43 protein-coding genes are annotated in these 40,766 nt (G+C 66.5%); 28 read left to right on the forward strand and 15 right to left on the reverse strand.

Annotated elements, in window-relative coordinates; translation table 11 throughout:
* Positions 1-291 precede the first annotated feature (291 nt).
* Together ACFWBU_RS17795 and ACFWBU_RS17800 are read left to right on the forward strand one after the other, a co-directional pair.
* A complete protein-coding gene (locus tag ACFWBU_RS17795; RefSeq protein ID WP_169622831.1) occupies positions 292-1,152 on the forward strand; it encodes an SGNH/GDSL hydrolase family protein in 861 nt (286 codons plus the stop codon).
* A gap of 82 nt (positions 1,153-1,234) precedes the next feature.
* Positions 1,235-1,762 (forward strand): polyketide cyclase, encoded by a 528-nt coding sequence (locus ACFWBU_RS17800; protein ID WP_378528875.1) that lies wholly within the window; start codon positions 1,235-1,237, stop codon positions 1,760-1,762.
* 111 nt (positions 1,763-1,873) lie between these two features.
* Here ACFWBU_RS17800 and ACFWBU_RS17805 read toward each other — a convergent pair whose 3' ends face one another.
* Positions 1,874-2,410: an Lrp/AsnC family transcriptional regulator gene (locus ACFWBU_RS17805; protein ID WP_169622833.1), complete on the reverse strand. Its 537-nt coding sequence runs from the start codon at positions 2,408-2,410 to the stop codon at positions 1,874-1,876.
* A gap of 180 nt (positions 2,411-2,590) precedes the next feature.
* On the opposite strand from ACFWBU_RS17805, the gene hppD reads away from it, so the two are divergent.
* On the forward strand, positions 2,591-3,796 hold the full coding sequence (gene hppD / locus ACFWBU_RS17810; RefSeq protein WP_169653281.1) for a 4-hydroxyphenylpyruvate dioxygenase: 1,206 nt from the start codon (positions 2,591-2,593) through the stop codon (positions 3,794-3,796).
* Positions 3,797-3,808: 12 nt separating this feature from the next.
* On the opposite strand, the gene ACFWBU_RS17815 is transcribed toward hppD, so the two are convergent.
* The 3 genes from ACFWBU_RS17815 to ACFWBU_RS17825 all read right to left on the reverse strand — a co-directional run bounded on the left by ACFWBU_RS17815 (position 3,809) and on the right by ACFWBU_RS17825 (position 5,711).
* Positions 3,809-4,420, reverse strand: a complete 612-nt coding sequence (locus ACFWBU_RS17815; RefSeq protein ID WP_296549173.1) for a TetR/AcrR family transcriptional regulator — start codon at positions 4,418-4,420, stop codon at positions 3,809-3,811.
* A 42-nt stretch (positions 4,421-4,462) separates the two neighbouring features.
* Positions 4,463-5,125 (reverse strand): enoyl-CoA hydratase/isomerase family protein, encoded by a 663-nt coding sequence (locus tag ACFWBU_RS17820; protein ID WP_296549175.1) that lies wholly within the window; start codon positions 5,123-5,125, stop codon positions 4,463-4,465.
* Positions 5,126-5,267: 142 nt separating this feature from the next.
* A complete protein-coding gene (locus ACFWBU_RS17825) occupies positions 5,268-5,711 on the reverse strand; it encodes an SRPBCC family protein (RefSeq protein ID WP_169622837.1) in 444 nt (147 codons plus the stop codon).
* A 148-nt stretch (positions 5,712-5,859) separates the two neighbouring features.
* On the opposite strand from ACFWBU_RS17825, the gene ACFWBU_RS17830 reads away from it, so the two are divergent.
* The 5 genes from ACFWBU_RS17830 to ACFWBU_RS17850 all read left to right on the forward strand — a co-directional run bounded on the left by ACFWBU_RS17830 (position 5,860) and on the right by ACFWBU_RS17850 (position 10,730).
* Complete coding sequence (locus tag ACFWBU_RS17830; RefSeq protein WP_169622838.1) at positions 5,860-6,987, forward strand: NDMA-dependent alcohol dehydrogenase; 1,128 nt, start codon at positions 5,860-5,862, stop codon at positions 6,985-6,987.
* Between the two features lie 52 nt (positions 6,988-7,039).
* Positions 7,040-7,666 (forward strand): TetR/AcrR family transcriptional regulator, encoded by a 627-nt coding sequence (locus tag ACFWBU_RS17835; protein WP_169622839.1) that lies wholly within the window; start codon positions 7,040-7,042, stop codon positions 7,664-7,666.
* A gap of 87 nt (positions 7,667-7,753) precedes the next feature.
* The gene (locus ACFWBU_RS17840; protein ID WP_378528878.1) at positions 7,754-8,971 is read left to right on the forward strand and encodes an acyl-CoA dehydrogenase family protein; all 1,218 of its coding nucleotides are present in this window, start codon (positions 7,754-7,756) and stop codon (positions 8,969-8,971) included.
* On the forward strand, positions 8,968-9,996 hold the full coding sequence (locus ACFWBU_RS17845) for a phosphotransferase family protein (RefSeq protein WP_169622841.1): 1,029 nt from the start codon (positions 8,968-8,970) through the stop codon (positions 9,994-9,996). Before ACFWBU_RS17840 ends, ACFWBU_RS17845 begins: the two co-directional genes overlap by 4 nt.
* Positions 9,993-10,730 (forward strand): SDR family NAD(P)-dependent oxidoreductase, encoded by a 738-nt coding sequence (locus ACFWBU_RS17850; RefSeq protein ID WP_296549179.1) that lies wholly within the window; start codon positions 9,993-9,995, stop codon positions 10,728-10,730. Before ACFWBU_RS17845 ends, ACFWBU_RS17850 begins: the two co-directional genes overlap by 4 nt.
* A 16-nt stretch (positions 10,731-10,746) precedes the next feature.
* Here the strand turns inward: ACFWBU_RS17850 and ACFWBU_RS17855 are convergent, their stop codons facing one another.
* Entirely contained in the window at positions 10,747-11,496 is a 750-nt protein-coding gene (locus ACFWBU_RS17855) for a ribulose 1,5-bisphosphate carboxylase large subunit (RefSeq protein WP_346765245.1), read from the reverse strand.
* A gap of 90 nt (positions 11,497-11,586) precedes the next feature.
* Here ACFWBU_RS17855 and ACFWBU_RS17860 point away from each other — a divergent pair, with 90 nt between their 5' ends.
* The 5 genes from ACFWBU_RS17860 (at position 11,587) to ACFWBU_RS17880 (ending at position 15,415) form a co-directional block, all read left to right on the forward strand.
* On the forward strand, positions 11,587-12,099 hold the full coding sequence (locus ACFWBU_RS17860; protein ID WP_169622843.1) for a methylated-DNA--[protein]-cysteine S-methyltransferase: 513 nt from the start codon (positions 11,587-11,589) through the stop codon (positions 12,097-12,099).
* Positions 12,086-12,601, forward strand: coding sequence for an RNA polymerase sigma factor (locus ACFWBU_RS17865; RefSeq protein ID WP_378528879.1), 516 nt, complete (start codon positions 12,086-12,088; stop codon positions 12,599-12,601). The genes ACFWBU_RS17860 and ACFWBU_RS17865 overlap by 14 nt, the downstream gene beginning before the upstream one ends.
* Entirely contained in the window at positions 12,598-13,185 is a 588-nt protein-coding gene (locus ACFWBU_RS17870) for a methylated-DNA--[protein]-cysteine S-methyltransferase (protein WP_378528880.1), read from the forward strand. Before ACFWBU_RS17865 ends, ACFWBU_RS17870 begins: the two co-directional genes overlap by 4 nt.
* Positions 13,182-14,039: a DNA-3-methyladenine glycosylase family protein gene (locus tag ACFWBU_RS17875; RefSeq protein ID WP_378528881.1), complete on the forward strand. Its 858-nt coding sequence runs from the start codon at positions 13,182-13,184 to the stop codon at positions 14,037-14,039. Before ACFWBU_RS17870 ends, ACFWBU_RS17875 begins: the two co-directional genes overlap by 4 nt.
* Positions 14,040-14,197: 158 nt before the next feature.
* The gene (locus ACFWBU_RS17880; RefSeq protein WP_240952806.1) at positions 14,198-15,415 is read left to right on the forward strand and encodes a lipase family protein; all 1,218 of its coding nucleotides are present in this window, start codon (positions 14,198-14,200) and stop codon (positions 15,413-15,415) included.
* A gap of 39 nt (positions 15,416-15,454) precedes the next feature.
* Here the strand turns inward: ACFWBU_RS17880 and ACFWBU_RS17885 are convergent, their stop codons facing one another.
* From ACFWBU_RS17885 to ACFWBU_RS17895, 3 genes are all read right to left on the reverse strand, one after another.
* Positions 15,455-15,901 (reverse strand): nitroreductase/quinone reductase family protein, encoded by a 447-nt coding sequence (locus tag ACFWBU_RS17885; RefSeq protein ID WP_169622848.1) that lies wholly within the window; start codon positions 15,899-15,901, stop codon positions 15,455-15,457.
* 140 nt (positions 15,902-16,041) lie between these two features.
* Complete coding sequence (locus ACFWBU_RS17890) at positions 16,042-17,601, reverse strand: bifunctional 3'-5' exonuclease/DNA polymerase (RefSeq protein ID WP_169653291.1); 1,560 nt, start codon at positions 17,599-17,601, stop codon at positions 16,042-16,044.
* A gap of 187 nt (positions 17,602-17,788) precedes the next feature.
* Positions 17,789-19,132 (reverse strand): YhgE/Pip domain-containing protein, encoded by a 1,344-nt coding sequence (locus tag ACFWBU_RS17895; protein WP_378528883.1) that lies wholly within the window; start codon positions 19,130-19,132, stop codon positions 17,789-17,791.
* Between the two features lie 164 nt (positions 19,133-19,296).
* Between ACFWBU_RS17895 and ACFWBU_RS17900 the strand changes: the two genes are divergently transcribed.
* From ACFWBU_RS17900 to fahA, 4 genes are read left to right on the forward strand one after another with little or no spacing between them, the layout of a single operon-like run.
* Complete coding sequence (locus tag ACFWBU_RS17900; protein ID WP_378528884.1) at positions 19,297-19,647, forward strand: PadR family transcriptional regulator; 351 nt, start codon at positions 19,297-19,299, stop codon at positions 19,645-19,647.
* A complete protein-coding gene (locus ACFWBU_RS17905; RefSeq protein WP_378528885.1) occupies positions 19,644-20,630 on the forward strand; it encodes a permease prefix domain 1-containing protein in 987 nt (328 codons plus the stop codon). Before ACFWBU_RS17900 ends, ACFWBU_RS17905 begins: the two co-directional genes overlap by 4 nt.
* 52 nt (positions 20,631-20,682) lie before the next feature.
* Positions 20,683-21,885, forward strand: coding sequence for a homogentisate 1,2-dioxygenase (locus ACFWBU_RS17910; RefSeq protein ID WP_378528886.1), 1,203 nt, complete (start codon positions 20,683-20,685; stop codon positions 21,883-21,885).
* Positions 21,882-23,084 carry a fumarylacetoacetase gene (gene fahA / locus ACFWBU_RS17915; protein ID WP_378528887.1) on the forward strand — a complete coding sequence of 401 codons (1,203 nt, stop codon included), beginning with the start codon at positions 21,882-21,884 and terminating at the stop codon, positions 23,082-23,084. The genes ACFWBU_RS17910 and fahA overlap by 4 nt, the downstream gene beginning before the upstream one ends.
* Positions 23,085-23,091: 7 nt before the next feature.
* Here fahA and ACFWBU_RS17920 read toward each other — a convergent pair whose 3' ends face one another.
* From ACFWBU_RS17920 to ACFWBU_RS17930, 3 genes are all read right to left on the reverse strand, one after another.
* Entirely contained in the window at positions 23,092-23,340 is a 249-nt protein-coding gene (locus ACFWBU_RS17920) for a helix-turn-helix transcriptional regulator (RefSeq protein ID WP_169653296.1), read from the reverse strand.
* Positions 23,340-23,978 carry a hypothetical protein gene (locus ACFWBU_RS17925; protein WP_240955245.1) on the reverse strand — a complete coding sequence of 213 codons (639 nt, stop codon included), beginning with the start codon at positions 23,976-23,978 and terminating at the stop codon, positions 23,340-23,342. The genes ACFWBU_RS17920 and ACFWBU_RS17925 overlap by 1 nt, the downstream gene beginning before the upstream one ends.
* Before the next feature lie 85 nt (positions 23,979-24,063).
* Positions 24,064-24,840, reverse strand: coding sequence for an MOSC domain-containing protein (locus ACFWBU_RS17930; protein ID WP_378528888.1), 777 nt, complete (start codon positions 24,838-24,840; stop codon positions 24,064-24,066).
* Between the two features lie 38 nt (positions 24,841-24,878).
* On the opposite strand from ACFWBU_RS17930, the gene ACFWBU_RS17935 reads away from it, so the two are divergent.
* The 4 genes from ACFWBU_RS17935 (at position 24,879) to ACFWBU_RS17950 (ending at position 29,496) form a co-directional block, all read left to right on the forward strand.
* Complete coding sequence (locus tag ACFWBU_RS17935) at positions 24,879-25,850, forward strand: LLM class F420-dependent oxidoreductase (protein ID WP_169622862.1); 972 nt, start codon at positions 24,879-24,881, stop codon at positions 25,848-25,850.
* Between the two features lie 55 nt (positions 25,851-25,905).
* Positions 25,906-26,691 carry an enoyl-CoA hydratase gene (locus ACFWBU_RS17940; RefSeq protein ID WP_296549193.1) on the forward strand — a complete coding sequence of 262 codons (786 nt, stop codon included), beginning with the start codon at positions 25,906-25,908 and terminating at the stop codon, positions 26,689-26,691.
* Between the two features lie 62 nt (positions 26,692-26,753).
* Complete coding sequence (locus tag ACFWBU_RS17945) at positions 26,754-28,271, forward strand: acyl-CoA synthetase (protein ID WP_296549194.1); 1,518 nt, start codon at positions 26,754-26,756, stop codon at positions 28,269-28,271.
* Positions 28,272-28,347: 76 nt separating this feature from the next.
* Positions 28,348-29,496, forward strand: a complete 1,149-nt coding sequence (locus ACFWBU_RS17950; RefSeq protein ID WP_169622865.1) for an acyl-CoA dehydrogenase family protein — start codon at positions 28,348-28,350, stop codon at positions 29,494-29,496.
* A 37-nt stretch (positions 29,497-29,533) separates the two neighbouring features.
* Here ACFWBU_RS17950 and ACFWBU_RS17955 read toward each other — a convergent pair whose 3' ends face one another.
* From ACFWBU_RS17955 to ACFWBU_RS17965, 3 genes are all read right to left on the reverse strand, one after another.
* The gene (locus tag ACFWBU_RS17955; protein ID WP_169622866.1) at positions 29,534-30,043 is read right to left on the reverse strand and encodes an acyl-CoA thioesterase; all 510 of its coding nucleotides are present in this window, start codon (positions 30,041-30,043) and stop codon (positions 29,534-29,536) included.
* Positions 30,044-30,124: 81 nt separating this feature from the next.
* Positions 30,125-30,598 carry a MarR family winged helix-turn-helix transcriptional regulator gene (locus ACFWBU_RS17960; RefSeq protein WP_169622867.1) on the reverse strand — a complete coding sequence of 158 codons (474 nt, stop codon included), beginning with the start codon at positions 30,596-30,598 and terminating at the stop codon, positions 30,125-30,127.
* 91 nt (positions 30,599-30,689) lie between these two features.
* Complete coding sequence (locus ACFWBU_RS17965) at positions 30,690-31,625, reverse strand: DNA-3-methyladenine glycosylase family protein (protein WP_378528889.1); 936 nt, start codon at positions 31,623-31,625, stop codon at positions 30,690-30,692.
* 87 nt (positions 31,626-31,712) lie between these two features.
* Here ACFWBU_RS17965 and ACFWBU_RS17970 point away from each other — a divergent pair, with 87 nt between their 5' ends.
* Positions 31,713-32,237 carry a ribonuclease H gene (locus ACFWBU_RS17970; RefSeq protein WP_169622869.1) on the forward strand — a complete coding sequence of 175 codons (525 nt, stop codon included), beginning with the start codon at positions 31,713-31,715 and terminating at the stop codon, positions 32,235-32,237.
* A gap of 52 nt (positions 32,238-32,289) precedes the next feature.
* The gene (locus ACFWBU_RS17975; RefSeq protein WP_378528890.1) at positions 32,290-33,216 is read left to right on the forward strand and encodes an amidohydrolase family protein; all 927 of its coding nucleotides are present in this window, start codon (positions 32,290-32,292) and stop codon (positions 33,214-33,216) included.
* Here the strand turns inward: ACFWBU_RS17975 and ACFWBU_RS17980 are convergent.
* A complete protein-coding gene (locus ACFWBU_RS17980; protein WP_169622871.1) occupies positions 33,213-34,877 on the reverse strand; it encodes a class I adenylate-forming enzyme family protein in 1,665 nt (554 codons plus the stop codon). The genes ACFWBU_RS17975 and ACFWBU_RS17980 overlap by 4 nt on opposite strands.
* Before the next feature lie 266 nt (positions 34,878-35,143).
* Here ACFWBU_RS17980 and ACFWBU_RS17985 point away from each other — a divergent pair, with 266 nt between their 5' ends.
* The 5 genes from ACFWBU_RS17985 (at position 35,144) to ACFWBU_RS18005 (ending at position 40,699) form a co-directional block, all read left to right on the forward strand.
* On the forward strand, positions 35,144-36,562 hold the full coding sequence (locus ACFWBU_RS17985) for an ABC transporter substrate-binding protein (protein WP_169622872.1): 1,419 nt from the start codon (positions 35,144-35,146) through the stop codon (positions 36,560-36,562).
* 64 nt (positions 36,563-36,626) lie between these two features.
* Positions 36,627-38,897, forward strand: a complete 2,271-nt coding sequence (locus tag ACFWBU_RS17990) for an ABC transporter permease (RefSeq protein ID WP_169653303.1) — start codon at positions 36,627-36,629, stop codon at positions 38,895-38,897.
* Entirely contained in the window at positions 38,890-39,633 is a 744-nt protein-coding gene (locus ACFWBU_RS17995; RefSeq protein WP_378528891.1) for an ABC transporter ATP-binding protein, read from the forward strand. The genes ACFWBU_RS17990 and ACFWBU_RS17995 overlap by 8 nt, the downstream gene beginning before the upstream one ends.
* Entirely contained in the window at positions 39,630-40,334 is a 705-nt protein-coding gene (locus ACFWBU_RS18000; RefSeq protein WP_378528892.1) for an ABC transporter ATP-binding protein, read from the forward strand. The genes ACFWBU_RS17995 and ACFWBU_RS18000 overlap by 4 nt, the downstream gene beginning before the upstream one ends.
* A complete protein-coding gene (locus tag ACFWBU_RS18005) occupies positions 40,331-40,699 on the forward strand; it encodes a hypothetical protein (RefSeq protein ID WP_206037392.1) in 369 nt (122 codons plus the stop codon). The genes ACFWBU_RS18000 and ACFWBU_RS18005 overlap by 4 nt, the downstream gene beginning before the upstream one ends.
* Positions 40,700-40,766: the final 67 nt, after the last annotated feature.

Genomic DNA, 40,766 nt, shown 5'->3' on the forward strand with positions numbered 1-40,766 from the left:
ATCCCTGAAGCTCTCGGGGATCGCGGCGCCGCCGTTCTATGTGGCCTGCCGAGCGGGTGACGAGACCCCGTCCGACTACGAGCAACGACCCCCGACTCTTCTGAAACACGGCTGAACCGGGCGCGCTTTCCGTACAGTCGTAACGGCAATGCCGGCGGTTCCGATTTCACACGGTGAAGGCACGCGCGGCGCGTACTGCGGAGATTTCCGCGGTACGCGCCGACGCCTGCCACAGCTGTAGAGCTCCATCGGAGGAAGCATGAATGTCGTTGTCCCGCAGTGCAGGGTCAAATGAGAAGGCGCGCCGGTGTGCGGGCAACTCTGGTGGCCGCCGTCGCGACTGTGAGCATGGTGTGGCCCGGGTCGGCGATGAGCGACACGGTGGTGGATCAAGGTGTTCGGTACGTCGCGCTCGGTGATTCGCGGGCCGCAGGACCGTACCTCGACGCAGCCGCAATGATCGGTGGATGTGCCCGTTCCGATGTGGGATACCCGGCGCTGGTGGCGCACGCACTGCGTCCCGCGTCGTTCATCAACGTGTCGTGCGCAGCCGCCCGCACCGACAACGTCACCAGGATCCCGCAGGACACGAAGACCGGACAGGTACCGCGCCAGATAGACCTGCTCGCAGCAGACACCACCCTGGTGACCCTCAGCATCGGCGGCAACGACGTCGGATGGCGCACCCTGGTCTCCGCCTGTTACACCGATCTTCCGGGCGGAGATGCGCACTGCCGGTCCAATCCGAACGTGGCGACTCGAATGGCCGCCGCACTCGACGCGCTGGGTCCGAAAGTGACGGCGACGCTCGGCAAGATCCGGCAGAAGGCGCCCGGTGCGAGGGTCCTGCTCGTCGGGCACGGCGGCATCTTCGGCGACCGCGGGTGCTGGCCGAACATCCCCACCAGCGACGCCGACGCCTCCTTCGTCAAGGGGTTCTTCGGCCGGATGAACCAGGTACTCGCCGGTGCAGCCGCGAACACCGGTGCCGAATTCGTGGATGTCGCCGGGGGTTCGGAGGGGCACGACGCGTGCGCCGCTCCCGACCAGCGCTGGTTCGAGGGACAGCAGTCGCTGTCTTTTGCAGCACCGATGCATCCGACCACGGCCGGGATGCGTCATATCGCGGGACGTGTCGTGGCTGCGTGGTAGCAGGCCCGATCTCGCACAGTCCCGAGGCGGATCGGGAAGAGTAGTCCCTGTGCGACCGCGCAGGGTCGCGTGGGGAGGGTCCATGTTCGGCGACCGCTGGGGTGTGACCGACGCCGAGGTCGCCCGCCGCTATCCGTGTGACGACTTCGTCCCCGATCCGACTCTTCAGGCGTGGCGGGGCGTCACCGTGCGCGCCGCTCCGGCTGTCGTCTGGCCTTGGGTCACCCAGATCCAGATGGCGCCGTATTCGTACGACTGGATAGACAACGGTGGCCGTCGTTCTCCGCAGAGGCTGCTCGATATCCCTCCACCGGAGCCCGGCCGGCCCTTCACGCGCACGGCGAACCACCCGCAAGGACGGTTGCTCGCGGTCGAAACGCAGGTGCACTACACGGGACGGATCATGGGCGCTGTCATGTCGTATGTGCTCGTCCCCGCGTGCCCGCACACGAGGTTGCTGTTGAAGCTCGTGATGAGCGGGGCCGGCGTGCTGGCTCCGGCGATCTGTGTCGGCGACCTCGTCATGGCGAGAAGGCAACTGCTCAATCTCGCAAGGCTCGCCGAGCACACGTCGCCGCCGGACGACGCACATGGGTCCACGGCGATCTAGCTTTGGTGGGATAGTGCCCGCTATCCGGGCACTTTGTCACCAAACTTTTCACTCGACCTCCGCCGTCCCGTACCGAGTGTTCCGCCACACAACATCTTCCACCGTGCCGCATCACCGTTCCGGCACCGCTGTCGTCTGCGGTGGGCGATACGCGGGTGCCTTCGCCGACCCGCTGGGTTGGAGTGTGCGCAACAGCGGCATCACCCGGAAGGGCACGACGTTCGACAGCACCATCACGCTCGTCGAGCGGGTGATGATCGACGACCGGTTCAACTCGATGAGGGTGTGTTGTAGTCCGAGGTGGGAGTCGGCGGCGATGCGGCACAGGATGTCACCGGTTCCCGTGGTCGAAAATGCTTCCAGCACGCCGGGAATGGATTCCAGTACTTCGCGAATGGTGGCGAGTGCCCCCTGGGCGATCTCCATCGTGACGAACGCCTGGACATCGAATCCTGCGGCGGCGAGATCGACCTGTGGCCCGTATCCGGCGATGAGGCCGCCGTCTTCGAGTCGTCGCAACCGGGCAGCGCCGGTGGCACGAGCGACGCGGAGTCGCCGGGACAGTTCGAGTACTCCGATCTTGGGATCCGAGTGGAGGACTTCGAGGAGCGCGAAATCCAGTTTGTCGAGTTGCAGGACGTCACGCACGATCGTTCCTTCCCGCCGGGTCTCGGAATGTAGGCCGATTGTATAGCTGAACGGTCGGATGCCGGTGTATTCCGGTCCGGTCGACCAGTTCCGCGAGAACAGATTGCCACCGGCTCCCGACGGGTTTCTCCTGGTGACATCCGACGACGAACCACCTCGCACTCGCGGCAGGAGATCGCTATGACTCTCGAACGGGACCTCACCGATACCGAGCGACTCGCTCGCCTGGACCCGGACGAATTACGCAGGCTCGTCGGAGCCGTCGAGTACGACGCGGCACACGATCCGTTTCCGGTCAGCGGCTGGGACGCGGTGTCGTGGGTGGTCGGCAACGCCACTCAGGCGGTGCACTTCTACCAATCCGCCTTCGGTATGGATCTCGTCGCGTACTCCGGGCCCACGACGGGAAACAGTGACCATCACGCCTACGTATTGTGCAGCGGCGCGGTGCGTTTCGTGATCAAGGGAGCTGTCGACCCGGACAGTCCACTTGCCGATCACCATCGGGTGCACGGAGACGGTGTCGCCGACATCGCGTTGCAGGTTCCCGATGTCGACGCGTGCGTGGAACATGCTCGCGCACAGGGTGCCAGGATCCTCGACGAACCGCACGACGTCTCCGACGAGTACGGCACGGTACGCCTTGCCGCGCTCGCCACGTACGGCGACACCCGGCACACGCTGGTCGACCGGTCGCGATACTCGGGCGTCTATCTGCCCGGATATGTCGAACGTGTTTCCTCCTACCGCCGACACGGCGACGCGGGGGCGCGGATGTTCGAGGCACTCGACCACGTGGTCGGCAACGTCGAACTCGGCCGGATGGACGAGTGGGTCGATTTCTACCGGCGGGTCATGGGTTTCACGAACATGGCGGAGTTCATCGGGGACGACATCGCCACCGATTACTCGGCACTGATGAGCAAGGTGGTGTGCAACGGCAACCATCGTGTGAAGTTCCCGCTCAACGAACCGGCGGTCGCGAAGAAGCGTTCGCAGATCGACGAGTATCTCGACTTCTACCGCGGTCCCGGAGCGCAGCACCTCGCGCTGGCGACCCGCGACATCCTTGCCGCGGTGGACCGCATGCGAGATCAGGGCATCGAATTCCTGCCCACACCCGATGCGTATTACGAGGACCCGGAATTGCGTGCACGCATCGGGGCCGTCCGGGTTCCGGTCGAGGAATTGAAGAAGCGCGGCATCCTCGTCGATCGTGACGAGGACGGATACCTGCTGCAGATCTTCACCAAGCCGGTAGGGGATCGGCCCACGGTGTTCTTCGAACTCATCGAGCGACACGGTTCCGCCGGATTCGGCAAGGGCAATTTCAAGGCCTTGTTCGAAGCTATCGAGCGGGAGCAGGCGGCGCGGGGCAACTTCTGACGACGCGCACGGTCATCGGTCCGGTGCCGGCGGCGACTCCGAGACGATTCCGCGCACCGCGAGCGAGAGTGCGTGACGTGCGAGTGGATCGGACACGTTGCCGGACCCGAGCAGGAGCGCCCCGGGCAGGTCGACGACGCAGTACTTCACGAGGGTGAGTGCGGTCGCATCCTCCCTGCCCCACTGTTCGACGGCGAGCACGGTGAGCAGGGTGGTCAGGGTGCGTCGCAGTCCGGCCAGCTGGTCGCGCTGAGACTCTGCGAGGTCCGGGGTGCGCAGATCGTCGAGGGTGACCGCGAGCAGCAGTTGCGCGCCGAACTCGTCGCGCTCCGCATAGGTGGCCGGCGCGAGCGCTGCCGCGACGATCGCTTCCGTGGGGCCGGAGGCCGTCAGGGTGCTGTCGGCGATGTCGCGCTGGAACTCGAGGAATCGGGTGGCCTCGCGTGCCCACACGGACGCCAGCAGACCGTCCCGGGAGCCGAACGCGTTGTAGATCGCACCGTTCGATGCTCCCGAGACGTCGCTGAGTGCCCGGATCGTCACGCCGGGTGTGCCTCGCCGTACCCATAGGTGGCGCGCGTGATCGAGCAGATCGTCGAGGTCGTGCCGGCGAGGTCGTCCCACGGTGTCCCTATCGGTCGGCGGGGTGTGCAGGTGTGGTGACGGTCAGCCCATCGGCTGCTGGAGGGCTGCGACGGCCGAGGTGAACATCGTCTGCTTGATCGCACCCAGCGTCTTGCGGTCCTTGCCTGCGAGAGACCGGACGATGTCGGCCGCACCGGTCTGCAGATCGTCGAGGCCGGCGACGGCGTCCACGAGACCGTCCTGGAGGGCCTGCGGTCCGGGGTAGCGATGTCCGGTGGTCATCGCGGTGACTGCCGTGCGGGGGGTGAGTTTGCTGGTGATCAGGGAGGACATGCCGGGCGTGAACGGGATGTGGATGTCGACTTCCGGGAAGCACAGGTAGCCGCGGTCGTCTCGCATGATTCGGTAATCGTGTGCCATCGCCAGCATCGCCCCTGCTCCGAAGGCGTGTCCGTTCAGGGCCGCGACCGTCGGCACGGGCAGGGTCAGGACGCGCGCGAACAGAGCATGGACGCGGTCCACGTAGGACGTGTACTCGTCCAGGTGCTGCCCGAGCCAGTCGAGATCCAGGCCGTTGGAGTAGAACTTTCCGGAACCGATCGTGACCAGTGCGGCCGCGTCGGTGCCGGCCTCGAGTTCGTCGAGGCACTTCTCGACGGCGGTGAGCCACTCCGGGCCGAAGCGGTTCTCGTCGTCACCGAGGTTCAGCGTCCAGATCGGGCCGTCCTGAGTGATCGATGGCATGTGTGACCCCTTTCGTAGGCAGGTCCGCAACGAGGTGGCGGAACAGCGCCGACCTTAACAGAGCAAGTGCTCTAAAACGGATCTGCCTCGTGCATGCCGGGTTCCGGGCGGAGCTGAAGGGTGCCGCGAATAGGGGTCCTGGTCAGGCCAGGTCGCGAAGCTGACTGCGCAGGGCCTGCTCGGTGTGCCGGACGGCGGTGCCCACGATCGGCTCGATCAGCTTGCCCAATGCCATTCCTGCCAGACCGCCCGGCAATTGGTATGCGAAATCGACGTCGAGCCGGGTCCTTTCGTCGCCGATCTCGATGAAGCGCCACGTCGAGGCCGACCGCATGCCCGCCACGGACTCGAGGGCGAGGGAGCGGCCGAATTCCCATTCGACGACCTCGACCCGCGAGTCGAGAGTCTTGGGTCCCACGCGCATTGTTGCGTCGTAGACGGTTCCCAGGCCGCTGACCTGCGTGCCCACGGGCTGGAATCGGGTCATTCCGAACATCCACTCGGGAACGGTCCGGTGGTCGTCGACGTAGGCGAAGGCGACGTCGGCCGGAATCTCGGCTGTCGCGCTATGGCGGAGATGGATCATGTCACCGGTCCTTCGAGGTAAGTGCGACGGAGGGTACGGGGAACCGCAGCGCCGGGACAGGGGGATTCCCGAACCCATTGCCCGATCGTCCGCGCAGTGCTTGAATTCGGCGTGACGCACATCACAATTATCCTGCTCAGGAGGCCCGGTGAAGACGAAAGCGGCAGTGATCAAGGGAATCGACCGCCCGTGGGAGATCGAGGAGATCGACCTCGGCGACCCGGTGGCGGGTGAGGTGCAGGTCCGTTTGGCTGCCTCGGGCCTGTGCCACTCGGACGAGCATCTCCGCACGGGCGCAACTCCGCTTCCGTTCTTCCCGGTTCTGGGCGGACACGAGGGTGCCGGCGTGGTCACCAAAGTCGGTCCGGGAGTGACGACCCTCGAGGAGGGTGACCACGTCGTCCTCGCATTCATCCCCGCGTGCGGCCGCTGCCGATCGTGCGCCAAGGGCTTGCAGAACATCTGCGACGAGGGAGCGGGCCTGCTCACCGGGCAGGCGATCTCGGACAAGACTTATCGCGCGAGCTTGAACGGCGACCCGGTCCTGCAGATGTGCCTGCTCGGCACTTTCGCCCCGTACGTCACGGTCAACGAAGCCTCGGTGATCAAGATCGAGAAAGACATTCCGCTCGAGAAGGCCGCACTCCTCGGCTGCGGGGTCGCTACGGGATGGGGTTCGGCCACGGAAATCGGCGGAACCAAGCTCGGCGACACCGTCGTGGTCGTCGGTATCGGCGGCGTCGGCATCAACTCGGTTCAGGGCGCGGCTCACGCGGGCGCCCGGTTCGTCGTCGCAATCGATCCCGTCGAGTACAAGAGGCAGAAGGCGAAAGAATTCGGCGCAAGTCACACGTTCTCGTCACTCGAGGAGGCGGCGCCGGTGATCGGTGAGATCACCTGGGGCGCAATGGCCGATGTCACGATCATCACTGTGGGGGAGATCCACGGGGACATCATCGCGCCCGCGCTCTCGGTCACGGCGAAGGGTGGGCAGGTCGTCGTCGTCGGAATGGGCAACGCAACCGACACGCAGGTCACTCTGAGTCTGTTCGAACTGACGCTTCTCCAAAAGAGACTGCAGGGCGCCATTTTCGGCGGCACAGGTCCGCGTTCGCAGATCCCGAAACTGCTCGACCTCTACCGCAACAAACAACTCGATCTCGACGGCCTCGTCACCAACACCTACAAACTCGAGGACATCAACCAGGGGTACGAAGATATGCACGCGGGCAAGAACCTGCGCGGCCTCGTCGTCTACGGAGACGACGACTACTGACCCCGCTCCGCTCGGGTGAGGTGGCCGGGGACCGTCCCCTACGGTGTTGTCCATGGACATGCATGAGGATCCGGTCTCCGGCGACGTCGGGTCGTGGCGGCGTTACGGACCCCCGACCTTGCCGAAACCTCTTGCGGCGGCCCTCGAAGCGTTCGCCGAACGCGGGTACGACGGCACCTCGATCCGGGAGATCGCGTCGAGGGCTGGATTGTCGGTGCCTGGGCTGTACCACCATTACCCGTCGAAGCAGGCCCTGCTCGTCTCGCTCACCACCACCGTGATGCACGACCTGCTCGACCGCAGCCGCCGGGCGCTCGCCGAGGCCGGCCCGACACCGTCGGAGCAGTTCGACGCCGTGGTCGAATCGCTCCTGCGTTTCCATATGGTCCGGCGGGATCAGGCGTTCGTGGCATCCACCGAGATGCGCAGTATGGAACCCGCGAGCCGTGCGGCCTTCGTCGCCTTGCGCGACGAACAGCAGCGCATGCTCGACGGGATCGTCGAAGGCGGGGTGGCGACCGGGGAGTTCACGACTCCGTATCCCAAGGACGCCAGCCGCGCGGTGACGACGATGTGTGTCGGTGTCGCGAGCTGGTATCGCCCGGACGGCCCGTCGAGTCCCGATGACATCGTCCATCGGTACCTGGTCATTGCACGGAGCACCGTCGGGGCGCGGTAGAGCCGGGGTTGACCCACTCTCCGGGATATGCCACCGTAGCGGTCACCGAGCGATCGATCGGTCGGTTGGTCTGGAAGGAGTATCAGCATGGCGGTCGACCTGGCCTACCCCGAGCACGTGCAGGATCTCGTGGCTCGAACCGAAGCGTTCGTTCGCGACGAAGTGCTTCCCGTCGAGGACGCCCATCGGGGCGACATCGCCGCAGCGGGTGGCGATTCCGTACGGGTGGCACTGCAGAGCGCCGCCAAGACAGCGGGTGTCTTCGCCCCCCATGCGCCGGTCGAGTACGGCGGCCAGGGCCTCGGGATGGTGGACCGAGCTCCCGTGTTCGAGGCGGCCGGCTACTCCCTGTTCGGCCCCGTGGCCCTGAACATCGCCGCTCCCGACGAAGGCAACGTGCACATGCTCGCGCATATTGCGAGCGACGAACAGAAGAGCCGATACCTGGCTCCTCTCGCTGCGGGCGACATGCGCTCGGCCTTCGCGATGACCGAACCGGCACCCGGCGCCGGCGCCGACCCCAACGCACTCACGACCCGCGCCGAGAAGGCGACGGGAGGCTGGAAGATCAACGGCCGCAAGCACTTCATCACAGGGGCGGACGGCGCCGGATTCTTCATCATCATGGCCCGCACCTCCGGGGAGCCGGGGCAGCGCGGCGGAGCGACGATGTTCCTCGCTCCCGCGGACTCCGACGGGCTGAAGGTCGGTCGTCACATCGAGACGCTCGACAAGTCGATGATCGGCGGACACTGCGAGGTCGACTTCGAGGATCTGTACGTCCCGGACAGCGCAGTGCTCGGTGAAGTGGATCAGGGATTCGCCTACGCGCAGGTCCGGCTCGGCCCGGCTCGCATGACACACGTCATGCGCTGGCTCGGTGCCGCCCGACGCGGTCACGACACCGCGCTCCGGTACGTGGCAGGACGTGAAGGATTCGGCTCCAAGCTCGGTGATCTCGGCATGATCCAGAAGATGGTCGCCGACAACGAGATCGACATCGCAGCGACCCGGGCTCTGCTGGTGCAGGCATGCTGGGAACTCGACCGGGGATCGCACGCCGCGAACGCCACGTCCATCGCCAAGACCTTTGCCGCCGAGGCCATCTTCCGCATTGTCGATCGTTCGGTCCAGATGTGCGGTGGTCTCGGGGTTTCCGAAGATCTCCCCCTCGCCAGGCTCTCGCGCGAGGTCCGCCCGTTCCGCATCTACGACGGACCGTCCGAGGTGCACCGCTGGGCCATCGCAAAGCGTGCCGTCGGTGCGGCGCGCAAGGCCGCCGCAGCCGAAGGAGCAGCGAAGTGACCGCGGTGCACAAGGGGCTCGACCTCGTCGCCCTCGACCGATTCTTGCGTCGATCCGGGGTTGCGGTCGACGGCGAACTGCGGGCAGAACTCATCTCCGGCGGGAAATCCAATCTCACCTACGGCATCCTCGACGACACATCCCATTGGGTCCTGCGGCGACCACCCACGGCGGGACTGACACCGTCGGCACACGACGTCGCCCGTGAATACCGCATCACGTCCGCGCTGCAGGGCAGTGCGGTGCCGGTCGCGCGCACCGTCGCGCTGTGCGAGGACGACTCCGTGATGGGCGCACCGTTCACGGTGGTGGAGTACGTCGGGGGGCGCGTCGTACGCAGCAAGGACGACCTCGATTCGCTGTCCGATACCGACATCGACCGCTGCACAAGCGAACTCGTGCGCGTGATCGCCGAGCTCCACGCCGTCGACTACGAAGCCGTGGGGCTGGGCGGGTTCGGACGGCCCGACGGGTACGTCACCCGCCAGGTGAAGCTGTGGCAGAGCCAGTGGGACAGGGTGAAAACCCGGGAACTTCCCGATGTCGAGCGGCTGCACGCCGCACTCGCGGACTCGATCCCGGAGTCGCCCACCCCGTCGATCGTGCACGGTGACTACCGTATCGACAATACGATTCTCTCCCACGACGACGTGGGAAGCGTTGCAGCCGTGGTCGACTGGGAGCTGTCCACTCTCGGCGACCCGCTGACCGACCTCGCCATGATGTGCGTGTACCGGCATCCCGCGCTCGACCAGGTGCTCGGGTTCCCCGCAGCCTGGACCAGCAACAGGCTGCCGTCGGCGGACGACCTCGTCGAGCGATACGCCACCGTCTCGGGACGCGACATCGCCCACTGGAGTTTCTACATGGGCCTCGCCCACTTCAAGCTCGCCGTCATCGCCGAGGGCATCAATCATCGCTGGCGGGCCGGCGCGACCGTCGGCGACGGGTTCGACCGCGCGGGTGACGCGGTGCCCGCGCTCGTCGCCGCAGGACTCGACTTCGTGACGGGAGCAGGTTCGTGATCGCGAGCGCCCTCGTCACCGGGGCGACACGGGGCATCGGCCTCGGCGTCGCCACCCGCCTCGCGGAGCGCGGATTCGCGCTGACGATCTCCGCCCGGGACGCAACCCGGCTCGACGAGGTCGCCGCTCTGTTGCGGGATGCGGGTGCGACGGACGTCCGGACCGTCGCCGCCGACCTGGCGGACCCCGACGCCGCGGGCAGGGTGGTCGCCGCACACGCCGACGCGTTCGGCGCGATGAAGGCCCTGGTACTCAACGCGGGTGTCGGCACCGCCGGCACCATCGCCGAGTTCCCCTCCCGCCGGTTCGACAAGACGGTGGCAGTCAACCTCAACGCGCCGTTCGCTTTGATGCAGGCGGCACTGCCGCTGCTGCGGTCCGGTGCGCGGAACGATCCGGGTCGCGGCGCGAAGGTGATCGCGCTCGCGTCCATCGCCGGTGTGTACGCCGAAGCCGGTCTCGCCGCGTACGGCGCGACGAAGGCCGCACTCGTGTCGCTGGTGGAAACCCTCAACGCCGAGGAATCGGGTAACGGCGTCTCGGCGTCCGCAATCGCTCCCGGGTATGTCGACACCGACATGTCCGAGTGGATCAAAGACCGGATCCCGGCGGAGGACATGCTCGAGGTCGGCGACGTCGTCGAGCTCGTCGACGCACTGCTGAAGTTGTCGTCGCGCGCGGTCCTGCCCCGGCTGGTGCTCAGCCGCGCGGGAGCGAGTCTCTACAGCGCCTGACCTTCCCGCCTGCGCATCACTCGTCGTCCGAGTTCTCCTTTTCTTCGCCTCGCCGGCGAAGGAAGTTGAACCCGGGCACGCCGGTGATCGCCTGACGGAGGTCCTTCACGACGCAGAGCAACTCGTGGATCTCCGGCGCGACCGTGTCGAGCGTGCCGAGGATCGGCATGATCATGTTCATTCGCTCGGACAGCTCGGGAAGCCGGTCGAGCATGAGGATTGCCGCGTGCACTTCCTCCGGCGACAGTTCCTCGATGAACTGGGCCGCGAGGGGCGCAGCCTGACGTGCGAGGGGCTCGTAGGTCTCGAGGAGTTCGCTCGCGATGTCGGCACTTCGTCCGGCGGAGTCGATGATCGTGCGGGCTTCCCCGGCGACGAGAGCGACCTCTCCGACGACCGTCCGGGCCTGCCCGGCGACGGTGCCGACATCTCCGACGATGGCCTCGGCTTGCGTGGCGACGGTGCCGACCTGGCCGACGATGGTGCGCGCTTGTCCGGCGACCGCGTCGGCGTCCGCGACGACCGAAGTCGTCGACGCGATGATCGCCTCGATCCGAGCGACCGCCACTGCGGCATCGTCGACCACGGCGTCGACGCGGCGGATCAGCGATTCGACATTGTCGAGCAGCGCCTCGGCACGGGCGGGCACCGACACCGCGAAGGTGGCGGTGGCGACTGTGCGCTCGACCACCGTGCGCGTGGCACCGAGAAGGGAACCGACGAGAGGGACAGCGGGTAAGGCGATCATCTCGCCATCTTTCACCACGGCGGCCACGGTGCGACAGCAACCTCACGTTTCGGTCGTCCCGTGCGTCTACTCGATGTGAACCTTGCATCGGATGGAAGGATCGAACCCGTGACCGCATCGCGCACGCACACCCTGATCGACACCCCGATCGGTGAGTTGACGTTGGTCAATACCGACGGCGTCCTGTCGGGCCTGTACATGGTGGAGCACCGTCCTTCCCCCGATCGCACTTCCTTCGGGTCCCGGACCACCGAAGGGTTCGACGAGGCGCGGACACAGTTGGACGAGTACTTCGCAGGTGAACGCACCCGCTTCACTCTTCCGCTCGCACCGGCCGGCACCGACTTCCAACGGACGGTGTGGGCCGCGTTGGCGGAGATCGAATACGGCACAACCTGCACCTACACCGCCGTTGCGGCCGCGGTGGGACGGCCCACCGCGGTTCGCGCGGTGGCCGCGGCGAACGCGAGGAACCCGTTGTGCATCGTGGTCCCGTGTCATCGGGTGATCGGGAGCAGCGGCAAGCTCACCGGATATGCCGGGGGTCTCGACCGCAAGCGCCTGCTGCTCGATCGGGAAGCGGCGTTCCGGAGGGCAAAGGCCACTCATGCCCCGGTCTGACACGACGGAGCCCACACATCTACCCCCGTTCGAACGGGTGGTCGCCGACCACGGTCCGACGGTATCGAGGGTGTGCAGGGCTCTGCTGGGTCCCACCGACGCAGACGACGCGTGGTCCGAGACGTTTCTCGCGGCGTTGCGTGCGTACCCCGCCCTGCGGCCGGGCAGCAATATCGAAGCGTGGCTGGTCACCATCGCCCACCGCAAGGCGATCGACGTGCACAGGCTGCGTGGTCGTGCGCCTGTGCCGACGGAGATCGTCCCCGAACGCCCCGCAACAGCGGGATTGCCGGGATCAGGCGACGACCAACTGTGGTCGGCGGTGGCGGCGCTGCCGTTCACGCAGCGCGCAGTGCTGGTGTATCACTACGTGGGCGGGTTGCCGTATGCCGAGATCGGCGCGATTCTCGGCAACAGCGCCGACGCGGCCCGGCGAGCCGCCGCCGACGGCCGGGAAGCGTTGCGCCGCTCCTATCACGCCGAAACAGGAAGCCGCTCATGAACTTTCCTATCCCGTCGGTGTCTACTTCCGATCTGGCCTGGCTGCACGACAAACTCGTCCTCGACGCCGAAGCGGCAGGGTTGCTGGATGTCGCCTACCGCGTCGTCGATACTCCGGTGGGTCCGCTGCTGTTGGCGTCCACCACGGTGGGGCTCGTGAAGGTGGCCTTCGTCGCGGAGGGCGAGGACGCCGTGCTCGACGAACTCGCCCGGCGGATCGGGCCACGCATCCTCGACGCACCCGCCCGGTTCGACGACGCGGTACGTCAGCTCGACGAATACTTCGGCGGCACTCGCACCGCGTTCGATCTCCCTCTCGACTTTCGTCTCGCGACAGGCTTTCGGCGGGAGGTGATCTCGCGGCTTGCCGACATCGAGTACGGACGCACCGCCAGCTACGCGGACGTTGCCGCATCAGCGGGAAGTCCTCGAGCGGTGCGTGCCGTGGGGACGGCATGCGCGAAAAACCCCTTGCCGGTGGTTCTCCCGTGTCATCGCGTCGTCCGCACCGACGGAGGACTCGGGCAGTACGCGGGCGGTGTGGAAGCCAAACAGATCCTGCTGCGGCTCGAAGCCGCCGCGTGATCACTGTCGCCCGGCTCCCGGTGGCGCTCCCATTTTCGGTGCGTCCACTGCTCGCCACCATGCGGAGCCATGCGGTTCCGGGGCACGAACGTCACGATGTAGCCACCGGAACGCACTGTATTGCGCTGCGCACCGCGCACGGTATTGCGAGCGCGGCCGTGAGACTCCGCGCCGATACCGGCAGCGTGGTGGCGCGGATCGATGCGCCGCGCCGGGCCGACATCGCAGATGTCGAAGCGGTGGTGCGCCGTTGGCTCGACCTCGACGCCGACCCCACCGTCGTCGACGCCGCGCTTGCCGCCGATCCTGTCCTTGCTCCATTGGTGCGAGCCCGGCCAGGCCTGCGGGTGCTCGGCAGTACCGACTGGTTCACCACGGCCGTGCAGACGATCCTCGGGCAACAGGTGAGTGTCGCGGCAGCAGCCACTTTCGCGGGGCGGCTCGTCGCGGCGTTCGGCGACGACGCGCCAGGTGGATTGCGGTGCTCTCCGACACCGCAACGGATCGCTGCCCTCGCGCCGGAAGATCTGCGTGCGGCGATCGGCACCACACGGTCTCGGGCGAACACCCTGCTGGTCTTGGCCCGAGCGGTATCCGACGGCCTCGATCCCGCGTCGGCGTCCTTTTCCCGTGATCTGCTCGCGCTGCCCGGAATCGGGCCGTGGACCGTCGACTATCTCGCCCTGCGAACCGGCGACCGCGATGCGTACCCCGCCGGTGACCTTGTGCTCCGGCGCGCCCTCGAGGTCGGCACCGCACGCGAAGCGACTGCGCTCGCGGCACAGTGGCAACCGTGGCGTGCCTACGCGGTTGCTCATCTGTGGGCGCATGCAACATTGAATCGGCACCCGTAACGCCCGAACGCACGTATTCTTCGACCAGTCCGGAATGTGCCAGCAGTCCGTCAGCAGTACCCGAGACGGGGGTGTAGACCGCCATGTCGACGAAGCCACGCGTCACGTCCGGTCTGTTGTGGCGGTGCATCGCGTGCGTGACAGTTGCCGGCACGGCCATGGTTCTCGGCGCGGGCAGCAGTGTGGCACAGCCGATCCCGGAGCCTCTGCCTTCGCAGGATCCGTTCTACACCTATGACGGTCCGCTGGCCGATTTCGCTCCGGGCACGATTCTTCGCTCCAGGCCCTCGGTGTTTGCCGCACCGGGTGTCACCACGCCGGTCACCAGCACACAGGTGCTCTACCGTACGACCGACCAGCAGGGCGAGCCGACCGACACCGTTGCGACCGTGCTTCAACCGCTCGCACCGGGGCCCACCAAGCTCATTTCGTTCCACATGGCGTACGACGCACTCGGATCCGAGTGCGATCCCTCCTACACGTTGACCGGGAGCGCTGACAGTGGTGTGTCGCTTGCGGAACAGACCGTCATCGCCGGATATATCGCCGCGGGATACACCGTTGTGGCTCCCGATTACGAAGGGCCGGAACTGGAGTGGACGGTCGGACGCGAATCGGCGTACGCGGCACTCGACGGGATCAGGGCTACCGAAGAACTGCTGTCGCTTCCCGATTCGACGCCCGTCGGCCTGATCGGCTACTCCGGCGGATCGGTACCGACCCAGTGGGGCGCCGAGGTGGCGCCGAGTTACGCGCCCGAACTGAATATCATCGGCGCTGCCGCCGGCGGCGTGCCGGTCGATCTCGCACACAACCTGCCCTACGTCAGCGGTAGCGCGAAATGGGCGGGCGTGATTCCGGCTTTGGTTGTGGCCTATCAGCGTACATACGACCTCGACACGGACGCGTTTCTCTCCGACCGGGGCAAGCAGGTCGTCGCCGAGGTTGCCAACCGGTGCATTGCGGAGTTCGCGTCCGACTATCCGGGGCTCACCGACGCGGATATGGTTCGTGCGCCCTACCGGTCGTTGCTCGACGTCCGAGAAGTGGCGATCGCGATCAACGACAACATCATGGGCACCGCCGGTACCCCGATTGTTCCGATGTTCCTGGCTGTCGGCCACAGCGACCCGATCGGCGACACCATCATGGTGACCGGCGACGTCGAAGGGCTTGCCCATACGTACTGCACTCGCGGAGTCGCGGTGGCCTATTCCCAGTACGACGGCCTCGACCACGAGGAGGCATTCGTTCCGTTCCAGGCGCAGGCGGCCGAGTTCCTGAACAGTCGCTTCGCCGGCGACAACGTCCGAAACGACTGTGCCTCGATCGGAGTCGGAAATTCGCTCGCGCCTGTTCCGGTGCCCGCAGGCTGATGTCGGGGCTCAGGTTCCTCCGGACCGTGCCGCGTGCGACTAGGCGAGTGCGAAGACCGGGAAACCTGGTGCGATAGCCGCCAACTCGTCATCGCTGGAGTTTTTGGTGACACCGTCGAAAAATTTCCCGACTTCCCAGCCCCACCGTTGCAGATACTCGCGCAGCACCGGGATCTTGTCGGCGTCCGCAACTTCGGAGGCGCTGAATTCTTCGACGCGACGCCCGAGGCGAAGTTCCCCGGTGCCGGCTACCCGCAGATTGCGCACCCATTGCGTGTGGCCGCGCGGGGCGACGAGGTAGCGCCTGCCGTCGGAGGTGGTCAGCACATTGACCATGGTGGTGCGCCATTCGCCGCTTTTCCTGCCGCGCACTGCGAGCAGGCGAGAGCCCGCGACGCTGATTCCGAGCTTGGGAAGTGTGTTGAAGAACCGGTTCATGATCGAGTCCAGTCCGGTGGGACCGATGTAGCGGGTGGAGGCATCCATGACGTTTCCTCACTCTCATTCAGAGAGCGGTGCTCTCTGTTGAGAGCCAGTGTGCGCCGGTTGGCGGGGCAGAGTCAAGAGCAGTGCTCTCTGTTGCCGTGTCGCCTGCCCGGGACCGGCCCGTCACCACTGCGAGACGCTTACTCCGGGTCGTCGGCGTAGGTCGTGCGCACGGCTGTCTTCATCGGAAAGCGGACCCGCGTATTGCCGAACATCAATCGGGTGGCGACGTCGACCGACGCGGAGATGTGCGCGGACGCGAGCGCGGGGTTGCGGGTGTGCACCACGACTTCGTCGTGCTGGAAGAACACGAGCTCGCCTGCGGTCGGGTCGGGATCGGTGGTCAGCCGTCGCCGCAGTTCGGCGAGGAGGCACAGCGCCCACTCGGCGGCAGTGGCCTGCACGACGAAGTTCCGGGTGAAGCGGCCGCGGGCACGGACGTCGGGCCCGGACTGAAAACCCGGCGGTGCGGGCGGGCAGGCGCGCCCGAGCCACGAATGCACGACCTCCCCGCGTTCACCGGCCTTCGCTGCACGCTCGACGAATTCCACCGCGTCGGGAAAGCTCTTTCGAAGGACAGCGAGCAGCGACCGGGAGTCACCGGAGGTCGCGCCGTACAGCACTCCGAGCACCGCGACTTTCGCCTTCGCGCGGTCGCCGGCGAACGCAGTGGCGGCAACGGGTGCGTACAGGTCGTCCTCGCCCGCGGCGGCGACCATCCGGGGATCACCGGACATCGCCGCGAGGATCCGCGGCTCGAGTTGCCCCGCATCGGCGACGACGAACGTCCACCCGGGGTCGGCAACCACACTCGAGCGGAGCGCTTTCGGGATCTGAAGTGCACCGCCGCCGCGGCTTGCCCAGCGGCCCGAGACGACGGCGCCGGGGACATAGACCGGCCGGAACCTGTTGCCGTGCACCCAAGTATCGAGCCAGTGCCACCCGTTGGTGCTGAACAGTTTCGCCAGGTCGCGGTGCCGGAGAAGCAGCGGCACCGCAGGATGGTCGATCTCCTGCAGGATGTGCTTGCGCGTGGACTGCACTTCGATGCCTTCGCGCCGGAAGGCGTCGAGTACCTCGGTATGCGAGGCGGGATTGACCGGGCGGCCGAACGCCGACCCGATCTCCTCGGTCACGGCGACGATGCCGGCGGGCATCTCGTAGCCGGTGGGCCGTGGTCCGAGAGTGCGTTCGAGGTGTCGTCGATGGGATTCGGCCGAGAACGGCAGTCCGCCGAACCCCATCTCGGCAGCGGCCAACGTCCCCGCCGACTCCGCGGCCACGAGTAACTCCAGACGGGGATCACCGGTGATGCGGCGGCGCTGGTCGGCGAACCGGGAGATCACGGTGTCGAGGTCCACGGCCGGTGCTGCGTCGAACAAGCCTGGTCGCTCGTCGACCGGGTCGTCGGCGGGCGGAGGGGGTAGGCCCTCGCGCGTGCTCAGGATTGCGCCCGTCGTCGCCAGGTCGTGGCATCGCTGGACGCGCACGCCGGCACGAACGAGTTCGCCGTACACCGACGAAGTGGACGTCCACACCCATCGGGGACGATCGGTGGCTTCGATCTCGGCCACCGCGGCGGCGAGGTCGCGATGCTGTCGCACCGCTGCGTCGGGGGTTCCGTTCTCGTCGACGGTGACGGTACTGGCGCCGCGTACGGCACCGCTACCGGATGGATGAGGAACGACAACCGTGCGCACCGCTCAAGTGTGCCTCTCGAGGTGTGGCTCTTCTCCGCCGCCCGGCCTCCGGCCCGTCGGGCCCAAGATCGTCTTCACCCCCCGTTTCACCCAAGACCGGCGGCCCCGGGCTCCGCAGCGCGGCTACGGTGGTCGTGCGGAGCCCCGCCGCAACCCCGACATGCGGTGGGGTTCCGTTGTGCCGGGACTATCCGATCTTGACGCTCTCCAGGATGCGTGTGGTCGCAGGCGCATCCTCGAGACGGTGGAATCCGCGCCGATCGTAGATCCAGGTGACCACCACACCGATCAACAGGCCGACACCCAGACCCACGAGGGTCATCTTCGTGCCTTCGGCGAGGCCCGCGGAAAGGTTGCCGTCGAAGTAGAGGATGGCGCGCACCGCGAGGTAGATCTGATGCATCGGTTCGAAGGTGGCGAGCCACTCGAAGAGCGGCGGCGACGCCTCGATCGGAATCGTGCCGCCGGAGGACGGCAGTCCCAGCACGATGAACAGCATCAGGTTCACGATCAGTCCGGCGGGTCCGAACACGGACATCACCGAGAGCGAGGTGATGCCGACCGCGGAGATGGCGAGGGCGCCGTACTCCCAGAGCAACAGCGGGCGCGGCACGGGCATCCCGAGCGCCGTGCCGATCCCCAGGTACAGCGCGGACACGACCAGTGCGAGGACGACCAGGATGCCCCACTTGAGGAACAGCACCTGAAGTCGCGACATCCTGGTGGTTTCCTTGGTGATGTACAACGGTCCGTATTCGGTGGGCACGAACCCCAGCGCGGAATCGACGATGGAACTGACGATGGTCGCGCCGGTGAAGCCCGCCAGGATCAGAAGCAGCGTGTAGTAGAACGCGGACAGTCCGGAACCGGTGTGGGCAGGCAGGGGTTTGTGCTCGACGTCCAGGACGTTGATGGGCTCAGCAAGTGTGAGCGCGCTACCGCCCGAGAGCTGGAGATCGGGCGCGGTCTCCGCAAGTGTCGTACGGACGGTCTTCGTGAGTTCTTCACCCACCGATTTGTTGACTGCGGTCAGCGCCTCGTCACCGATGATCCCGACGATGGCTGACGCGAACGTTCCGGTGCGGGGGTTGCTGTAGAGGGTGATGACGGGTTTCTCGATGTCACCCGGGACGACGCTGGCTTGCGCGAGGATCGACGTTCGCTTCGTGAAATCGCTCGGAATCACGATCGCGCCGTACAGTTCGCCGGTGTCGAGGCCGCGGTGCGCTGCGGCTATCCCCATTTCCTGGAGAGCGATGCGCTCGGAATCGACGCCGTCGAGCACCGCGGCGGTGATCTCGGATCCGAGGTTGCGGCGCGCATCGGCTCCCGGCATGACGTCGCCGACATCCTGGTTGACGATCGCCATCGGGAACTCGCGGAGATTCTCGGACGGCTCGAGCATGCTGCCCAGGTAGAAATAGCCCAACGCAGCCATCACCGCAGTGACCACCACGAGTGGTGCCAGCCAGAACCGGGCGCCCCGCAGGGTGTGTCGATGTGGATCGACCGGGATGTCGGAAAAACTCACCCGTCGATTGTGCACACGTGTGTGCTGATTCGTAGAACCAAGTGGCGGAGTGCACATGGGGCGCGTGGAGAAAGCGTGGGTCACGCCGGGGTGAACCAACCCAGCAATGGATACAGGACTCCGGCTCTTCACAATAGTGTGTCTCACACAGTATGGTGAGCCGCATGAGTGATCTTGATGAGTATGCCGGGCACGACCAGGAGGTGCGACGAGGGTCCGTCGTCGTCGCGAGCCTCCTGATGCTGCGCGTTCCCGGCTACGGCTACGGATTGCTCGAGGCTCTCGCAGCCGCCGGAATCGCAGTCGACGCCGGCACGCTGTATCCGTTGCTGCGACGACTCGAAAAGCAAGGCCTGCTCGTCAGCGAGTGGAACACCGACGAGGCGAGACCACGCAAGTTCTACCGGACCTCCGAAGCCGGCGCGGAAGTTGCGCGGCGGCTCCTCGACGAGTGGTCGGGTCTCGCTCGCACCTTGCAGGCCATCGCATCCACCTCGGAAGAAGGCGCATCATGACGCTCACAGACCGCTACATCGCCGCAGCTTTGCGCAGCCTTCCTGCCGACAAGCATCAGGACATCGGCCGTGAACTCCGCGGCTCGATCGCGGACGCCGTCGACGCCCGGATCGCGGCGGGCGAGTCACCGGTGGATGCGGAGGCCGCGGTACTCACCGACCTCGGCGATCCGGACCGACTCGCGGCAGGGCTCGCGGGACGCCCCATGTACCTGATCGGGCCCGAGTTCTTCCTCGACTGGTGGCGCCTGCTGAAGGCGCTGTTGTGGATTGCTCCTCTCGTCGGGGCGATCCTGCTCGTGGTCGACCTCATCGGGGGCAGTACCGGCGTCGAGGTGCTCGTCACGGGGTTGTCCAGCACCGTGGAAGTGGCCCTGCAGATCGTTTTCTGGGTCACGGTCGTCTTCGCCGTGTTGGAGCGCAACGGCACCCGTCGCAAGGATTTCGCCGCCGAGTGGACCGTCGACCGGCTACCGCAGTCCGTCACCAACGGACGCGTGTCGCTGGGGGATACCGTCTTTTCCGTCGGAATGCTCGTGTTCCTCATCGTGGTGTTCATCGCGCAGCGGACGTCCTCTTCCTTCGAAGACTCCGAGGGTGCCCCGATCCCGTTCATCGCACCGGACCTGTGGAACTTCTGGATGCCGGTGCTCCTCGCCGTACTGGCGCTCGAGGCCGTGTTCGAGATCGTCAAGTACACGGTCCGGCGCCGGACGATTCTGCTGGCCGGCGTCGACACCGTTCTCAACCTGCTTCTCGCGATTCCGCTGGTCTGGCTGCTGTCGAGCGACAGGTTTCTCAACCCTGCGTTCTTCGACGCCGTTTTTTCGGGTGTCACCTTCGCGGGCGGACCCGAACAGATGGCGCGCTTCTCTCAGGGGATCCTCGTCGTAGTCGTGGTGGTGGCGGCGTGGAGCATCGGTGAGGCGTGGTTCAAAGCACTGCGCCCGCTGTCCCGCTCGTCGGCGGCGGTGTCGCTGTAACGTCGTCACCGACCTGCGCGGCACCACCCCAGGAACCCCCGGGAGTCGAACCATGGCGTTCTACCGACAGCTCGGCGTCATCCCGCCCAAGCGTCACACCCAGCACCGGGACGACCGCGGCGCCCTCTACTACGAGGAATTGATGGGCGAGGAGGGATTCTCCTCGGACTCGTCGCTGCTCTACCACCGGTACATCCCGTCCGCGATCGCCGACGCCACCACATGGGAACTCGGCGACCAGAACACCGCGCCGAACCACCCGCTCGCACCACGGCACCTCGAACTCCACAAGCTCTTCCCCCCGGAGATCTGGTCGGAGACCGACGTGGTCACCGGACGTCGTCTGATCCTCGGGAACCCGGACGTGCGGATCTCATATGTCGTCTCGTCGAAGGAATCACCGCTCTACCGCACCGTGGTCGGCGACGAAATGGTGTATGTCGAGTCCGGAACCGCCGATGTCTACACGGTTTTCGGCACTCTTTCGGCGAAACCCGGCGACTACGTGCTGCTGCCGGCAGCCACCACGCATCGCTGGGTGCCGACCGGTGACGAACCACTGCGTGCCTACATCATCGAGGCGAACAGCCACATTGCTCCGCCGAAGCGTTACCTGTCGAAGTACGGGCAGTTCCTCGAGCACGCCCCCTTCTGCGAGCGCGACCTGCACGGTCCCGCGGAACCGGTACAGGTCGAGGAGGAGAACGTCGACGTCCTCGTCAAGCACCGCACGTCACGCGGGATTGTCGGCACGCGATATGTGCTGGCGCATCATCCCTTCGACGTCGTCGGGTGGGACGGCTGCCTGTACCCGTACACGTTCTCCGTTCACGACTTCGAGCCGATCACCGGCCGTGTCCATCGGCCGCCACCCGCGCATCAAGCGTTCGAAGGCAACAACTTCGTGATCTGTAATTTCGTGCCCCGCAAGGTGGACTACCACCCGCTCGCGATTCCGGTGCCGTACTACCACTCCAACGTCGATTCGGACGAGGTGATGTTCTATTGCGGCGGAGACTACGAAGCCCGCAAGGGTTCGGGCATCGGGCAGGGGTCGGTTTCCGTCCACCCGGGCGGTCACGCGCACGGTCCGCAACCCGGTGCCTACGAGCGCAGCATCGGTGTCGGGTACTTCGACGAACTGGCCGTCATGGTCGACACCTTCCGCCCGCTCGAACTCGGTGAAGGTGCACTCGCCTGCGAGGACCCGTCCTATGCGCGCAGTTGGACTCGCACTCCGGGAGCAGGGGAATGACCCGCCCACGACGCGCTGTCATCGCAATCCCCGAGGGCTCACTCTTCGGACCGGACAACCTGCCCTACGGGATCTTCTCCATCGCGGATACCGAACCGCGCGTCGGTGTGCGCGTGGGTGATTCGGTTCTCGACCTGAGCCGGCTGTTCGACGACATCGTCTTCGCCGAACCGTCGCTCAACGCGTTCATGGCCCAGGGGCGCACGCGGTGGGCCGAGGTCCGTGCCGCGATCCAGGACGCGATCACCGGCAGCCTCGACGACGACGCGGTATTCCCGGTCGACGACGTCACGCTGCATCTTCCGATCGAGGTCGCGGATTACGTCGACTTCTACGCCTCCGAGAATCATGCCTCGAACCTGGGCCGGTTGTTCCGTCCCCAGAACCCCGACCCGCTCATGCCCAACTGGAAGCACCTGCCGGTGGGGTATCACGGCAGGTCCAGCACCGTCGTGACCTCGGGTGTGGATATCGTGCGCCCGTGCGGTCAGCGCAAGGGACCGAACGACGAGGTTCCGGTCTTCGGTCCGTCGATCCGGCTCGACATCGAAGCGGAAATGGGGTTCGTCGTGGGCGTCGGTTCGCCGATGGGCTCGCAGATCGCTCCCGACAAGTTCGCCGACCACTGCTTCGGCGCGGTGATCCTCAACGACTGGTCGGCCCGCGACATCCAGGCGTGGGAGTACGTCCCGCTCGGGCCCAATCTCGGAAAGTCGTTCGCGACGTCCATCTCTCCGTGGGTGGTGCCGCTTGCCGCTCTCGAGGCCGCGCGGATCGACACACCGGTGCAGGACCCGGAACCGCTGCCCTATCTGACGGGCAACGAGAAGTGGGGTCTGGACATCGATCTCGCCGTCGAATGGAACGGCCATGTCGTGTCGCGTCCCCCGTACGCGCAGATGTATTGGTCGCCGGCGCAGATGCTCGCCCACACGTCGGTGAACGGGGCGGCCACGAGGACCGGTGATCTGTTCGGTTCCGGGACCGTCTCCGGGCCGGAGAAGGACCAGCGCGGCGCGTTCATCGAACTCACGTGGGGTGGTGCCGAACCCGTGCGGGTGGGGGACAAGACACGCACGTTCCTCGAAGACGGTGACGAGATTGCCATCTCGGCTACAGCCCCGGGCCGGAACGGCACCCGTATCGGATTCGGTGAGGTCCGCACGCGCATCCTGCCGGCCACGGGCGCGGTGAACTGACCGGCACTCATGCCCGTCGATCGTGGGCTTCGGGTTCTTCGTCGACCGAGAGGAGTTCCCCGACAGTGCAGTTCAGCGCCCGGCATACCGCGGTGAGGGTGGAGAATCTGATCGCGCGGGCGCGCCCGTTCTTGAGTACCGACAGGTTGACGACGCTCACACCGACCTGGTCGGCGAGGTGCGCCAGCGTCATGCCGCGTGCCTCGAGCAGCTCGTCGAGGTGGCACCGCACGGCGTGATCGTTGTCGGGCGGCATCAGACGAGTCCCTCGTTGTCACGGGCCATGCGACTGCCGATGCGAAGCGCCACCGCCACCGCGGAGAGGGCCATGCAGAAGACGTAGCCGTACCACCACTCGGGGCCGAGTTGCGCGTAGTCGAGGTCGACCTGCCAGGCCAGATCCCGGATGACCAGATTGGAGCCGAGCACGCGCGGGAAGGTGGGGGCGATGATCGTGACGATGGCAGCCATGGACGCAGCCCACACTCCGCGGACGGCGCCTCGGTCGAACAGTCTTCCGCGCAGGAACCGCACCATGACCCAGGTGAGAAGACCGAGAACCATGAGGTAGCCGATCGTTTCCAGCGCATCGGCGCTGCGGAGGAAGCCGACGGCCACCGGCGAGACGGTGTCGGTTCGGAGGACGATATCGGTGGTCGATGCGACCGAAACCTCGGTCCCGTTGGGAGAGAACATGGTCGGGGGCGGCACGTCGTCGAACGAGATCCGTGCGGTCACGGTCCCGCTCTTCAGGTCGTCGAGGAGCCCGACGAGATAGTTGACGACGACGACCACGGCGACCAACGCGAACACCGTGATCGACGCCCAGAGGTCTCTGCGGTCCTTCTTGGATGTCTCGATGGGCGTGACAGCTTCCGATTCGACGGTGTCCATGGGGCCTCCCGGCATAACGAAAGTCGATAATATCGATATTCGTTATACATATCGAAAAACGATATGTCTATCGGTCTCGGGCGGACTACCGGATCTCGAGTGTGTCCCCCACCGCGATCAGGCCGCACCGGGTGACGGTCGCGTAGACCCCGACGTACGCACCTGGTTTATCGTCCGTGAGTCCCGGTGCGACCGGCCGCGCCATCACCGTGCGGAGCATGTCGCGCCGCGCGGGCACCTCCTGGTGTGCGAGCGTCACCATCACGCACCGCGAGGTGAGCTTGTTCGGTTCGACCGTCGCGGATCCGATCCCGACCTGCTTCCCGACCCAGCCATCTTCGAGGAATCCCGCATCCTCGTCCGTCGCCACGACGATCTGTGGCCGGAAACGACGCAGCGCGATCTCCGATGCGTCCCCGGTGCCGAGCGCATCGACCGCGGACGTGGACACCAGGTGGAGTGGCGCTTCGTCGTAGGTGCGCGGGCGGGTCTCCAGCCGGACGGGCCGTCCGGTCGTGTCCGACAACAGATCCTCCACAGCGGGGTCGTTGCCGTGCACCACAGTGCCGTCGGGCAGGGTGATCTCCAGGGCGGCAGGGTCGCGCGGATCGACTTCGTCGAGCAGTCGCGCACGGCACGACAGCAAAGAACCCCAGCGGCGGAACCGCTTTGCGCTTGCGACATCGCCGGTCTCCGGATCGACGACCGCCCACACATGGTCTCCGCGCAGTCCGTCCGACTCGACGGTGGCTGCGTCCATGCGCTCTCCACCGAACGACTTCACCGGATAACGCCAGAGCTGACCGATTCGCACAACATGCCAGCATACGGCGCGGCCGTGTGACCGGGGAGGACAGCTCACCGGGTGACAGGGGCCACATGATGACTAGGGTGTCGCCCATGACGGACAACACGACACGGCGGTGGGGCCTCACCATTCCGCTCGACGGCATTCCCTTCTCCGAGCAACGACGGGTGATCGAGGAGTTGCCGGATCTCGGTTACACCGACGTCTGGTCGTCGGAGGCGGGGGCTGCGGACGCCTTCACGCCCCTCGCGCTGGCGAGCACCTGGGCCCCGTCCCTCCGCCTGGGCACCGCGATCGTGCCGGTGTACACCCGCGGGCCGGCCACGCTCGCGATGTCTGCCGCGACTCTCGCGGCCGCGGCGCCCGGCAGGTTCGTGCTGGGGGTAGGTACGTCCTCCGACGTGATCGTCGGGAAGTGGAACGGGATCCCGTTCGAGGAACCGTTCAAGCGCGCCCGCGACACCCTGCGGTTCCTGCGGTCCGCCCTCGCCGGTGAGAAGGTGAGCCACGAGTACGACACCTTCTCGGTCCAGGGCTTCCGTGCGGGCCTCGTCCCGGACCCCGCGCCGCCGGTTCTGCTCGCTGCGTTGCGTCCGGGCATGCTCAGGCTGGCGGGTAGGGAAGCGGACGGTGCGATCGTGAACTGGTTGTCGGCCGACGACGTGCGCACCGTTGCCCCGTATGTCGACGAAGGCGGCGCCGGTAAGGAGATCGTCGCGCGGATCTTCGTGCTCCCCGGCATGGATGCAGAGACTTCCCGCGCGATCGGGCGCCGCATGATCGCCGCGTACATGAACGTTCCGGTCTACCGCGCCTTTCACGAATTCCTCGGACGGTCCGACGATTTCGCGGGAATGTGGCGGCTGTGGGCCGAAGGTGACCGCAAGGGGGCACTCGAGGCGATCCCGGACCGGGTCGTGGACGATCTCGTGGTGCACGGTCCTCCGGAAGCATGCCGTGAGCACGTGGAGCGCTACATGGACAACGGCGTGACGACGCCGGCGATCGCGCTTCTGCCCTCCGAGGATCCCGCGCCGATGATCCGCGCTCTCGCCCCGCGCTGAGTTCTCACCGAGTGTCGCGGTGGTGCGGGCCGGGCCGGTCCGGCAGGCTGGGAGCATGACCGACACCAGTACCGCGCCCGTACTCGTCGCCGTCGACGAGGCCAGTGGAATCGGCGTGCTCACCCTGAACAACGCCCGGCAGCGCAATACGTTGTCCGTGAACACGATGCGCGAGGTGATCGCGGGGCTGATCGCACTGTCCTCGGATACGAAGGTGATCGTGATCCGTGCGGAGGGGCCGGCGTTCTCCGCGGGCCACAATCTGCGGGACATGATCGGGCGCACCCTCGAAGAAGAGCGCGCCATCTTCGAGACCTGCAACGAGATGATGAAGACCGTGCAGGCGATCCCTCAGCCGGTGATCGCGTCGGTGCAGGGGCCCGCGTTGGCGGCGGGCTGTCAACTGGTCGCCGCATGCGACCTCGCGGTGGCTGCGGACAGTGCGGAGTTCGGAACACCCGGCGTACGGATCGGGTTGTTCTGCTCGACACCGATGGTCGCGGTCAGCCGGGCCGTCGGGCGGAAACGCGCACTGCAGATGCTGCTCACGGGCGACATGATCGATGCCCGGACGGCGGCGGACTGGGGCCTGGTCAACTTCGTCGTGGAGGCGGAGGCGCTGGACACCGAGACGACGGCACTCGCGGTGAAGATCGCGGCCGCGTCGCCGGTGACGGTGCGGATCGGCAAGGAGGCGTTCTACCGGCAGATCGAACTCCCTCAAGACGCCGCGTACGAGGCGATGGCGGAGACGATGGCGACCAACGCCGTCCTCGACGACGCGCAGGAGGGTATGTCCGCGTTCGTCGACAAGCGTGCGCCGGTGTGGACGGGACGGTGACCGCGGCGCTTATCGAGCGCTAGGTCTCGACCAATTGTTGGACGTCCTATAACGTTGCCCGCATGAGTTCCGATCCCCGTGCGAACACCGTCGACGCTGTAGTGCACCGTTCCGCCGCCCGGTTCCCCGACCGTGTGGCGTTGCGGTTCGCCGATCGCAGCCTCACCTACCGGGAACTCGACGCCGCCGTGTCCCGGACCGCCGCGCGTCTGCTGTCCCTCGGCCTCACCGCCGGCGATCGCGTGGCCGGGTACGGCACCAATTCCGACGCGTATGTGCTGGGTTACCTCGGGGCGGCGCGCGCCGGTCTCGTGCACGTGCCGATCAACTACGCGCTGCGCGGCGAAGAATTGTCTTATCTCCTCGCGCAGTCCGGGGCCAAGGCTGTGCTCGTCGATCCGGCGCTGCGCGGCGAACTCGACCGCGTTCTGCCCGACGTTCCCGCCGAGCACGTGCTCGCACTGCGCGACGAGGACGCGTCGCTGCTGAGCGAGGCGACGGACGGTCCCGTGCCGGCACTCGACGCCGCGCCGTCCGCCGACGATCTCGTGCAACTGCTGTACACCTCGGGAACCACGTCGAAGCCCAAGGGCGCCATGATGACTCACGGCGCACTGGTACACGAGTACACGTCGTCGATCGTCGCCCTCGACTTGCGCGCCGACGACAACCCGCTGATCTGCATGCCGCTGTACCACTCGGCGGCCATGCACGTGTTCCTGCTGCCGTACCTCGCGGTCGGCGCGACGATCACCCTGCTGCCGGCCCCGGACATCCCGGAGATCCTGCGCCTGGTCGAATCCGAGCGGATCGGATCGCTGTTCCTCGCCCCCACCGTGTGGGTCCCCCTGGCCAACCATCCCGATCTGGACACGCGCGATCTCTCGTCGCTGCGCAAAGCGCAGTACGGCGCGTCGATCATGCCGGTCACGGTGCTCAACCGGTTGCGCGAGCGCTACCCCGACCTGGGCTTCTACAACTGCTTCGGCCAGTCCGAGATCGGCCCCCTGGCCTGCGTGCTCGGGCCCGACGAGCACGCCGACCGCCCCTCGTCGTGCGGGCGCGCGGTGCTGTTCGTCGAGACCCGCGTCGTCGACGCCGAAGGGAACGACGTTCCCGACGGCGAACCGGGTGAAGTGCTCTACCGGTCGCCGCAGTTGTGCCTCGGCTACTGGGAGAACCCGGACGCGACCGCGGAAGCCTTCCGCGACGGCTGGTTCCACTCCGGTGACCTCGTCACGCGCGATCCGGAGGGGTACATCACCGTCGTGGACCGGATCAAGGACGTGATCAACACCGGCGGCATCCTCGTCGCCTCCCGTGAGGTGGAGGACGCCCTCTACACGCACGGGTCCGTTGCGGAGGTCGCCGTCATCGGGACCCCCGACGAGAAGTGGATCGAGGCGGTCACCGCGGTGGTCGTGCTCAAGGACGGTCACACGGTCACCGAGCGCGAACTCGTCGACCACGTGCGGAACCGGCTCGCGGCATTCAAGGTGCCCAAGATCGTCCGCTTCGTCGATACTCTCCCGCGCAACCAGAGCGGCAAGCTGCTCAAGCGGGAACTGCGCGCCGTCTGACCGGAGGCCGCGTCGGGCACGCCGGGCGACACTGTGACATCCAGCCGTTCCGGCGGGTCATCAACGAAGGGGACACATGAGGAACAAGCACGTGCCGTCGTGGCACGACGACGAGGTGCGGGCACTGTCGGAACTGGCGGGCGACTTCTTCGAACGCGAGGTCATGGCGCACGCGGAGAAGTGGGACGAGCAGCGTTGCATCGACCGCCACGTATGGCTCGAGGCAGGCAAGCTGGGGCTGCTGCTGTGCTCGGTTCCGGAAGAGTACGGCGGTGGCGGCGGCACGTTCGCGCACGACCTCGCCGTGTTCGAAGCGCAGGGATACTCCGGCGACCTCGCGCTCGGCATCTCCGTGCACAGCGGCATCGTTGCGCACTACATCCTGGAGTACGGCACGGAGGAGCAGAAGCGGACCTGGTTGCCCGGGATGGCAACCGGCGAGATCCTCGGTGCGATCGGCATGACCGAGCCGGGAGCCGGTTCGGATCTCAAGGCGATCAAGACCAGCGCGATCCGCGACGGCGACGAGTACGTCGTCAACGGGTCGAAGACGTTCATCACCAACGGGTCGTCGGCCGACGTCATCGTCCTCGCCGTCAAGACCGACCCGAAGGCCGGTGCCAAGGGCGTCTCGCTGCTCATCGTCGATCTGCGCGACTGTGAGGGCTTCGCGGTCGGGCGCGTGCTCGACAAGGTGGGGCAGCATGCCGCCGACACGTCGGAACTGTCGTTCACGGACGTGCGGGTGCCGGTGTCGAACCTGCTCGGCGAAGAAGGACAGGGCTTCGCGCAGCTCATGGCGCAACTCGTGCAGGAACGTCTGATCATCGGCGCGCAGGCGGCCGGCGCCATGCAGCGCGCGGTCGACGAGACCGTTCGGTACACCAAGGCGCGACAAGCGTTCGGGCACAGCCTCTTCGAATTCCAGAACACGGCGTTCGAGCTTGCCGAGTGTCAGACCATCGCCCGCACCAGCCGCATCTTCCTCGACCACTGCATCGAGCAGCACCTGCGCGGCCGCCTCGACCCCGCCGATGCGGCGATGGTCAAGTACTGGCTCACCGACAAGCAGTGCGAGGTCGTCGACCGGTGTGTCCAGCTGCACGGCGGCTACGGCTACATGCGGGAGTACCTCATCGCCCGGATGTACGAAGACGCCCGGGTACAGCGCATCTACGCAGGTGCGAACGAAGTCATGAAGGTGCTCATCGCACGGTCGCTGTAGCAGCGGGCCGCGTGGTTGTCTCGATGGGCGAGTTACCTCACCACGGCCTTCTCGTGGTGAGGTACGCAGCCATTTCCTGACTCTGGCGACGGTGCGCCCGGCGATGTTCGGCGCGCGCCTCACCGGAGGCGTTGAGCTTTCGCTCCTCGTCGGATTCCGGGATCACCGGCGGCACCGCGGTGGGTCGCCCGTCGTCGTCGATCGCCACGAACGTCAAAAAGGCAGTCGCCGCGATGCGGCGGTCTCCGCTGCGCAGATTCTCGGCGGTCACCTTCACGAACACTTCCATCGAGCTGTGACCGGTCCAGGTGACGAACGACTCGAGGCACACCGAGTCGGTCTGGTGCACAGGTGCGAGGAACGCCACAGAGTCGGTCGAGGCCGTAACCACGGATGCGCGGCTGTGGCGGGTCGCCGAAATCGACGCGGTCATGTCGATATCACTCATCAACTTCCCGCCGAAGAGGGTGTTGTGATCGTTGACGTCGTTGGGAAAGACCCTATTGGTCTTGACAACTCGTGATTCGCTGCAGGTTTTTGCTTCCACCGGGATCCTTTCGAGCGCGGGACCTGCAGGATCTCTGCCGATCGCACCTATCCAGCGTACGACTGTCGCCGGTGTGCGCGCCTACGGCCGCCGCTCGGATGTGAGGTGGACGTGGTGGTCGATGATCTTCGTCAGCATGGCGACGAGTTGCTCGCGTTCGTCGGCGTCGAGCGGCGCGAAAGCTTCGTCCTGCACGGCGGTGAGCACGCGTTCGAGTTCTGCCAGGCGGTCGCGGCCTTTCCGCGTGAGACTGACGATGTTGCGCCGGCGATCCTTGGGGTCGGAGGCGCGCCGGACGTACATGCGGTCGGCCAGTGCGTCGATGCATGCAACGACGTCGCTCCGGTCGAGACCGCATCGGCGTCCGAGTTCGACCTGGCTGGACGGGCCGAATTCGTCGAGGGCGGAGAGCATCCGGTAGTGATGGCCGCGTGCGCCCGCCGCATCGAGACGGTCGAACACCACGCGGTGCACCCGCATGGCGGACTGCGTCAGCAGAAAGCTCGGGAGATGGTCGAGCCGGGTCGGCACGGGATAGTTGTCGGGGTCGGACATTCGTACACCTCCCTGAGGTCGGCAGTCTGGCGGCGGGAATCGTGCCGATCGGTGACGGCTGTGGTCGTGGCGGCTGTGACAGCGCTGACGATCAGTGACGGCGGTGATCGGTGACCGCGGTACGCGGGCCTCGCCGCGGGACGCTCGAATATCCTCCGGATTCGACGAGCAGCCGCACGGCTCGATACCGATGCGGCCGAAGGGGTTCGAGGTACTCGACCATGCCGGCGTCGTCGAGCGGCGAACCGAGCAGTGCCCAGCCGACGACCGTGGCGAGGTGATAGTCGCCGACAGACAGGGCGTCGGCGTCGCCGAAGGCCCGCTGCGCGACTTCGGCGGCCGTCCAGACCCCGATGCCGGGCACCGAACGCAGCGCGCGACGCGCTCGCGCTGGATCGTCGTCGACGAGACGCTCGAGCGAGTCGGCCAGCTGGGCGCACCGCACGATGGTCTTCGCCCTCGCAGGGTCGACGTTCGCGCGGTGGAACTCCCACGAGGGGATCCGCCGCCACGCCTCCGCGCTCGGCGGCACCCGCATGCCCTGCGGTGCGGGACCGGGCGCGGGCTCCCCGAAGCGGGTGACCAGGTGACGCCAGGAGGCGAACGCCGCGATGCCGTGCACCCGCTGCTCGAGGACGGCGGGGACGAGTGCTTCGAGTACGCGGCCCGTGCGGGTGATGCGCAGACCGGGCATGCGGCGGTGCGCCTCGGCGAGCGCGGGATGAGCGGGAGCGAATCCGGACGGGTCGTCGTGGGCGCCGAGGAGAGCGGGAAGCCGATCGAGCAGTTCCCCGGAGCCGGGGCCCCACGCGAGACAACGGACCGAATCGGTCCCGGCCTGCGTGATCCGGTAGGTCACAGGACCCGTCTCCATGCGCGACACACGCCAGAGGGCACTTCCGTCACGGCGGTGGCAGGGGTCGCGGGGTCCGTGCTGCAGCGGGCGTAGGGTTTGTGCGACGTCGACGGGCCCGGGCACCCTCACGAGAGTGTCGACAGGTGCGGCATCGTTGACGGACGCGGTCACCGACCTACCGTACCTCTGTAGCGGTCGGACTTCTGTGACGGCCGCGACGGTTTCCCGGTGTCGGACGGAAAGGCTATGGTCGGCGACATGATCATCGTGAGCACCGACGGATCCTGCCTGCGTAATCCAGGTGGCGCCATCGGATGGGCGTGGGTCAATCACGAAGGACCGAGTGCATCGGGGGGTGAACGCTCCGGTACCAACCAGATCGCCGAACTCCGTGCGGTGCTCGAGGCACTGCGTGCGCATCCCGGTACCGAACCCATGATCATCGAATCCGACTCGCAGTACGCCATCAAATGTGCGTCCGAGTGGCTGCCCGGATGGAAACGCAAGGGCTGGAAGACGTCCACGGGATCGCCGGTGAAGAACATCGAACTCGTGCGTGCCATCGACCGCGAACTCGTCGAACGCGCCGGACCGGTGCGGTTCCGCTGGGTACGGGGCCATGTCGGCAACCACTTCAACGAAGTCGCCGACACGCTCGCCGGCGAGGCGGCCCGGGAAGTCGCGGCCCGGCCCGGGCCCATCGAGGTACCCGATCCGCTGCCGCGCGCGGTGGCGCGGGCAGAGACGGCGAGAGCCGGAGACGTCGAACTCACGCTCTTCTGACGAGGCGTGCGGCCCGGCACGCCGCTCTGGGCCGCTCGGGTACGGTCGCGGCATGAGCGAGGTTGATCAGATCGCGCGGTTCCGGCGGGAACACGGCCTCGACGAACTCGTCGACGTGCACACCCACTTCATGCCCACCAGCGTCATGGACAAGGTGTGGGCATATTTCGACTCGGCCGGGCCGTTGGTGGGCCGGCACTGGCCGATTTCGTACCGGACCAGCGAAGAAGAGCGGGTCGAGCGACTGCGGGCGTTCGGGGTGCGGTGCTTCACCTCGATGGTGTACCCGCACAAGCCCGACATGGCGGCGTGGCTCAACTCGTGGGCAGCCGATTTCGCCGCCCGCACTCCCGGCTGCCTCCATACCTCGACCTTCTATCCCGAACCAGAGGCGGGCGCGTATGTCACCTCCGCGCTCGACGCGGGGACGAAGGTGTTCAAGTCGCACCTGCAGGTCGGCGACTACACACCCCTCGATCCGCTGCTGACCGAGGTGTGGGGCCTGCTCGAGGACGCCGAGGTGCCGATCGTGGTGCACTGCGGGTCGGGACCGGCGCCCGGCACCCATACGGGACCGGGGCCGATGGCTGAATTGTTGTGGCGGCACCCGAAACTCACGGTGATCGTGGCGCACATGGGGCTACCCGAATACGTCGACTTCCTCGATCTCGCGGAGAGGTACGAGCGGGTCCACCTGGACACCACGATGGCGTTCACCGACTTCGTCGAGGAGGACACGCCGTTTCCTCGGGAGGCTCTGCCGAGGCTCGACGTCCTGCGGTCGAAAATCCTTCTCGGAAGCGACTTCCCCAATATTCCCTACACGTATCTCCATCAACTGGAGGCACTCGCACGTGTCGCACCGGATTCGGACTGGCTTCGGGCGGTGTGCCACGACAACGCGGCCGCGCTGTTCGGAATCGAACAACGCGGCCGCTCGCCGGGGCAGGGTGACCGTGGCCGGCCGTCCCGTTCCTAGACGGTCACATCGCGTCTCCGGATCTTCCCGGTCGCGTTTCGGGGGAGTGCGTCGCCGGTGATCCGCCAGTGTGCGGGCACCTTGTAGTACGAGAGCCGTTCCGCGCAGAAGTCGCGCAGGTCCTGTTCACTGACGTCGGAGCCCGGACGGAGCACGACCACTGCCGCCACCTCCTGCCCCAGATCCTCGTGATCGACGCCGACCACCGCGCATTCCTGGACTGCGGGATGCTCGTCGAGCACCTGCTCGATCTCGGTGGGGTACACGTTCTCCCCGCCGCGAAGGATCAGATCCGAGCGTCGGCCGGTCAGCCTCAGTCGTCCCTGCTCGAGTACACCGAAGTCTCCGGTGCGCAACCAGCCGCCCTGCGTGATCGCCGCGGCGGTCGCCGCCTCGTCCTCCCAGTACCCCAGCATCACGAACGGGCTGCGAACGCAGACTTCGCCTTCGACGCCCTCGGGCACCACATCACCGAGAGGATCGCGGATTTCCATCGCGACGGTGAGGATCGGTCGTCCGAGGGTTCCGGGGAACGCCTCGAGCTCGCCCGCGGTGGCTACGGCGACCGCGGTGCTGCACTCGGTGAGGCCGTAGCTGTCCACAAGAGCCTGGTCCGCAAACGGGAACTTCTCGCGCAGCCGCTTCTTGAACGCCGGCGACGAGGGCGCGGAGGCCAGTGCGAACGCAGACAGCGACGACAGGTCGTAGCGGTCGGTGTCCTTGTGCTCGAGCATGCGTGCGGCCATGGTCGGCACCGCACCCCAGTTGGTGACCTTCTCGCGCTCGATCAACCCGAAGACCTGATCGACGTCGAAGCGGCCCTCGGTCATCACGACGGCACTGCCCGTGGCCAGCCTGGGCACCGCGAGGTTGTGGAGGCTCGCGATGTGGAACAACGGCGAGGTCAGGAGATACCGGTTGTCGCTGGGCACGGAGTCGTCGTAGGTCCGGCCGTACATGTGCGCGACCATCGCGTCCGAGTAGCGGTGGTAGTCCACCACGGCCAGCAGGTTGCGCTGAGAATGCAGAGCTCCCTTGGGGCGTCCGCTCGTCCCGCTCGTGAACAGGATGACGGCGGGGTCGTCCTCGTCGACGTCGGACGTGGGAAGTTCTGCTCCGGTCCGCTCGGCGACCAGCCGTGGCAGGTCGTCTTCAACGGTGAGGACCGTGAACCCCGACAGGCCCGTCTGGGCGAGCACGTCGGCACGCTTGGCGTCCGTCACGACGACCTTCGGCCGCACGAGGTCGACACCGTAGGCGAGTTCGGACGCCGTCCACCAGGAGTTGAGGCCGACGGCGACGGCACCCAGGCATTGCGACGCCCAGAAGGCGACGATCCACTCGGGGGAGTTGGCGCCGAGGAGCGCGACCCGGTCGCCTTTGCCGACGCCGTACTCGTCGCGCATCGCGGTGGCCACCGCCGCCACAGCGTCGGCGTGCTCGGCGAACGACATCCGTCGATCGAGCGTGATCAGGTAGTCCCGGTCACCCCACGCCCTCGACGCGGCGACGAGATCGCCGACCTTCCGGTCCCGATTCCGGATCACCGGCATCCGGTTTCCGCGCACGTTCTCTTCGACGACCTCGAATCGTCCACCGGGCCCGGTGAGTTTCGAAGTGACTTGAATCAGCATCTGTTGGAGATCTGCGGGTGCTGTCATGGACGAGCCTTTCCGGTTGCCGACGACTACTCGTGTCACGTGACGCACAAGATGCCACGCCGCCCACCTTCCCGGAAGTGAGCCGTACCACTGAGTGGATGGACCTGTGGTGACGGTCACTATCAGGTCTCACTCACCGGGAGTGCCCGAGGTCGGGCACGATGCGCTGGCTACCTTCGCGTCACCCGACACGCCGATGTGATGCTTCGGCCCTCGCCGTCCACTGTATTCGAGCGGGGCTCGGTCGAGACCAAGGAGACCTCGCAGTGAAACGCAGTTCTACTACGAAACTGGTGGCGGCCTTGGCGGCCGCGATGGTGGTGACGTCCGCCTGTGCCTCCGACCGGGAAGGCGAGGCAGTCGTGTCCGCCGGATCGCCTACTGTCGCCGGCCAGTCGGCCGCGGCATCGGAGGCGACCTTCGGAACTCTCGAATCGCCCTGTGGTGCAGGTGATGCCGGCGGGTCCACCGACCAGGGTGTGAGCGATACCGAAATCCGTATCGGTTACGGAGACGACCGTGGGTTCGCGAAGAGCCCCGGCCTGAACAAGGAGATGGGCGACGCCGTCGCCGCCATGATCGACTGGTGCAACGAGCAGGGCGGCATCAACGGCCGCCGGATCGTGGGCACCCATTTCGATGCCGCGATGACGCAGGCCAACGCTGTCATGCAGAACGCATGCGCCTCCGAGTTCATGCTGGTGGGCCACGGGTTCGCGATGGATCAGACCTCGGAACAGACCCGGGTCGCCTGCAACCTCGCGGCCGTCCCGGCATTCACCGTCTCGCCCGACGCGGCGAACGGGCCGATGACCTATCAGGGTGTTCCGTTCCCCGTCGACTACGCGAACGGGTCGCAGTGGTTCCAGATCGCGGAGATGTACCCCGAACTCGTCGGTGAATTCGATGTCATCGACAGCACGATGCCCACGATCATCACCGCGAACACCAAGGCTCGCTCGATCGCCGCAGCGGCCGGATTCACGCTGAAGAACTGCGGTGTCACCCTCAACTACGACGGCGAATCGAGCTACGTCCCGTTCGCCGAGAAGATCAAGCAGTGCGGTGCCAAGGGCTTGTGGACCTCACGTTCGCCGGTGCCCGCCGAGTTCAACTTCGTCAAGGCGCTCGACCAGGTCGGCATCGATCCGATCCTCCTCGGCGAGGCCACCTGGTACGCCAATGCCGTTCCCACCTGGAACGGTGAGACCGGACTGCTCGACAACATGCATGCCGGCATGACGTTCCAGATGCTCGAGAACACGGACGCCGTCCCGGCGGTGAAGAAGTACACCGAACTCGTCGCCGAAGCCGGCGGCAAGACCGCACTCCTCGGTATGCAGGCCACCTCGTCGTTCCTGCTGTGGGCGACGGCCGCGAAGGAATGCGGATCGGACCTGACCCGCCAGTGCATGGTCGACCAACTCTCGCAGATCCACGAGTGGGACGGCGGCGGACTGCACGCCGTCACCGATCCGGGCAACAACATGCCCGCCACGTGCGGTCTCGTCGTGTCCCTGAAGGGCGCTGAGTACTCACAGGCGTTCCCCGCGGAAGCCGCCGAATTCAAATGTGACGACCGGTATCTCGTCGCCACCGACGCGAAGACATGGGGCACCGACCTGGGCCCGGACCGCATCTCCACGAAATACCTGAACCCGAACGTCATCAGGCCGACCGCCTGATCCGTTCGACCGGTGCCGGCGGCGTGATTCGCGACCGCCGGTACCCTCGAGCAGAGGTACTTGCATGGATACCTTCCTGACCTTCACGATCGTGGGGTTGGTGCTCGGATCGGTGTACGCCATCGCCGCGTCGGGCCTCGTTCTCACCTACAACACGTCGGGCATCTTCAACTTCGCACACGGTGCGCAGGCCATGCTCGGGGCGTTCGCATACTGGCAATTCCGCTACGGCTGGGGACTGCCCACCCCGGTGGCGCTGCTTCTCGTGCTCGGAGTCCTCGGACCATTGATGGGGCTGGCGCTCTACGTCCTCATCATGCGCGGCATGCGCAACACGGCAGAGGTCACCAAGATCGTCGTCACGGTCTCGATTCTGCTCGGCATGCTGTCGGTGTCACATTGGTTCTGGCATCCCGAGCAAGCCCGGACGATGACGATGTTCTTCGGCGACCAAGCCAAGATCGACATCTTCGGGGTGGGAATCCGATACCACGAACTGATCTGCATCGCGGTCGCTGTCCTCATCGCGATCGGGTTGCGGGTCATGTTCACCCGCACCCGCTCCGGTGTGGCCATGCGCGGCGTGGTCGACGATCCGGATCTGTTGCGGCTCAACGGACACGACCCGGACCGGCTCGCCGCACTGTCGTGGATGCTGGGCTCGACGCTCGCCGTGCTCGCCGGCATCCTGGTGACCCCGATCAACGGCGGCACCCTCGAGGCGAACATGCTGACGCTGCTGGTGATCGATGCGTTCGCCGCCGCGATGTTCGGCCGGTTGCGGAGTATTCCGCGGACCTTCGCCGGTGCTCTGTTCCTCGGCCTGGCCGCGACCTACGTGCTCGCGTACTTCCCGACGGCGTGGACGTGGACGTCGAACCTGCGGGTGTCCCTGCCCATGATCGCGCTGTTCGTCGTGCTCATCGTGCTGCCGCAGGACCGTCTGCGCGGAGCGGTCACCCGAACCAGGGAGCGCTACCACGTGCCGTCGGTGCGCAAGGCTGTCGCGTGGGCGGTGGCTCTGGTGGTGATCGTCTACGCGATCCGGCTTCTGATGGTCACCTCGGCAATCACCACGCTGACCATCGGCATGACCTTCGCGATCATCGCGCTGTCGCTGACCTTGCTGACCGGTTATGCGGGCGAGATGAACCTGGCACCGGTGTCTTTCGGCGCAATCGCGACCATCGTCGCCTTCCACTTCGGGATTTCCGGCAGCGGGCTCGCCGCCCATCTGAACCTGTGGGGCATCGCCCTCGGTGTCGCGGCGACGGCGGTGGTCGGCGGCCTCATCGCCCTGCCGGCCCTGCGGCTCCGGGGACTCTATCTGGCATTGGCCACCATGGCGTTCGGGGTGTTCCTGTCCAACATGGTGCTGCGCGACACCACCGTGCACGAGCTGTTCGGTATCAAGTTCTCCATCTTCACGGACGGGAACATCGCTATTCCGCCGCTGAAGGTGGGGCCGCTCGACCTGCGCGACGACACCACCTTCCTGATGACGGTCACGGTGATCTTCGCGGTGCTCGGCGTCGGCGTCATCGCTCTGCGCAACAGCGGTTACGGTCGTCGGCTCGCCGCGATGAAGGACAGTCCCGCCGCGTCGGCGATGCTCGGCCAGAGTCTCGTGCGGCTCAAGCTCGGCGTTTTCACACTCTCGGCCGGTATCGCGGGCCTCGGCGGCCTTTTCATGGCGAGTGCGATGGGATCGGTGTCCAACGAGAGCTTCTCGATCATGGTGAGTCTGTCGTTGCTGATGCTCACCGTGGTCGCGGGTATCGGTTACGTGTCGGGCGCATTGTTCGGCGGTCTGATGTCCGGCGTCGGTTTCGCGGTCATCATGACCTCGTTCTCGAACCTCGCGTCCGCACAGCCGGACCTTGCGGGCATGTGGACGTTCCTCGGGCACGTCGCGGCGGTGAGCCCGGCACTGATCGGCATCGGCGTGGCGGCCAACCCCAGTGGCAGCGTCCACCAGGTCGTCGAGGGTTACCGTCACCTCGCGAACGCGAAGCCTGTTCTGGTGGGTGGCGCCGCGGTGGTGCTGGTGTCGTACCTGCTCGCGCTCGTCGGAGTACTCGACAACTGGTGGTTCGCGTCGATCACGATTGCGACGGTGTTCATGCTGCCGGTGATGGGCCAGTGGCTGATGCCGGAGGCGGTGCTCGGCGAAGAAGAGGCCGCGCGACGTCGCCCGCTGATCCCGGAACGTATCGGGCTCGACGAGCCGTACAGCGCCGAGGCACGTGACGAGATCGATCGTGAACTCGGGATCTCGGATTACCTGTCGACCCCGCCTGTCCGGGCGGACAAGGAGCTGGTCACCAATGGCTGACACGCCGATCCTCGAAACACGCGGTATCACCGTCCGATTCGGTGGCCACGTCGCCGTGAAGGACGTGAGTATCGAAATCGGGCGCGGCACCGTGACCGGATTGATCGGACCGAACGGCGCCGGCAAGACCACGCTGTTCAACACCGTCACCGGCCTGCAGAAGCCGACCGCGGGCCGAGTGTTCGTCGACGGTCGCGATGTGACCACCCTGCCGCCGTACAAGCGGGCACGAATGGGGCTCGCGCGCACCTTCCAGCGTCTCGAACTGTTCGTGTCGCTGTCGGTGCGGGACAACCTGCGGGTGGCCGGCGACATCCACAATGCGAACTCGCGCGGGCGGATCGACGTAGAAGCGGAAGCCGATCGGCTGCTTCGACTTACGGGTCTGAGCGACATCGCGGATCAGGATGTGTCCGACATCCCCACCGGGCGGGCTCGTGTCGTCGAGGTGGCGCGGGCACTGATGACCGATCCGCAGATCCTGTTGCTCGACGAACCGGCATCCGGTCAGACGGAGCAGGAAACCGAGGAGTTCGCCGCGTTGCTCACCGGTCTGGCCGACGACGGGCTCGCGATCTGCTTGGTAGAACACGACATTCCGCTGGTGATGAAGATCTGCTCCACGATCCATGTGCTCGACTACGGTGCGGTGCTCGCGAGCGGGATCCCCGACGAGATCAAGAACGATCCCACCGTGATCAACGCCTACATCGGAACCGAGAAGGAGGCGGTATGAGCCCCGAACCGCTGCTCGAACTGTCCGGCGTCCGTGCCGGATACGGTTCCATCGAGGTGCTCCACGGGGTGGACCTCGCCCTCGCACCGGGAGCGGTCGTCGCGCTGCTCGGACCCAACGGTGGCGGCAAGACGACGACGCTGAAGGTGTGCTCCGGCATCCACCCGGTGTCGTCCGGTGAGTTCCGGCTCGGCGGACATGTCGTGAACGGGGCATCGGCAGCCGAGTTGGCCCGCCTGGGGGTCTGCTCGATTCCGGAGGGGCGAGGGGTCTTCCCCAACCTGACGGTGCGAGAGAACCTGTGGATCGCCACCGGCACGGGTGTCACGCTCGCCGAACTCGAGGACGTGGCCTACGCACGGTTCCCCATTCTCGGTGAACGCCGGACTCAGCTGGCGGGATCGATGTCGGGTGGAGAACAGCAGATGCTTGCGTTGTCGCGGGCGCTCGGGACGAATCCCACGGTGTTGCTGCTCGACGAACTGTCCATGGGCCTGGCACCCCGGATCGTCTCGCAGATCTATGACATCGTGGGGGAGCTTGCGGCGGAAGGGGTCTCGATTCTCGTTGCGGAACAGTTCGCTCGGGCCGTCCTGCCCATCGCCACCAGTGCCGCGCTGATGCTGCAGGGACGCGTGGTGCGCGCGGGCGATCCGGCGGAGATCGAAGAAGAACTGTCTACCAGCTACCTAGGAGGATGACGATGACCACTGCGGTCGACGAACGACGTGAGCAATTCAAGCAGGATGTGGCTGCCCTGGGGCTGGGCACCACGAGCAACGGATCCGGCGGGAAGGGCCGGATTGCCGGCATGGTGCTGATGATCATCGGGGTGGCAGCCGCATTCGTCGTCTACATCGCGTCGCTGACGCTGTCGGACCTGCGAGACATCGCCTCGTATCAGCTGCTGAGCATGGGATTCATCGCGCTCACGCTGGTCGGCGCGGCCGTCTACGTGGCGTCGGTGGTTGCAAAGGTTCTGAGGTTGTGGCTGGTGCGTCAGCTCCTGGAGGGCAACGCGCAGACCGAGCGAATCGTCGAGGCCATGTCGCGCGACAAGATCTGACGCGGTGAGCCGGGCACACCCGGCGCCCGAAACGGCAGGCCCGGCCTCGGTTCGTCGAGGCCGGGCC

It is taken from the genome of Rhodococcus sp. NPDC060084 (genome assembly GCF_042730335.1).
In the GTDB taxonomy this organism is placed as follows: domain Bacteria; phylum Actinomycetota; class Actinomycetes; order Mycobacteriales; family Mycobacteriaceae; genus Rhodococcus.

Excerpts from the sequence above, each read along its gene's own strand:
- ACFWBU_RS17795 (WP_169622831.1), top strand. The coding sequence starts at position 292 with ATGAGAAGGCGCGCCGGTGTGCGGGCAACTCTGGTGGCCGCCGTCGCG.
- ACFWBU_RS17800 (WP_378528875.1), top strand. The coding sequence starts at position 1,235 with ATGTTCGGCGACCGCTGGGGTGTGACCGACGCCGAGGTCGCCCGCCGC.
- hppD (WP_169653281.1), top strand. The coding sequence starts at position 2,591 with ATGACTCTCGAACGGGACCTCACCGATACCGAGCGACTCGCTCGCCTG.
- ACFWBU_RS17820 (WP_296549175.1), bottom strand. The coding sequence starts at position 5,125 with ATGCCATCGATCACTCAGGACGGCCCGATCTGGACGCTGAACCTCGGT.
- ACFWBU_RS17825 (WP_169622837.1), bottom strand. The coding sequence starts at position 5,711 with ATGATCCATCTCCGCCATAGCGCGACAGCCGAGATTCCGGCCGACGTC.
- ACFWBU_RS17835 (WP_169622839.1), top strand. The coding sequence starts at position 7,040 with ATGGACATGCATGAGGATCCGGTCTCCGGCGACGTCGGGTCGTGGCGG.
- ACFWBU_RS17840 (WP_378528878.1), top strand. The coding sequence starts at position 7,754 with ATGGCGGTCGACCTGGCCTACCCCGAGCACGTGCAGGATCTCGTGGCT.
- ACFWBU_RS17865 (WP_378528879.1), top strand. The coding sequence starts at position 12,086 with ATGCCCCGGTCTGACACGACGGAGCCCACACATCTACCCCCGTTCGAA.
- ACFWBU_RS17870 (WP_378528880.1), top strand. The coding sequence starts at position 12,598 with ATGAACTTTCCTATCCCGTCGGTGTCTACTTCCGATCTGGCCTGGCTG.
- ACFWBU_RS17880 (WP_240952806.1), top strand. The coding sequence starts at position 14,198 with ATGGTTCTCGGCGCGGGCAGCAGTGTGGCACAGCCGATCCCGGAGCCT.
- ACFWBU_RS17885 (WP_169622848.1), bottom strand. The coding sequence starts at position 15,901 with ATGGATGCCTCCACCCGCTACATCGGTCCCACCGGACTGGACTCGATC.
- ACFWBU_RS17900 (WP_378528884.1), top strand. The coding sequence starts at position 19,297 with ATGAGTGATCTTGATGAGTATGCCGGGCACGACCAGGAGGTGCGACGA.
- ACFWBU_RS17905 (WP_378528885.1), top strand. The coding sequence starts at position 19,644 with ATGACGCTCACAGACCGCTACATCGCCGCAGCTTTGCGCAGCCTTCCT.
- ACFWBU_RS17910 (WP_378528886.1), top strand. The coding sequence starts at position 20,683 with ATGGCGTTCTACCGACAGCTCGGCGTCATCCCGCCCAAGCGTCACACC.
- fahA (WP_378528887.1), top strand. The coding sequence starts at position 21,882 with ATGACCCGCCCACGACGCGCTGTCATCGCAATCCCCGAGGGCTCACTC.
- ACFWBU_RS17920 (WP_169653296.1), bottom strand. The coding sequence starts at position 23,340 with ATGCCGCCCGACAACGATCACGCCGTGCGGTGCCACCTCGACGAGCTG.
- ACFWBU_RS17925 (WP_240955245.1), bottom strand. The coding sequence starts at position 23,978 with ATGGACACCGTCGAATCGGAAGCTGTCACGCCCATCGAGACATCCAAG.
- ACFWBU_RS17935 (WP_169622862.1), top strand. The coding sequence starts at position 24,879 with ATGACGGACAACACGACACGGCGGTGGGGCCTCACCATTCCGCTCGAC.
- ACFWBU_RS17940 (WP_296549193.1), top strand. The coding sequence starts at position 25,906 with ATGACCGACACCAGTACCGCGCCCGTACTCGTCGCCGTCGACGAGGCC.
- ACFWBU_RS17945 (WP_296549194.1), top strand. The coding sequence starts at position 26,754 with ATGAGTTCCGATCCCCGTGCGAACACCGTCGACGCTGTAGTGCACCGT.
- ACFWBU_RS17950 (WP_169622865.1), top strand. The coding sequence starts at position 28,348 with ATGAGGAACAAGCACGTGCCGTCGTGGCACGACGACGAGGTGCGGGCA.
- ACFWBU_RS17960 (WP_169622867.1), bottom strand. The coding sequence starts at position 30,598 with ATGTCCGACCCCGACAACTATCCCGTGCCGACCCGGCTCGACCATCTC.
- ACFWBU_RS17970 (WP_169622869.1), top strand. The coding sequence starts at position 31,713 with ATGATCATCGTGAGCACCGACGGATCCTGCCTGCGTAATCCAGGTGGC.
- ACFWBU_RS17975 (WP_378528890.1), top strand. The coding sequence starts at position 32,290 with ATGAGCGAGGTTGATCAGATCGCGCGGTTCCGGCGGGAACACGGCCTC.
- ACFWBU_RS17980 (WP_169622871.1), bottom strand. The coding sequence starts at position 34,877 with ATGACAGCACCCGCAGATCTCCAACAGATGCTGATTCAAGTCACTTCG.
- ACFWBU_RS17990 (WP_169653303.1), top strand. The coding sequence starts at position 36,627 with ATGGATACCTTCCTGACCTTCACGATCGTGGGGTTGGTGCTCGGATCG.
- ACFWBU_RS17995 (WP_378528891.1), top strand. The coding sequence starts at position 38,890 with ATGGCTGACACGCCGATCCTCGAAACACGCGGTATCACCGTCCGATTC.
- ACFWBU_RS18000 (WP_378528892.1), top strand. The coding sequence starts at position 39,630 with ATGAGCCCCGAACCGCTGCTCGAACTGTCCGGCGTCCGTGCCGGATAC.
- ACFWBU_RS18005 (WP_206037392.1), top strand. The coding sequence starts at position 40,331 with ATGACGATGACCACTGCGGTCGACGAACGACGTGAGCAATTCAAGCAG.